We start from the raw sequence: 57,671 nt of genomic DNA, 5'->3' as shown, positions 1-57,671 counted from the left end.
TTAAAACTTTTCTTTATCCATATTGGATAGGATATTACCAAAAAGGGATTAATTATGATATAGAGATTATAGATGGATATACCGGACAGAAACAAGGTCCAAAAATGAAAAAAGTGTTTATTAATTATTTAATACATCAAACTTAATCGAAAAATTAAGGTAAAACGATGAATTCAAAATTTCGGAAAATACTTAATATTTTATCAATAATAATTTTATGCTCGGGAATAGTTTATGCTCAAACAACGGGTAAAATTGCAGGCAAAGTTATTGAAAAATCAACAGGTGAACCGTTGCTTGGCGCAAATGTTATTATTCCAAATACTAACTTCGGTGCAGCTACCAATATCGAAGGAGAATTTTATATTATAAATATTTCTCCAGGTAAATATAACCTTAAGGTTTCAATGGTTGGCTACGCTGATTTAATATTTAAAGACCTAGAAGTATCTGTAAACAGAACAACAAACTTAACCGCTGAATTATCCGCAAAGGACGTTGCACTTGATGAAATAGTTGTTTCGGTTGACGCAAGCTCAGAAAAAAAAGACCAAACAAGTTCCATAAAGAATATATCCGGGGAGAATATAAAAATGCTTCCCGTTGAAAATATAGGTGATGTTGTTAATCTTCAAGCAGGAGTTGTGCAAGGTCATTTTCGTGGTGGAAGAAATACCGAAGTTTCATATATGGTTGACGGTGTATCTATTTCAGATAGTTATACTAAGGACAATTATAAGATAGAAATTGAAACAGAAGCGGTTCAGGATATGGAAGTAATAACCGGAACTTTCAATGCTGAATACGGTAAAGCCATGAGCGGTATTGTTAACATTGTTACAAAAGAAGGAAGCAATAAATTTCATGGCAGTATTTCTTCAGCTCTATCAAATTATTATACCTCTAACACAGATATTTTTTACGGATTAAAAACCACTGATATAACAAGAAATCAAGATTATAAACTCCAATTGGAAGGTCCGATTTATGGAGATGCCGTAACTTTCTTTACAAATTTTAGATTTCAGGATAATGAAGGATATTTAAATGGTATCAATAGATTTCAAGTAGATAATTATACCGATTTTACTCACTCAAATATACTAAATGGAAAATCAACTCCATGGGACGCGGTTATAAACGGCGGAACATATTATTCCGAACACACCGGTGATAATTCTTATATTCCAACAAATTGGATGAATGAATATTCCGTAATGGGGAAAATTACAATTAAACCCTTTACAAGCATTAAATTCTCAACAATGTATTCAAAGAATTATAGTGAACACCAAAGATTTGGAGGAGGCGATTATGCTTACAAATATAAACCTACCGGAAGAAGAACTTATTATGAAGACAGTGATTTTTATTTATTCCAGCTAAATCATATTATTACAAATAGTATGTTCCATGATTTAAAGTTTTCTTATAGACATTCCTTAAGCGATAATTATCTTTACAAAGATCCATTTGATCCAAGATACATTGCTGATAATTACGGCACATCCGGCGGTGGATTTATTACAGGCGGACAGGATAAAGGTTATAATGGAGTTGAGCTTAATGATATAAATATTAAATACGACCTAACTTGGCAGGTCAATACAAATCATTCTATTAAAACAGGATTTGATTATTCGCGTCATGATTTGGCAAAATCTACTGTAATTGTGAGAGATATAAAATATGGATCGGCAGATCAAGATTATTACCATTACGATTCACTAACTAATAAAATAGTTTTTAATGAGTATGAACCTGAAATATTATCAACAGCTGTAACTTCAGATAATTATAATAAAAAACCATTTGAATATTCGGCTTATATTCAAGATAAAATGGAATATGAAGATTTGGTTATAAACTTTGGACTAAGATATGATTATTTTAATTCCAATACAATTTATCCAACACAATTAAGAAATCCGGCAAACCAATTAAGTTATCCTTCTAATCCCGAAAGAATGTCTGAGTATCCAATGGCTGAATCTAAGAAGCAGATCAGTCCGCGTTTCGGATTATCATATACGCTTGGCAGCGCTGCTGTATTGCACTTCAGCTATGGTCACTTTTTCCAAATGCCTCCGCTTTTCGCATTATATCAAAACAGCAGATTTTTAATTCCTACCGGAAACTTTGAAACTGTTTTGGGTAACCCAAATTTAAATCCAGAAAAAACTGTGCAGTACGAAATGGGACTTTGGTATGAATTACAAAAAAATTTGGGAATGGAAGTATCAGTATTCTATAGAGATATTTATGATTTGTTAACAGCTGTAGTTGTTACTACATATAACCAAGTTAAATATGGTTATTACAGCAATAAAGATTACGGCAATGTTAAAGGGATGGAATTAAAGTTTGATTATACGTTTGATGAGTTTACAGTTTTCTTAAATTATACTTTGCAATATACAAGAGGTATATCAGACAATCCGACTTCCACATTTACAAGAGCCGGGCAGAATATGGATGAAATATCAAAGCTTATTGCTTTGGAATGGGATCAAAGGCATACTTTAAATTTAAGTGTAAATTATGCTCATGATAATTTTGGAATGAATTTAACCGGAACTTATAATTCGGGAATTGCATATACTTATAAACCAATTTCAGAAAGTCCATTGTCCAAACAAACATTATTTCCAAATAACCAGCATCGACCTGCTACATTTGATCTGTCGTTAAAAGGTTATTATGATTTTACATTATCTGAACATTATAAACTAAGACTCTTCGCAAACATTTACAACGTGTTGGATAGATTAAATGAAGTTTTGGTAAATGAAATAACCGGAAGAGCGTATACTACTATTTTAACTGAAAGTGAAAAGGCAACTTTCAAAAGTAATTATAATGATTATTATGACACTGCACATGACCCATCTATGTTTTCGGCTCCGAGGGAAATAAAAATAGGAATTGGATTGTTTTTTTAAAAAGTTAATTTTCAAAGGGCAACTATGAACCGCAAAATATTTTTTATTTTATGTATGATCGGTTTAATATCTAATAATGTTTATCCGCAAAAACCTTTTAGAATTGGAACTACTTCTGCCAATTTTTTAGAAATTGGATTTGGGAACATAGCAAGCGGAATGGGCGATGCCCACGTTGCTGTAGTTGATGGCGATTTGACTTCAACTTATTGGAATCCGGCAAGTTTAGCCTACCGCACTAAGAATGAAGTTTTCGTAAACATTCAGCCATGGTTTTCCGATATAAATACAACTTCAGCAGGAATAGGTTATTCAGATCCATCAATGGGAAATTTTTCTTTCAATGTAATTACAATGGATTACGGAAGTGAAGAAGTTACAACAGTTTCAAATCCAGAAGGAACCGGCGAAATTTATGATGGAGCCGATTTTGCGTTTTGTTTTTCATACGGTAGAAAAATTGTTGATTGGTTTGCGTTTGGTTTTACCGGAAAATATATCACCAGTCAAATTTGGCATGAAACAGCTTCAGCATTAGCTTTTGATATTGGCGCTACAGTTAATACCAAATTTTTCAAATGGTCCGATATGCCTGGTGACGGATTAAATATTGGCGTATCAATTTCAAATTACGGAACTAGATTATTATTTGATGGATTAGACCTTAAACAATCAGTTGATATTAAACCCGACGAGAATGGGAATTATGCGAATGTTCCCGTAAAATATGAGTTGGATGAATGGGAGCTTCCGTTAATCTTCAGATTAGGAGTTTCATTTTTTGCGTACAAATCAGAATTCCATAATATCGAATTTGCCATTGATGCGCTTCATCCGAATAATAATAGTGAATCTTTAAATATTGGCTGTCAATATAATTTAAATATTCCTACTTACGGACAAATATTTCTGCGCGGCGGATATAAAGGACTATTTATGGATGAGTCTCAATACGGCTTATCATTTGGAGTTGGTGTTTTAATTAAATCATTCGGCAATCAAGCCGCCAAATTTGATTTTGCATATCGTTCTCATTCAAGCTTTGGAAATATAAATGCGTTTTCTATCGGTTACATATTTTAATTTGAAGTTTTGTTAGGGAGAAAAAATGAAATACTTTTTTAAAGTGATTTATATATTAGCTTTTTCTTTTTCCGCTGTTTTTGCTCAAGGAAGAATTTACGATGGACCTGATGATCCGGCGGGCGACAAAGCCGCTGAAAGAGTTGGTTATATGACCGGTAATAGAGTTTTAATACAATTTAGAAATACAAGTGAATTGAGCGATTGCTGCGGACTGGGTTATGAAGTTTCAAAATGGCCGAATAATTATGACGGTACTAAAATGACCGATGGAATCGCCACATTAGTCGGCGCAAGAGTTTTTTTGGAAAACGACTCAATTCCCGTTACCTCTGGATATCAAAATAGAACCGATATTGATACCTTATATTATATTCAGAGTAGTTACAGAGAACACATGGATAAAGACAAATCCCTGACTATTGAATATGGGTTATATCCGGTCTTTGGTTATTTTAATGAATTGAGTGAAACTCCTGCTATGAGTAACGATCCAAATTCATGGCCGCCAATTGGCTGGCCTACAAAAGACGGGCACAAATGGGCTGGCGAATGGAATGGAAGATTCGGAAGAGGAATTGTTAAATCGGATTTGGAATGTTTCTTTGTAACCAATGATGCGCAAGATCAGGAATATTTAGAAGAGGGAAATACTATTAAATATTTTCCGAGACAAGGGGTTAAGATTGGTGATAAAGACCCGAATGTTACAATTCAGAAAGGAAAACCTTGGGGAGGGATTGGAGTTAGAATTGAAACAAGAGGTTTTCAATGGAGCAACCCTTCTGCAAATGACGCTGTATTTTGGGAAGATAATATTTCAAATATTTCCGATTACGATTTACCGGAAATGGTTTTTGGATTTTGGATGGATAATGCGGTGGGAGGAGAAGAAGGTGTTGGTGATGATTTAGCGTTTTATTCCAAAAAATTAAATATGGCGTATTCTTGGGATGTAGATTTTGTTCCGGTTGGCGGTGGTAAAGCACCTGGTTTATTGGGCTTTGCTTTTCTGGAAAGTCCCGGTTTAGCTTATGATGAAAAAGACAACGATAATGACGGTTTATTGGATGAGAAACGAGATAATGTAGCCATTTCAAAAATTGGCGCAACTGATGGCATCAACGACTTAAATAAATTCCTTACTTATTATAAGATAACGGCTGAAGAATTAAAAGAACATTGGGACGCTGATGAGGATCAAGACTGGAGATCGGGCACGGATTTAAACGGAAATGGAAAGTATTCTTATTATGATGAAAAAACAAACACTTGGCAAATTGAACAAGGTGAAGATGCCGGTGATGATGTCGGTTTGGACGGCGTAGGTCCATTAGACATAAATTATAATGGTCCTGATCTTGACGGAACCGAAGGAAACAATAAACCCGACTATCTCGAGGGTATTGGAAGCGAACCAAATTTTTCTACTACCGATATTGATGAATCAGATATGCTTGGACTGACGTCATTCCATTATAATACCGATATTGCACATGACGCAATTATAAGGACTGATGAACTTCTCTTTAATTATATGGCAGATGGACTTTTCCATGAGTATCAATCGCAGCCCACAAATTTTATGGAATTTTTTGCATCCGGAATTTTTCCGCTTTACAGAGGAAGAACGGAACGTATTTCCTTTGCCGAATTACATTCGTATGATCCGCTTTCTGGTTTATCTAATGATCAGCATTCTGCGCCAGCTCTTTTCAGACTTAAAGAAGTAGTACAAGTTATATATGAAACAGATTACAGGTTTGCTCAAGCGCCGTTGATGCCGACACTTAAAGCTACACCTTCAAACGGTAAAATAATTCTAACTTGGGATGATGCTTCTGATAAACTGACAAGAGATGAATTTGTAAATAACAAAAATGATTTTGAAGGATATAAATTATATAGAGCTACAGATAAAAAAATGTCTGACGCAGAAGTAATCACCGACGGTTACGGAAACCCAACATTGAAGAAACCTATTTTTCAATGCGACTTAATAGATAATATTACAGGTTTCGCGAATTTCGGCGCGGTTAACGGAGTTCAATATTACTTGGGAGAAGATTCAGGCATTCAGCATTTTTATGTAGATGAAGATGTAGAAAACGGAAGAACATATTATTATGTGCTTGTTTCTTATGATTATGGTCTGCCTGATGTCGGCGATGGAATTTCTCCATCAGAAAACAGTTATGTAATTAGATTGGATGAAAGTGAGGATGTAATAGAAATAAGTAAAAATGTCGCGATTGTAAAACCGAATCAATTAGCCGCAGGTTACGAAGAAGCAAATATTGAACAAAATGCAAATGTCAACAGATTGGGCTTCGGAAATATTAATCCAAAAATAATAGTACCTGATGAAGTAAAACAAAACCATACATACAGAGTTTATTTCGATGTTGATACCGTAACATATTTAAGATTAACTCAGCAGCTAAGATCACAATATGACATGCTTTATGTTAATAACGGCTTTAGAGTTTATGATATTACCGAAGATACTACTTTGGTTTATTCTGAGTCACCTAAAAATTATTCGGGTGAAAACATTAAACTTGACAAATTTATCTCTAGCTCGGGAAGCGAATATGAATATTCTCGATTGGATACTAATTTTGTAATTACCGGAATGTTTGACGGCATTCAAATTGTAATGGAAAATCTTCTTAATACAGCAGTTCCAAATCAGCAGAAAATAGGGTGGATTGAAGGAACTTCTCCTGTTAGAATAAAAATGAGTAAAGAAGATGCCGCTTTTTTTCCTTGGGAATATAATATAGTTTTTACCGCCGATAGTAATTCATATATTGGACAAACAACAGAGTTTAGCAGAATTAAAGATGCCGATGGAAACTCACTAGGTCCATCGCAAATTCTTCTCAAAAGAAATTTTAGCTTTTATGCTTTAAATAAATCATTGGATAAAAATTTAACCGAACCTGAAAAGTTAGACATGATCGTGTACGATAAAAATCAGAATGGAAAATTTGATATGAGTGATGATGAAATATTATTCGGTTATTCGGTTTCGGTGGGATTAAAAAAATATTGGGCGGGCACAATTTTCAGCGTCGATCTTAGCATTGCCGCAAAAGATAATTCACTTCCAAAGTCTGGCGACTTATTTCAGATCGATTTTAAACGTCCATTTACCAATGAAGATTACTTTGAATTTAAAATCAATCCGCAAATTGATTTAAATACAGACAAAGTAAAAGAAGATATGAATAAAATTAAAGTTGTACCAAATCCATATGTGATGACAAATTCCTTGGAAGGCGCTGTTGCAAATTATCAGTTAAATCAAAAGCGACAAATAATGTTTACAAATATTCCCGCTCAAAGCACAATTAAAATTTTTACAACAAGCGGCGTGTTAGTTGAAGAAATTGACGTTAATAATTCAATATCATCAAGAATAAAATCGTGGGATACCAACTCAAGTTTAAATGGTACAGCATTCTGGGATCTAAAATCCAGAGAAGGTTTAGATATAGCACCTGGCTATTATATATATCAAGTAAAATCAAAATTAACCGGCGATGAAAAAGTCGGAAAGTTTGCGGTAATTAAATAATGAATTTTAAACGTATGAACAGATATAAATTCTTTATAGGCATTATTTGTTTTATATATGCAAATGCATATTCGTTTGGAACCAACGACAGTATTTTAGTTGCAATTGACGGAAAAAAAATCACTAAGAATGATTTTATAAGACGCGCAGAATTTACAATTCGTCCTCCATACTGCAAACAAGATACTTATTTAGATAAGAAAATTATTCTTAATTCTCTAATTGCTGAAAAACTTTTAGCAATCGAAGCAGAAAAAAGCGGAGTTCAACTAAATATTAATATTGAAAATTACTTAAAGTCCAGAAATGAACAATTAATGAGAATGATTCTCATCAACAATAAAGTTAAATCCAACGTCAGTATTGATTCGGCTAAAGTCAATAATATTTTTAAATACGCCGGAAGAGATTATTCAATTTCATACGTGTCAGTAAAAGATTCATTAATAGCAAATCAATTAAAAAATGAATTGATAGTTAATAAAAAACACTTTGACAGCACATTAATATATAATTATGGACTAAAAGAAATTCCTACAAGAAACGTGCAATGGAACAAAGTTGAAAATTATACTATACTCGATTCATTGTTTTGTATGGAAAGGTTTGTTGGAGAAGTTGTTGGACCAATCAAAGCGGCGAAAGATCAAATTATTTTTTTGAAAATTAATAGTTATTCTGATTCGCCTGCTATTACCGATTCGGAATATCAAAATAGATTAAACAGCATAAAGAATAGTTTAGAGGGAAGAGATCTTGATAAAAAGTTCAATGATTATGTTTTAAATATTATGGCAAATAAAAAAGTTGAATTCAATGAAAAAACATTTCTTGCTTTTACTGATTTTGTTGCGCCAATTTATTTAAATCAGAATAAAGAAAGGGAAAATTTGCTTAAGGAAGGGGTTTGGAATTATAAAAACGAAGAACTGAAATACTTAGAACTTCAGAAAAATTTAAGTGAAATAAATGATGAACTTATATTGAAATATAACAATGAAAATTGGGATGTAAATAAACTGATGAGTGAAATTAAAAATCATCCATTGGTATTTAGAGAAAAAAAATTTGCAAATATTGATTTTGGTTATCAGCTGCAAATTGCAATAATGGATCTTATACGCGATAAAGAACTTACCAAAATAGCTTACAATAATAATTATGATACATTAAATGAAGTAATTCATGAAAATGAAATATGGAAAGATAATTTTTTTGCGCTGAGTGTAAAATACAAAATACTAAAAATGAAAGGCATTGAATCCATTACAAATGAAAATTTTAGTAACATAATGAACGATTATTTAAATCCTGCGGTGAATGAACTGCAAAAAAAGTATTCAAATAATATTTTAATAAATTTTAAAATTTTTAATAATATAAATATCACGCGAACTGATATGGCGGTAAGTTATTCTAATTCAGCATTCCCGGCTGTTGTACCTGAATTTCCGATTCTTACAAATAAGCACAATATTGATTATGCAAAAAAAGTAGATTAATTAAAAAAATGAAAAGTAATTAAAAATATCATCAATAAGATACTAATTGTTAACTATACAATATGAATTCTTTAATTAATAACCTAAACAAAAAAAGGAGGACTTATGAAGTTACTTACAAAACAGTACTTCATTTTATCAATTCTATTTGCATCTTTACTCAGTGCACAAACCTATGTTGATCCTAATCTGAATATCGATGCCAAAGTGTTAGCTTTTGAGCTTACACAAACTCCAACTATTGACGGTATAGGCGATGAATGGAGCAATATACCTTGGACAGAATTATATTATTCAGATAGAGATTTTAATGAAGATGGTTTACCTGATCCAATTCCTAACAGAAACGATTATCAGGCAAAATTCAAAGCTGGATGGATTTCAGGTTCTAACGTATTTTATATGTTAATTGATATAAAAGACGATGATTTTTTAACTGCCGATAGTATAAATTGGTATAACGTTGACGGTATGGAAATCCGTATTGATCCTTTTGATACTGAGGCTGCGGGAGAACCATCTTCAGAAGGTTCAGCTTTTAATATTGCATTCAAGATTGGGGATAATACAGCTTCAGGTTTGGAAGGTCCCGGAGCAGAATATCAAGCTGTTTGGACGGTTGATGAAACAACATTCCCGAAACACGCATTGCTGGAAACTGCCATTATTCTTCCTTCCGCGGTTCAACTTCAAAGCAATTATGTTATGGGTTTTATGCTGTATTGCAATGACATCGATAAAAATCAAGATGATTCTCCAAAATCAAAAGATGCAGTTTTAAATCCATGGTCGCAAAGATTCTATAACGCGAATGAAAAAATTTCCGTTGACGGTACTTGGGAAAATATTTACTATTGGGGAAATATTGAATGTAATCCTTTAAATATTGTAACTTTTGAACAAGGCAGCGGCTCACTTCAAGACGTATTGGACAACGCAGCTCAAGGTACAATTATTAAATTAGGTCCCGGAGTTTACAGCGAGAATTTAACAGTTAGTAATCCTTATGTACAAATTATTGGAACTATGACTGATACAGATACAACAATGTTTGTTCCTGCCGACAAGAATTTGCCTGTAATGAAAATTATTGATAATGATTTGGCAAATGGAATTGTAATCAAAAATGTTGCTTTTAACGGCTGGAGTGATGCGGGAGATGGTACAATGGCTGCCGCAAGCACAGGTATTCAAGTCGGCTCGGCACAATCATTTATTTTGGGTAATTACTTTACCGGCTTTGAAAGCCCAATTTTGGAATCTGGATTAGATTCTACAATAGCTTATTCATGCGTTTATGAAGACAATCATCTTTACAAATGTAAAGGCGGAATAAAAGCGAATTCACCGAATTCTATTTTTAGATATAATTTAGTTGAAGAAGCTCAAAGCGGTTATGGTTTGGATATAAAAGGATTGATTTCAAATAACGCAATTGATATAGGATATAATACGGTATTTAATCATCATGGCGAATGCGGTATCGGAAACGGCGGCTCCGGTGTTTTTACAATTCATGATAATTATTTAGTTAGAAGTGAACAGCTTTACGGAGCAGGCGATACATCTGGCGACGATGGAATTGAGAACCAAGATGAAGGCGGCTCTACGGATTATATTTACAATAACACAATTGTTGGCTGGAAAAGCGACGGTATGCAGTTAGGCGGATCTTCAGCTGGAACAACCAATTTCCATATTTTGAATAATCTTATTTCTCACTGTGCCGGAAAAGATTATGACATCAGAAAAACCGGTTCGTACGATATAAATTACGGATTATCATATTTAAATGGCGGCGGCGATCTTATTGCAACTTTGGGCGCTAATTTTAGTACTGCAGATCCATTGTTTACAGCAGAATTTGAAGATGATTTTACAATTACATCAAATTCTCCGGCTGTAGATGCGGGTATGAACGATCCATTTGGATTTAAGCAAATGTATTTTGGAGAAGGCGTTGATATTGGTGCTTATGAAACCGGAAGTCCGCTTGTTGGAGTTAAAGAACAAAATACAAATGTCCCAAATGAAATTGCGCTTTATCAAAATTATCCTAATCCATTTAATCCAACAACAAAAATTAATTTTAGTTTGCCGAAATCAGGTAATGTAAAATTAAATGTATACAATGTTTTGGGTCAGCAAATAATGAATCTGATTGACGGTAACTATGCAAAAGGAATTTATGAAGTTAATTTCAATGCTTCAAATTTGTCTAGCGGAATGTATTTCTATACTCTAGAAGTTGGCAATACTAATATTACCAAAAAGATGATGTTGATAAAATAATTTATTTGTTATTTTACATTAATAGGAGGTTCGATATCGAACCTCCATGTTTAATATGAGTTTGAAATGAAGGGATTTATAAAATTTCTAATTGTAATTTTCTTTCTTAACCCTTTTATCAAAAATGCACAAGAGCAAAATTTTCTAAATATATTGACTTTCAACATTCAGCGCGGAAGTCATTATAACTCAAAAACCACCTTACCCGCTGTATCTGAAATAATAACTAAGCATAATATTGATCTGCTTGGAACACAAGAATTAGATGTATATAGTACAAAACAATTGTGTACTTATTTGCCCGATTACAATTGGTTCGGAGTTGGAAGAGACGACGGAAAAGAAAGCGGTGAATCTGTCTGCATAATTTATAACAAAAACAAATTTACACTTTTGGATCAGTCGACATTTTGGCTTTCTGAAACGCCGGAAATTGTTGGAAGCATGAGTTGGAATACGGATAATACACGAATTGTTACTTGGGGAAAGTTTCGTAGAAATTCTGATTCAAGCGTATTTTATTTATTTAATACGCATTTTGATCATATCAGCAGCTGGGCAAGGGAAGAAAGTTCCAAATTAATACTAAAAAAAATTTGGGAAATTGCGGGAAAACTACCAGTTATAATTACGGGAGATTTTAATTTTGAAATGTCAAGCAAAGCTTATAAAATATTAACCGATCATTATTATAACTATCTGCAATTTTTTGATTCAAAATATATTTCAAAAACACCCAACATCGGTCCGGGTGGAACATTCAATAATTTTACAAATAATAATCCTACCGAAAAAATAGACTTTATTTTTACAAATCCTTTTTGGGAAGTTTACACGCATGAAGTTATAACCGAAAAATATGATGACCAATTTATCTCAGATCATTTTCCCGTAAAAATTCAAGTTGGTGTTAAATTTCCTGATAGACCCAAAATTCCTTCATTAACTGCAGTTAGCGGAAATAACAAAGTTACACTTTACTGGGATTCCTCGGCTGAAAATGAAACCGTTGAAACATTTACAGATTCAACAAATGATTTTCAAGGTTACAAACTTTACAAATCAAAAAATCCCGATATGTCTGATGCAGTATTAATAAATGGCAATTTTAGTATCCCGTTGTTGCGGAAACCAATTTTTGAATGTGATTTGAATGACAGTATTTCAGGATACACAAATTACGGAATAGTTGATGGATTCGGATATTACTTGGGAAACAATTCGGGAATTAGAAATAACTTTGAAGATGAAGATGTAATTAATGGAGAGACTTATTATTATGTTTTAATTGCTTACGACAAAGGAATTCCCAATATGGCTGACGGTTTTCCTCCAATGGAATCACCATATTATTTAATTATGGATAAGAATAACGTAGCTGATAAATCATTAAATGTTGCATTGGGCAAACCCTCTGATAGCTTTCCAAATTCTTATAATTACGCAATCGGCAATTTGGAAACAAAACTTTTCGGCACAGGCAATATTTCAGTTAACATTGTTGATCCTGATAAATTGCAGAATAAAAGTTATAAGTTGAAATTTATAGTTGATACTATTAATATTAACTCGGTTATGAATAATGTTTACCGAAGCGAAAGAGATATTTACTTTGTAAATTCAGGATTACGGTTATTTAATGAGAATGATTCGATTATTTATTCAGAAGACAAATCAAAATATCCGTCGCAAAATATTGAGTTCAATCCATATTTGAATTATCATTATCTAAACAATATAAAGCCGTTCGTAACGGAACAAATAAACGGGTTTCAAATCGTTTTAAAAAATCTTATTGAATTTGCCAAATTTGATTCAGTTAAATCAGGTTGGAAGATTGGTAATGCAAACATAAATTTAACGCCATCGATTTCTGAATCACATTTTTTCCCTTGGAATTTTGAAATAAGATTCGGCGATAAATATACTGGAATTACTTCATCAAGTAAAGGTATACATGATATTGAAGGTAATAATATCGGAATTGCGCAGTTATTATTTAACAGGGAGTACGATTTTACTGTTTATTCAAAAGAATATCCGAATGAAAAATTAGATATAATTACTTACGATATAGATATGAATGGTTCTTTTGAAATTGAAAAAGACAAATTATTAATTGGTTATGCAAAAACAGTCGCAAATAAAACTTATTGGTCAGGCACTGTTTGTGATATTTCCTTTGAAAATAGCTTAGATAATTTGCCGAAATCAGGTGATATTTATGAAGTTTATTTTAATAGACCGTTCAGCGATTCGGATGAATTTCGATTTACGATTGACAAGTCAAATTTCAATTTGGATTCAGTTAATACGTTAAACAGCGATTTTACCATTGATCAAAATTTTCCAAATCCATTCAATAACACAACAAACATTAAATATTTTATTAAAGAAAACGGAAATTATAAACTTAGTATGTTTAATATAATTGGCGAGGAAGTCGCAGTTTTATTTGATACATATAAAAATACCGGAGGATATGAATTAAAATTCGACGCGGGAAAATTAGTTTCGGGAATTTATATATATGTTTTAAGAAATAAAAAAAACTCAGTATCTAAAAAAATGATTTTTATAAAATAAATCAAAATTACTCTAACTAAAAAACATTCAAACAAAAACCCACTTTTAATCTATTATATAAATATTTTTATCAATAGGTATTATGAACATTCAGTAATTCATAATATAAACGCAATTGTCACTAATTTATTCAAATAAAAAAATGACAATTGCTGTTGCAAATCAGTTTGGACATTCAGCCATTATCAATCCGGTCGGGAGCATGTTATCAGAAGGAGCAACTCCGTGTGTTGAGCGGAATTCTTTTCTCTTACACTGATTCATTAAATTTCCTTCACAATACTTATTGATGAATCCTTTGCATGCCATATTTCTGGTTGCCTGATATTTTTTAAAAAATCCACAGGTCGGCAGCATTGCACATTTTTGTTCCATATTTAACCCTCAAGATTTAATTCAAAAAAATCGATAGCAATTTCTTTTAATTTAACGGGGGATTGCTAACTTTAATTATCTAGGTTTTCTAAAAAAAAATTCTATTAACCAATATTAATATTCGCAAAATAATTAAAAGTGTTTATCAGCTTTATAACAATAATTTTATACGGTGATCAGATTCACAACTATATTTAAAATATGTTTTGAAAAATTAAAATCATATTATTTATATATAACAATCATCAACATACTATAGAGTTTGGCGAGTGAATTTCTATTTTTCTTTTTAAATCATTTATTTTTGAGTTCATTAGCTTAAGCATTTTAAAATATCTTGCATCTGATTTTAAATTATCAAAATATGGGAATTGAGTTATTCTTTTAATATCTAAATAATCATTAGTAATTCCTTTCTGCCACCATTCAAATGCTTTTTCTTTATCATTAAGAATTGCATAAATTTCTGCCAAAGAAATGTAATAAGTGTTATTAATTTGCTTTTCATTTTGAAAATATTCTAAGTAGGATTTCAGCTCTTTCTGAAGAATATTATTCGCAGTTTCGGTTTTTCCGTTTTTCAATAATACATAGGCATAGTAATATTCCGGATAATTTGTTGAATCTTTCAAATATTTATCAAGGTAAGTTTTCGCCTTATTAAAATTACCTGCAGATATTTCAATTTTTCCTCCAAGATACCAGTAAGCACTCCAACTAGTATCTAATTCCACAGTTTTTCTAAAATATTTTCGGGCTTTTGAAAATTCACCAGTGTTTAGATAAAGTTCTGCCAAATGCGAATTAAGAAAAGATACAAATGTTTTGTTAGGCTGTAAGTTTAGAGCTTTGGTTGCCCAATCTATTGCATTTGAATAACAATTTAAATTTTTGTAAATGATACTTAAGCTTATCAATCCGATTAAATTATCCGGTGCAAGTTTCTGCGCTTTGCTGATCCAATAAAATGCTTCGTCAAACTTATTTTTAGACAATAATATTTGACCATAGTTTAAAATTGCGTCCCAATAATTAGGATTTAATTCTATTGCTTTTCTATAATAAAGCAGTGATTGATCTTCCTTTCCCAAACCGTTAAAAGCAGTTGCTAAAGATTTATAAGCTTCAGGCAAATTCGGATTAATTTTCAATGCTTTTTTACTTAAGTTCATTGCGGAATCATACAATTCTACGTTGCCGTTGTACTTTAAAACTTTTTGCTCAATTGCTTCTGCTAAACCGGCAATTGCCAACGCGTAGTTTGAATCTATCTTAATTGCCTTATTAAAAAACTCTATCGCTTTTTCGTTTTCCTCCATCGAGTAATTGAAATATTCATGCCTGCCTTTTGAATAATAAAGATATGCGTCAAAATTTTCAGTGTATTGAGATTCGATAATTTCTTTTTCAAGCGGCAGAAGTTTGGAGTTTAGAGCTTCTGCAATTTTTTCAGAAATTTCAGACTGTATATTAAATATATCATTCAGTTCTCTATCATAAGTTTCAGACCATAAATGTGTATCATTCGATGCATCAATTAATTGACTCACAATTCTAATTTTATTTCCCGAAGTTCTTACACTTCCTTCAAGTATTGATCCTGCTCCCAATTCTCTTGCAATATCCTCTAAATTCATTTTTGAATTTTTATATTTCATAACCGAAGTTCTGGATATGACTTTCAATTCTGAAATTTTGGAAAGCTGGGTTAAAATGTCATCCGTTATTCCATCGGCAAAAAATTCGTTTTCTTTCGTTTCATTAAAATCAGAAAAGGGAAGTACGGCAATAGTTTTTTTATTTAAATTTCCCGCCTTCTTTGTGCCAAAATCAACACTAAAAAATATTGCGCTTAACAATCCGGCTATTATTATTGTATGAATAAAAATTTCAGAGAAATTAATTTTTTGATTCTTTGATTCACCATGGAACCAAATGATAATGAGAGTGCTAGCAAATCCAAACAAAAGTGCAATTACAAGAATATCAAAAATATATGTCGGCCAATTATATCTTCCGCTAAAAACATTTGCAACGCCAATTATTGTAATTGAAGTGCTTATATAGATAGTCGTCCATTTACGAAATTTGCGTTTATTTAACTCAATTAAAAGATTTTTCATTTTGTATTTATATCCAATTGAAATGCATTACAATTCTTATTAAGCGAATATCGAAATTAATTAAGGCTTTATTTCGGAAGCTGATAACGAACGCCATACTCCGGGTTCGGCTTCCATAATTTTATTAAGCTGCTCTGAAGTTACTTGCCGCCGTTCTTTTGTATTATTGTTCTCAATTACCCAATTTCCTTGAAGAGTCATTCCTGTTAATTTTTGATGCCATTCATTTGTTCTGCGACCTTCTGCTGTACTTTGCATAATTTCATTTGTCTCTTTCATGGTTTGAATTGCTTTTGCGGTCCTTCGGCTCATTTCACCTTGACTCATACTCCATGATTCCCAAATTTTAATCATTGTGGGGAATGCATCGGCAAAAACATTTGCGGGAGCAGTTAATAGAGTCATATAAAATTGCCAGTATCCGTTTCCTAAATCGGCGGTATTAACTAATACAAAAGATCTGTATTTCTGTCCTAAAGTTGTTTGATCCGCAAGTAAATAAGCAGCTCTGCCGTATTGCGTTAACGCTTGTGTATTGTTCAGTTCAATTATTCTTACGTTTGCAGATTGCCCGTTTTTATTTGCGGTAAATTCTGAAATATAAATGTATGCATCTGCCGGAAACATATATGGTGCGGCTAGAACGCCTGGCATTGCAAATTGCGGCGGGCCTATCGGCATAGTTATTCCGACTGCAACAGCTTCTCCTTTTGGGCCTTGTAATTCGGCAGAGGTGTTTTGGGCGCTGTTTATTCTCCAACCTTGTGGAATTGAAATACTTCCGCTTCCATCCTGAAACATTATTTTCTGCCAATTAGAATTATTATTCTTTTGATAATTATTTTTATTTTGTGCATTTAGTGTGTAAGCTGCTGTAATTACAAAAATTACATTGATTAAAAATATCTTTAAATTATTTATAGGCATATCAATTCTCCGCAGAATATTTTATTATGAATAAAATTTAAAACTTATAATACTACATGCGAAAAATTTTATGATATTGGCTCTTTAATTATTATTTGTAATAGATTTGTATTTTTTAAACAAATTAATCAGAATATTAAATTGTATAGAATTTATTGCGGATTATTTTCTTGAACTTTACAAATTACTTTTCAAAGTAAAAAATCATAGGTGTAAAAGTTAATATAGATAATTTGGTCAAAATTATTTTTCATATTTAATTAATTTTACTTTTCGCTTTAACTAAGTATAGTTTATTCTAAATGAATTCTAACCCATCGATTAATTACATATAAAAACATTCTAAGTGTAAGGCACTAATTCCCAAAAGTTTCATTCGAAAAGAAAATTATTTGGTTATTAATAATGTTAAAATTTAAACACTCCTAAAATAAAAGTGATGTATTTTTCAACAGTCGACTGATGAAAATTTCATCACTTTGCAACTGCTGAATAATTGAACAATTCAAAAGTATATTCATAACTATTTAAAAAATAACGAGATACAATGAACAAATAATTTGAAATTTCAGTGGCATGCAAGTTGTTCTAACAACTATACAATTTTAATATATAGGAGTTTGCCATGATAAAGTTTTTATTGATGTGCGTAATTGTTTTTATAGTAGTTGATTTATTTGTAAGGTTTGTCGTAGAGCCTTTAATAAGATCATCAAATAAAAAAGACAGACAGGTAAAATCAAGTGCTATAAAATTTGATCCCTCATTTAGGCTTGCTACAGAGACAATGTACGATGGCGGTAAACCATTTAAAAATGAGGAAATTCAATCGACTCAAAAAGAAGAAAATATTTCTAATAAGACTGCCGAATAAAGTTTTCGTTTCGGCTAATTGACAAAATTACAGGGAATTTACAAATGGTTGCAATTTTTGTTTTAGTATTATTTTTGTCTGCTCTAATAATTGATTTATTATTGCTGAATTTTCAAGGAAAATACCATCCGGCTTTCGAACAAGCATTCAGTCCACTTGATAAAATACTTTTCAATAAAAATAATTACTTATTTCCGTCAGATCTGCAGTTGTCTAAAGGACATACCTGGCTTAGGAAAAACAATGACGGGACAGTCGATTTGGGATTAGATTCTTTTGGTAAAATAATTTTAGGTACTGTGCCAATAATAAGTTATGCAGCTGAAGGCAGACAAATAAAACTTGGTGATATACTTTTTGAAGCAACGCGAGGTGATAATAAAATTAAATTTTTATCTCCAATCAGTGGAAATGTAAAAGCTATAAATAAAAATTTAGATGGAAATTTAATTTCAGATACTTATTCAACTTGGAATTTAAAACTAATACCTGAAAATTATTCTGAAAATGAAAAGATGCTTATTTCAGGGAAAAAAGCTAAGAACTGGATCAAAAACGAATTTAAAGAACTCAAAAAATTTATTGATCTTTATTCACCGGAAAATAGTTCTACAGGTGTTACAATGTATGATGGCGGATCTATTTCAGATGATGCAGTTTCATTCATTGTATTTAATAATTCCAATGATTTTGAAATGAAATTCCAATCTAATAAAAGCGAGAATTAAATGTTGAAAGAATACGGAATACTCTTTGATGTTAATTTATGTCTTGGATGCGGCTCTTGTTATGAAGCGTGCAAAGAAGCAAATAACCTTCCTGAAACAAATGATGATTTTTTGAAAGATCATCTTTCTGAAAGCACTTTTACTGTAGTTGAACAATACGGTGAACATTTTGCAAGAAAACTATGTATGCATTGTAATGAACCCGCATGCGAGTCGGTTTGTTTAGTTGGCGCGATTAAAAAATCTGAGACGGGTGCTGTTGTTTACGATGCAGATAAATGCATTGGATGCAGATACTGCATGCAGGCATGTCCGCAGAAAATACCCCGCTACGAATGGGGAAGCACGAATCCAAGAATTCGTAAATGCATTCTTTGCCATACAAGAGTTAAAGCTGGTAAATTACCAGCATGTTCTGAAATTTGTCCGACTGAAGCTACACTTTTCGGAAGTATGGAAAAAATAATAGAAGTTGCGCAAAACAGAATAAAAAATAATCCCGAAAATTATTACCCAAAAATATATGGATTAGAAGAAGCCGGAGGTGGTCATGTTCTTGTAATTTCTCCGGTGCCATTTGAAAAACTAGGTTATACATCCGACATTCCCAAAAAATCTATGCCCGAATTTACAATGCAGGCAATGGAAAAAATTCCCGGTGTTGTTATGGGAGGCGGAGTATTTTTAAGTGCGATGTATTGGCTGACAAAAAGAAAAAATCAGATTGCAAAAGAAAATAATCTTAATTCCCAGGGAAAAAATTGAAATGAAAATTGTAGATATATTGAAACCCACATTTTGGAAAGTAGTAGCAGTTCTTATAATTACTTCCGGATTAACTTCGGCTTATTTCAGGTTTTCACTTGGACTTGGCGCTACAACTAATTTAAGAGATGCAGTTCCTTGGGGTCTTTGGATTGGATTTGATTATTTATGCGTCGGTCTATCTGCCGCAGGATTTACAATTGCTGCAACTGTTCACATTTTCCACTTAAAAAAATATGAACCGTTGCTTAAACCGGCAATTTTAACTGCTTTTCTTGGTTACTCGGTTGTAGTTGGTCTGCTTGTAATTGACCTTGGAAGGCCATTAAATTTTTGGCATCCGCTGGTTATGTGGAATATTCATTCTGTAATGTTTGAAATCACATGGTGTTTGATCTGTTATACAACAGTGCTCCTGCTTGAATTTGCACCTGTAATTTTAAAAAAGTTAAATTTAACAGCCCCGATTAAACTTCTAAAATTTATTTCTACACCTGTTGTAATTGCAGGTATACTATTTTCAACGCTGCATCAGTCATCTTTCGGCTCATTATATTTAATTGTGCCTAAAAGACTTCATCCAATCTGGTATTCTTCGTTGCTTCCTGTTCATTTTTATATATCTTGCATTGCTGCGGGCTTATCGATGATAATTTTCGAGTCATACTATATTGCAAGATCGATGACAAAAGATGAAGGTTTTTCTAATACCGGCTTGAAGATGGAAGTTTTATCCGGAATATCAACTGCTATCCTAGCCGCTTTGGTTTTGGGATTTCTTTTGAAACTTAATGATCTTATGGAAAACGGAAAGCTTGTTTATCTAACAAAATTAACTCAAGAGTCAGTCTTATTTTATTTGGAAATTATAATCGGTACAATAATTCCAATATATTTGCTGGGTTTCGGAAATTATAGAAACGATAAGAAATGGCTTTTTATTACTTCAATTTTTGTACTATCAGGTTTCATATTAAATAGATTAAACGTTTGTGTAACAGGACTGATAAAATCTTCCGGATATAATTATTTTCCATCATTTGATGAGATTAGCATAACCTTAATGCTCGTTGTTATTGCGGTAATTGCTTTTAGAGCGGTGGCAAAATATTTCCCTGTTTTTGAAAGTGAACATGATACAGAAAAATTAGGAAACAGAGGAACAAATATAATTCAAAACAATTAGAATTGAGTAAAGCGTATGAACAATGTAAACGAATACAAATTAAACAATTATGAAAAAATGAAGTGTATTTGGATGTCTTCATTGGTTGTTGATTATAAATTATGCGACAAACAATTTAACTGTGAAAATTGTCAATTCGATAAAGCTATTCGCAATAAAATTGATAGAAGCGAGGTAAATACTGAGACTTTAAATCCCATAGATTTGATAGCGGAAAAATTAAATTGTTTGAAATATGACGATAAAATTTTGTATTTAAATAACAACTTTATCGCAAAATTGATTTGTAAAAACACTTATTATCTCGGATTAAACCCAATATTGATTTCGTTTCTTGATGCTGCTAGCACACTAATTATGCATGAGTGCGGAGAAAACGTATCATCAGGAAAACAATGGTTAAGTATTTACGGAGCATGGGGAAAATTGGATTTAAGTTCGCCGGGAAATATGTTGATTTATGACAAGATAAACGGACTCGATGACAATCCATGGAATTCAAAATGGTTTGCAATCATAGGCGGCGACCAAAATGAAATTACAAACTTGCTGATACCACAATCAAATTGGACAATTCTTCATAACCGTGCATTAGGTATAATAGACAATATAAAAAAACAGAACCAAAAAGAATACGAAACTATGTATGACGGTGGATCCCAGGTAACTTCTCTTTATCAGATTATTGGGGGTAATAAATATAATTCAATTTTAAAATTGATTGCTGAATAATTTGTAAAATATCAATTTTTCATAATTTATTTGAATATTTCGAATATCAAAATTGCTTTTCATAATCTGCCTTCAAGAATAAAAAGAGAAATAAATAGTTGGTCAAGTGAAAGTATCAAAAATTTTATCTAATTTTAAATCCGGAAATTAATGATATGAAAACCAAGGTCTTAAATAAACTCAGCGTCCGCCTAATGATTTCCATTTCATTTATCCTTATAAGCATACTTACCGTTTTTACATATTTTCTTATAAAAAATCTAGATAATTACTTAACTGAATCTCGTTTTCACAGTGCCTACAATATAAGTGATTTAATTAAAAAATCTACACGCTATAGTATGCTTCTAAACAGAAGAGAAGATGTGCATGAAATTATTAACACGTTGAGCACGGAGATAGGCGTAAACGAAATTCGAATTTATAATAAACAAGGAATTATAATATTTTCTACAAATGCCGAAGAAGTCCGCAAGCAAGTTGATATGAACGAACAAGTTTGCATCGCGTGTCATAATAGTTCCGTACCTTTACAGACTTTATCGATGCAGAATAAGATTAGAATTTATAGAAATTCGGAAAACAAACGAGTTCTTGCTTTAATAAATCCGATTCAAAACGAAAGAGATTGTTCAAATGCTGAATGCCACGCCCATTCGCCCAACGTAAATATTTTAGGAGTTCTTGACGTTGTTGTGTCACTAGACCAATTGGATGAAATTATTAATAAAAGTACAAAAGAAGTAATTCTTTCCTCCATTATTCTTGTCTTGGTCATTTCATTTTTTTCCGGTTTATTCATCTCTATTTTAGTGAACAGACCCTTGAAAATAATTAGAGACGGTATTGCTGAAGTCGGAAAAGGAAATTTGAATTTCAGAATATCAGTAAATTCCAAAAGTGAGTTTGGTCAAGTGGCAAGAAGGTTTAATGATATGTCGAATAAGTTAAATGAAGCTTACCACGAAATAAAAAATTGGTCTGAGACACTGAACGTCAAAGTAAATGAAAAAACAGAAGAATTAAAAAACATTTACAATCATGTTTCGCAAATTGAAAAATTAGCTTCATTGGGAAAACTTTCTGCAACTGTCGCGCATGAATTGAATAATCCGCTTGCAGGAATTTTGGTAATGAGCAAAGTGATTAAGAAAAAAATAATTTCCAGCGGTAAAGAAGATGAATATTCTGAAATAATCGAACAGTTGGATTTAATTTCAAACGAATCGGCTCGGTGCGGTAAAATTGTTAAAGATCTTTTGATATTCTCACATTCAGAACCGGATGAATTCGCTGATGAGGATCTTTCAAAGATAATTGATAAAGCTGTTACTGTAATTAGGCATCATTTGGAAATTCATGGTATTGTTTTAGTAAAAGATTATCCTGATTCGCCTGTAATAATAAACTGTAATGCCGGTAAAATTCAGCAGGCTTTAATGGCTCTGCTAATGAATTCTATTGAAGCTATGCCTAACGGAGGTAAAATTGTTGTTAAAATAAATCTAGACAAAGATGATATTATTTTAAGGATAATTGATCAAGGAATAGGTATTGCAGAAAAAGATTTGACGCATATATTTGAACCTTTTTATTCGACAAAAGAAGCTTCATTTGGAACCGGTGTGGGACTTTCTGTAGCTTATGGAATTATTACAAATCATAATGGAAATATAGAAGTGGAAAAAACTTCAGAACACGGCACCACTTTTAAAATAACTTTGTTTAGGAAAGAAAATCTTTCCAATTAGGAGAAATATGAACAGGAAAGAAAAAATATTAATAGTAGATGATGAAAAAATTGTACGTGAATCTCTATTTCACTGGTTTGATGATGATAACTATATTGTTGAAACGGCGGAAGATGGTGAAACCGCTTTGGGAAAATATCAAAAAGAAAAATTTGATCTTTTATTGGTTGATATGAAAATGCCAGGTATGAGCGGTTTAGATTTACTCGCAAAAATTAAATTAATTGATAATGATGCGGTGATTATATTGATAACAGCTTTTTCATCGGTTCCTACGGCAATTACGGCATTAAAAAACGGAGCATTTGATTATGTAACAAAACCTGTTGATCCCGATGAACTTTCACATCTTGTAAAAGTTGCTCTTGAACAGCGTGCACTTAAATTAGAAAATGTACAACTCAAAGAAAATATTGATGAAATAATTAAACCAGATAATCTAATTGGGGAAAGTTTTCAGATTAGAAAAATTTACGAATTAGTAAACTCCGTAGCTCGTACGGATACAACAGTAATGATACGAGGTGAAAGCGGAACTGGTAAAGAATTAGTCGCAAAAGCAATTCATATAAACAGCAGCAGAAAATATTCCCCAATAATTACAGTAAATTGCGGAGCATTAACAGAATCAATACTAGAAAGCGAATTGTTCGGCCATGAAAAAGGTGCTTTTACCGGAGCACAGTTCAAAAGAAAAGGCAAATTCGAAATGGCAAATGGGGGGACAATTTTTCTTGACGAAATCGGTTCAATTTCATTGAAAATGCAAGTCGAATTATTAAGGGTTATTGAAACAAAACAGTTTAATAGAGTCGGCGGAAATGAATTGATTAAAAGTGATTTTAGAGTAATTACCGCAACAAATGAACCTTTGGAGGAAATGGTAAAAGCCGGAAGATTTAGAGAAGATCTTTATTACAGACTTAATGTTTTCAATATAATGATACCTCCGCTGCGTGAAAGGAGAGACGATATTCCGCTTCTCGTTAAATTTTTTATTGATAAATTTTCTTCGGCGATGAATAAAAAAATAAAAGATATTTCAAAAGATGCGATGGAATTTTTAATGGGATATGATTGGCCGGGAAATGTCCGTGAACTTGAAAACGCTGTTGAACGCGCAATGGTTGTTGGCAAATCGGATTCAATAAATGTGGAAGATTTGCCGTTTCATCTTTCGACCAATAATTATGATTTAAATGGTAATGATAAAAGTCTTGCTGCTATGGAGAAAAAATACATCAGCAAAATATTATCGGAAAACGGTTGGAATGTTTCAAAAACCGCACAGTTGTTGGATATTGACCGTGTAACTCTTTACAATAAAATAAGTAAATACAGTCTTCGCAAAGATGAGTAATGATGGATATTTTTATCACTCCACTCAAATTTTTCAATAATCTTCTTTTGCAAAACCTTTTGGAAGAACTTTCAAAAAGATTTAACTGCTGTATTCGGATAGCAGATTTGAAAATAAATCTGGAAAATTTTTTTTCAGCGGATCGTAAGCAGTATTTCTCAACGGGCGTTCTTTCTGAGGCAATTAAACTTTCCGATGAATATAATGGTAAATTAGTTATCCTGACTGATGTCGATATTTTTGTACCTGCGTTAACATTTATTTTTGGTGAAGCACAACTTAATGGTAAACATTCAATTTTATCTGTCTGCAGGCTTCACGAAGAATTTTATTCCGGTATATCCAATCACGAAATTTTGCTGCAGAGAACAATCAAAGAATTTCTGCATGAACTTGGACACAATTTTGGTTTGCGTCATTGCATTGATTGGGATTGTGTTATGCATGTCTCAAATGGTATTGAAGAAGTAGATATAAAAGGTAACACATACTGCCGGAAATGCGTGACAAAAATTGATGGATATAAATATAAATAACATCAATAATTTAAGTTAATTGGTTTTGCAATAGAATTTTATTTAAATCCATAACTTTATAATTGTCCAAAATTTTAGCTTTCAAATGAATTAAAATTAGAAAACGATATTGCCTAATTTATGTTAGACAAAAAAAAATTAAGCATACTAACAATCAACAAAATCAGTTATGGATTATTTAGAATTGTTTTAAACAACTCAAAAATGATTTCACTTAGGCATTTGTCAAATTACTTCATTTGTAAATCGATAAACGATATTTTGTAATTATTAAATTAACCCAAAATTCAATTTAATTTATTCCTTAATTTCTAACTTAATATTTTTTCTTTTTACTAGTTGCTCATATAGTACAAGATAAACAGAAATTATTATTACAACAGCGGCTGCTAATAATTCAAAGGTAATTTGTTCATTTGCAAAAAGCCAGCCAAGTAAAACCGCAATTACTGGATTTACAAATGTGTGAGTAGAAATGCGCGTGGCTGATGTTTGTTTTAATAACCATACATATGAGCCGAAAGCAATAACCGATCCGAAAATGATTAAGTATAAAAGTCCAAGGAAAGATTTAAGCGTGACTTGATCAAAATGAAATTGTGAAGTTTCACCTGTAATAAAGCCGACCGCTAAAACAAGTAAACCGCCGAAAATCAATTCCATTCCTGATGAAAGCATTGGTGATTTTGGAATATTTGCAGTTCTAGAATAAACCGCGCCGCCGCCCCAAGAAATAGTACCTAAAATAATTAAAATAGAAGCGAGTAAATCATTATTTGAATCTGCAGCAGAGGAAGTTGAAACAATTAGAAAAACAACTCCTATTAACCCAAGTAATAGTCCCAAAATTCCTTTTAATTTTTTTCGCGTATCCTTTAAGAAAAACCACTCCAATCCAAAAATTAATAAGGGTTCCGGAGTTACAAGTAAAGCCGCAATGCCAGAAGGCACATATTGCTGAGCCCATGCTAACAAACCGTGACCAACTAAAAAAAACATTGCACCCAATAAAAAAAGCGGTAAAAGGTTTTCATATTTCAATTTTTCATTTGTCATTTTCCGGCTTAAGAAATAAAGAATTATTCCCGCAGTCAATGATCTTGTTCCAACCATCAATAGTGGAGGAATTGCCTCTATAGCAAAACGAGTCGCAAGATAAGTTGAACCCCAAATAATATAAATGGCTCCGAACGCCAAAATAATTTTAATATTTTTTTTATTCATAATTAGTCATTTTTAAAGTGTAAAAAAAACAAATGAAGGTTTTTAGAATTTTTGCATTTAAGTTATTTCAGATTTCTTTAAAAATATTATTAGAAATTTACATTTTACATTATTCCAATTAAATGGCCGATTATTAAATAAATAAGTATTTATAAAATTATTGATAGATGAATTTAAACTAAAAGAACAAAATAAAATATTTAATAAAAATATTTGAACGAAGTCATTTCTTTGTTATTAAAATTAACTAAATGAATTGTTATAGAGTGAATAATTTCATAAGCAAATTTGAGGTAAACATTTTACAAATCTTTGAAAATTTAACAATTGTTTTGAAAGTGTGTCCTCGTATCAATTTAATTATAAGTTTTGTGATTTCCATTGCTAAAGACCATTTTGTTTTTTATTTTTTTTACGAATAATAAAAAGTGGAATTTGTTTAATCAAAGATTAATATGCTTTTTTACATCAATTATACTTGAAAGCAAATCTAAATTAAGTTTATTTTCTGCTGAAGTCGCGAAAATAATATTAAAGTTAAACTCAATAGAAAAAGGAAAATATGAGAAAAATCATTTCATTTATGCATATATCGCTTGACGGTTTTGTTGCTGGTCCAAATGGAGAAATGGACTGGATAAAAATTAATGAAGAAATCTTTAGTCATGTTGGTAACCGAATAAATAAAGGAGATATGGCATTATACGGACGTGTAACATTTCAGATGATGGAAAATTATTGGCCCACAGCTGGAAATAAACCCTCTGCAACAAAACATGATATTGATCATTCTAAATGGTATGCGAAAATACAAAAAGTAGTTTTATCAAGATCTTTAAAAGAAAAGGATTTCACAAATACTAAAATTATAAGTGATAATCTTACGGAAAAATTAAGTCAAATTAAACAAGGCGAAGGCGAAGATATTTTACTATTTGGTAGTCCAAGTGCGACACATTCACTTATTAAACTTGATTTAATTGACGGCTACTGGCTTTTTGTGAATCCGGTTTTACTTGGAAAGGGCATTCCTCTGTTTGTAAATGTTAACAACAGAACGAAGTTAAAACTATTATCAGCTCAGCAGTTTAATTGCGGTGTTAATGAACTAAATTATATATTGGAAAAATAAATTTAATATACCGAATGAAACAAATTAGAATTATTCTTTTAAGATATTACGCTTAATGAATTTTGATTTATTTCTATTCAATAGAATTAAATAAATATAACCTGATTTGTTTTTATTCTTTTAAAAGAAAGTTATTGCAAATATCTTCATCCATAATCATTCCCAAAATATTAATAATGATAATTAGTTTTATGATATTATATAAATGTAGAAAATGAAGTAAAAACAATCACCTACTTTTATTTCATAAAGTTTTGAAAGAATTTAAAATAATATTAGGATTCAAATTACATTTGTAAAAAAATCATGACAAACTAAAAATTAAAATATAATATTTAAATAATTATAAAAATTATGTATTTTAGATTAAAATCAAATGAACTTAATTGAATAACTGAAAGGTAAGGAAATTATTGGATTTTAAATATGACCTTAATATTTGTAAATAATGGAAAATATAAATTTATTGAACAACGGCATCCCAATTGCCCCATCTTTAACTCCAACTTTATTAGCAGAAAATTATGAACCAAGGAACAATGATAATAAAAAACGGCTTCTAACAATTTCTTATATTGCTTTCTTAATCGCTATTATAATTTCTATAGTTGCAAAATTCCTAGTCTATTTAATAGATTATTTTACTAATATTTCATTCTATGGGAATTTCTCATTTTCTCATTCAAGTCCTGTTGGTAACTCACTTGGAATTTTTGTGATTTTTGTTCCAGCCATTGGAGGAATAATTGTCGGACTTATGGCTATATATGGATCAAAAGCAATAAGAGGACACGGTATTCCCGAAGCGATGGAGCAAATATTAACGAATAACAGTAAAATTAAACCCGCTATCACTTTTTTGAAACCGCTTTCTTCGGCTATATCAATTGGTACGGGCGGACCATTCGGAGCCGAAGGACCAATAATTGCCACAGGCGGAGCGTTTGGTTCAACAGTTGGCCAGCTTCTAAAAATTTCACACAATGAAAGAAAAATTTTACTTGCTGCAGGAGCGACATCAGGAATGGCAGCAATTTTTGGGACACCAATTGCCGCAATCTTTTTGGCAATTGAATTATTATTATTTGAATTTTCGCCTCGTTCACTTGTTCCGGTTGCAATCGCTTGTATGGTTGGTTCTGCCGGTCACCATTTATTATTCAGCTCAAAACCAGTATTTGAAATGGGAAGCATTTCATCTCCGGACATTTCAACACTTTTGGTCTGTATTTTAATTGGATTAATAATTGGATTACTTTCGGTATTTGTTAGCAAAACAGTTTACTTTATTGAAGAATGTTTTGAAAAACTGCCGATCCATTGGATGTGGTGGCCGGCAATCGGCGGATTGTTTGTAGGTATTATCGGTTATTTTGCTCCATCAACACTTGGAGTTGGTTACGATAATATTACATCGCTGCTTGCTGGAAATTTAACGATACAAATTGTTTTTTCGCTTTGTATCTTAAAATTCATTTCATGGGCAATTGCTTTAGGAAGCGGAACTTCAGGCGGTACATTAGCTCCGCTGCTTACAATCGGCGGCGCAATAGGTACACTTTTAGGAATGACAATAATACACTTTTTCCCTTCATCTGGTATCACTATTCCTTTAGCCGCATTGATTGGTATGGCTGCTATGTTTGCCGGTTCATCAAGAGCATTATTAACATCAATTGTTTTTGCTCTTGAAACAACATTCCAAATTAACGCTTTGCTTCCGGTTCTTATTACTTGTGTAGTTTCATATTTAGTTTCTTTATTTCTTATGGAACATACAATAATGACAGAAAAAATAGCGAGACGAGGAGTGAGAACTCCAAATTCATATGAACCGGATATATTAGAAAAAATATCAGTTGAACAAATAATTAAAAAAGATGGAGTTGTTCTGAGTGAAGAAAACAGCATTAAAGAAATATGCGATTGGCTAAATGAGGAAAGAAATAATAACGCAAATTATTTTATTGTAACAAATAATGATGGAGAGTATAAAGGAATACTAAGTTCGAATGATTTGCTGAAATATTATTTGAATCCAAATAGTAAAATAAAAACGCTTGTAAAAAGTAACAGAGTTTCAATAGGTTTAAATCAAACACTTAGATTCGCGGTTGAAGTAATGGCAAAATCAAACGTTGAGATATTACCGGTAGTATCTCAAGAAGGTAAAAATTTAGTGGGTCTTTTATCATATCATGATATTATTAATGTATATAAAGATGGAATTGACAAAGACGAAATTAAACAGCCACATATATCATTAAAAAGAAACGGATTAAAAATTTTATTGCATGGACAAAAGTTAATTGAATTAACAATGAGAAAAAATAAATAATAGAAAAATTAGTATTTTCGCAGAAAGAATACATGCTGTAATAAATTTCTAACCAAAACAATGTTATTGAATTTATATGCATTGAAGTTATGATTCAAACAAAAAATAATGCAATAAAATTATTTTGACCATTAATCAAAATCTAGTTTATTTTAAAGTCGTCTTAGAATTCCTAATCTTATTTACTTGATCAGGGGTTACAGTTGGTGCGTTATTAACCCAACTTGTTCTTTCATGATTTATTACTGCGGCTACCTCCTCATCTGAAAGCTGATTTTCCCAGGCTGGCATTTGACCCTCGTATTTTATACCATTAATTATCGCTCCATTTGCGCCAAATAAAACTATCTTTATATGTTCGGTTGGATCATTCGCTATAACAATCGGGTCTTTTGCTAATGGAGGGAATGCTCCCGGTATACCTTGTCCGTTTGACTGATGACAACTTGCACAACTAGTTCTGTATAGACTAGCACCCAAATTTGATGATTCTTCTATAATTTCAGGTACTTTTTCTATGCTTGACATTGGGGCAAAAGTTGGGGTGTTTGCGAATTCCGCACCAGGTTCCCATTCAATTGATGCATAATACAACCCCCATGCAACTATTAAAATAAAAATAATCCAAGCCCAAGTTGGAACAGGTGCGGGAGTTTCTGCTTTATGAGGATACCAAACATCTTCTTTGGATGCGCCATAAGCATTTACTAAAAGAGAAATATTGCCTTCTACAATGTCATTTGAATTTAATCCTTGCACAGCAATTCCTGGACCATTTCTTACTATAAATGGAATAATTCTAATACCTTTTCGTCCAGAAGAATCTAACGCTACAACTTTTAATAAATGCTCGCCGTCTTCAAGTTTTGAGGTATCCAAATCAAATTTTGCAGGCGGACTATAAGTTGCATATGGTTCTAAATTGTTGTCCAAATATATTTTTATCTTACTATTATCATTCTCAATCATTTGCTACCTTCAGAACCGGAATTAATATCATCGTCTAAAATTATTCTTTTAATATGGGTGATTTGTTTTTCACCTGGTTTTATGAAAAATTTTAAAGTAAAAAAAATTACTATTATCACAATCAGAATAGAAGCACCTAATACAATATGATCGAAAATTCCATTGGGACCTCCATTCATATGCATTGATTTATTTAGTGCTTGAATAAATAATAAACATGTTAAAACTAAATGCATAATTACTTACCTTCTTTCCTTATCTTAGCAATATCCTCAACAGTTACAGTTGGAGCATTGTTTCCCCAACTTTTTCTTTCATGGTTTATAATTGCAGCAGCTTCATCATTTGAAAGCTGATTTTCCCAAGCCGGCATTTCTGAAGAATAAGTTTTTCCATTTATAACTTTTCCTTTAGAACCAAATAAAACTATTTTTATATGTTCGGTTGGATCAGTAGCAGTTACAACCGGATCTCCTTTAAGCGGCGGAAAAGCTTGTTCTACTCCTTGTCCATTAGATTGATGACAACTTGCGCAAATAGAATTATAAAGCTGAGCACCATTGCTATTAACATTTTTTAATAAAGTTTTTCCCTCCATTATTTCATTTGCGTCTTCAATTGGAATTTGTTTTAATGAAAGTAAGTAAGCAACTAAATCATTTGCTTCTTGAGTTGCAACGACCTTTCCAGAATGAGGTGCAAATTCATTTGGTACCGGTACAACCAGATCATTAATGTCGGGATTTTCTTTTATCATAAAAAGCCAAGGGAACGACTGCATAATTGAAAATTTTTCAACGGATCTTGGATTATAAAGATGCATTAATTGCCAAACAGTACTTGGTTGTTTGTTTCCGATATTACTTAAATCGGGACCAGTTCTTTCAGAACCTAAAACGCCGGGTGTCATAGTCCAAATGTCAAGTGGCTTTAACTGGACAAAGTCTGAAGGAGAAGAAGGTCTCCCAAAAATTTTATCTTGAGGGATTGGTCTTACTTGTTGCGTATGGCAATATAAACATCCTTCAGAAATATATATTTTTAGTCCTCTTAGTTCCTGTTCTGTCATTGGTTTTGAATTTGGTAATGGTACAGTATTATTTTGAAGTGAAATAGCCGGACCAACAGCAATAATAAGTGTCATTAATACAAAACCAAAAAAAACACTATAAAAAAGTAATTGGTGATTTTTGTGAAAGTTTATAGTCATACTATCTCTTCTGCAGATTTTGTTATTATATATTTATCAGTAAAAGGTTTCATTTTATACACATTAAATGCAAAAACAATGTGAGAAAAAAACATAAAAGAGCCGCCTACAGCGCGCCATATCCAAAACGGAAACATAAGTTTTACAGATTCAATAAAAGCAGCGCCTGAAATCCAGCTTTCGCCTTGCATAGTTCCGCCAATCATTAATGCAACCCCGTAAATCAAAACACCGAGTAGAGCAAACCAAAAGTGAATACCAACCAAAATTTGAGGCGGTTCATTTCCGGTTAATCTTGGGATTAACGAATAAATTCCTCCCCATATTAAAAATGAAACAAATCCATACATAGTTAAGTGTGAATGCGCAATTGTAAAATTTGTAAAATGCCAAACTTTGTTTAATGATCTTAATGCTTCAAATGAACCTTGACCGGAAGCAAAGAAATAAAAAATTACGCCAACGAGAATAAAAGGCAGTGAGTAGCTCCTTGAAATTGTTCTAAAACTTCCTTTCATGGTTAATAAAAAATTACCTGTACCAGCAAATAGTGTTACAAACATACCGAAGCTGAAAACAATGGCAACTGTTTGCAGCCACCAGGGAATTGGGCTGAAAACAAAATGATGTGCGCCGATCATTGTATAAAAAACCATTTGAGTCCAAAATGCTAATACACCCAAGGAGTAGGAATAAATTGGTTTGTTTAATAATTTTGGTAAAAAGTAATAAGTTAGCCCAAGAACCATAGGGGTAAACCACATGCCAACACCCATATGCATATAATAACCTTGAATAATTGTTTCGCTTAATCCATTTTGATACCAAGGCAGATAAGCGGTTATAGCCACTACAATTGTCCAAATGAACGCCGCTAATATATACCAGTTAGAAATATAAATTTCAGTTGTACCTCTGTTTGCAATAGTTTTATAAAGATTGTGCGCCAGTAATATTAGGCCGGAAGCAAAAACAACCATAACAGGCCAAATAAATTCACGGTATTCCTGACCACCATTATTAATTCCAAAAAATAAACAAATAACCCCAGATAAGACTGAAGTGTTAATAAGAAAGAAACTTATCCATGCACTTTTAATACTAAACAACGTTCTTTGACTAGTGCGAGGTACAACATAAAGTGCAAGAGCAATCATTGATAAAGAACACCATCCCCAAAAAACAACATTTGTATGAATTGGTCTTAATCTTCCAAATGAAAGCCATGGCTCAACGCCAAAATCCGGAGCTGTAAATCTAATACCAAGATATAAACCGATTAGTGTTCCAAAAAAAAGCCAAAATGTTGCAGATGCTATATATGTAAAAACCAATTTTGTAAGTTTATGGTCTTCATTTATAATATCATCAATTTCAATTTTGCTTTTTGATACCGCAAAGGGTCGTGTAATGGACATTAAGTTCTCTCATTAATTTAATTAAAATCATTACCGTATATTAAATGTTAAAAATTATGATATAGTAAATTTTATAACAATGACTTAAGTCATTACTAAAGTTTATTAAATGGAAGTAGTATAAAAATAATTTGGAATACGTAATTATTAAATTAAAAGAGAAAGTAATATATAATAAAAATTTAGTTAAAATTTACATATTAAAATTATAATAAAGTAAGTTGATATAACACCAATTGATATAACCTGATCTAATTCAAATTAATTTCAATATAAATTCTTAATTTTATAAAATAATAATTTGGAAATATTTATGATTCTGCAAGACCTTCCATTATTTTCTGAGTTAACTATAGATGAACTAAGAAAATTAACGCAATTAAGTTATATCAAAAATTATAGTAAAGAAGAATATGTATTTCACGAAGGTGAGGAATTTAAAGGGATATTTATAATAGTAAAAGGCACAATAAAAATATTTAAAATGTCACCACAAGGGAAAGAATATATACTGCATTTATTAACTAAACCGCATTATTTTGGAGATGTTCCTTTATTTACAGGAGGGGATTGTCCTGCAAGCGTGCAGGCAATGGAAGATGCAGCTTTACTTTTTATTCCTAAAAATGAATTTATTATGCTTCTTGAAAATAATCCTAAATTAAGTATTAAGATAATGATTGGATTCGCAAAACGGCTGAAATCAATTTCAGTAAAAGCAGAAGACCTTTCATTAAAAGAAGTAATTAATCGTTTGGCGGATTATATTTTAAACGGAATAGCAAATAATGGAAGCTATAATCTTCCAGAACCTTATTTTAAGATCCCATTATCAAATCCTACATTAGCAGCTGTTCTCGGTACTATACCCGAAACAATATCAAGGGCAATTAAAAAACTGAAAGTCAATAAAGTAATCAGAATGCATAATAGAACAGTATTTGTCGAGGATTTTAAAAGATTGAAAATATTAGCCGGATAATGCCGAATAAATATTATCCGCTCTTTAAGAAAAATAACATACTGCATGATTAAGCCTTTGAACGATAGAATCTAAAAACGTTATTATTCCAAATCAACTATTTTAAATCGAATTATGGTAGTCATAAATTTATTTTAATAATTAAAAATTTAATAATAAAAACATATATGACTATTTTAAATAAAAATAAATAATTCGATTGACTTAAGTCATTTTAATTAATTATATAGGAAAATAATTTTGTATAATATGATTCGCCATTGTACATATCGTAAATAATGTATAAAATAAAACGTTCAAATTTATTAAAAATAAAAATCGATGAGTTATTTTGAATAAGATTTTAAAAATTAAAAGAATATATGATAATGTTAGTAAAGATGATGGAAGCAGAATATTGATCGATAGATTATGGCCAAGAGGAATAAAAAAAGAAGATGCTAAAATTGATAATTGGATTAAAGAAATAGCTCCTTCAAACGAATTAAGAAAGTGGTTTGCGCATGATCCCGCAAAATGGAAAACATTTAAAAGAAAATATTTAATAGAATTGAATGAAAAAGAATACTTATGCGCAGAGATACTTAATTATTGTGATGTAATAACTTTAATTTATTCTGCAAAAGATGAAAAATTTAATAATGCTGTCGTGCTGAAAGAATATTTGGAAAAAAATTATAATAAGTAAAAAATAAAGGATTAATATTTATGAGAATAGATTGGTATAAAACATTGCCGGAAGGTTACAGAGCAATGTTAGGCTTGCAAAAAGTTGTTGATAACAGTAATATCGATCATAAACTTTTTGAATTGGTAAAGATTAGAGCGTCGCAAATTAACGGATGTGCTCATTGCCTGGAAATGCATACAAAAGACGCAAAAGAACTTGGTGAAACTGAACTTAGACTAAACGTATTGGCGGCGTGGAAAGAAGCCCCTATTTATACTGAACGTGAAAAAGCAGCTCTTGCCTGGTGCGAAGAATTAACAAATATTTCCATTACGGGAGCATCCGATTCGGTTTACAAAGAAGTTGAAAAGAATTTTTCACCTACTGAATTGGTTGAGCTTACTTTGGCAATTACTGTAATAAATGCATGGAATAGACTTGCTGTTGGTTTTAGAGCGGATGTCGGGAACTATGTTTCAAAAATAAAAAAAAGTGAATAATTTATATTGTTTGAAAGGGAAAAAATGGAAAATGATTCAATGTATCCTAGAGCGACAATGGAATTAGCAGGTAAAAAAGCGGACTTAGCGCCGAAAAACATTGAAGCTTGGCGAAATTTCAGTAAAACTGTATTTGAAGAGGGTAATCTTTCAAGAAAAACAAAACAATTAATAGCAGTTGCAATTGCACATGCAACACAATGCCCATACTGTATACGATCGCACACAAAGCAGGCAATTATTGACGGCGCAAGCAATGAAGAAATAATGGAAGCAATTTGGATTGCCGCGGAAATGGCCGCCGGCGCAGCTTATGCGCACGCTAATATTGCAATGGATGAAATGGAGAAGTTTAATAATAAAAGAGCAGCTAAATAATTGCTGAATTCTACAATGTAGATTAAAACTCACTTTATTTTCCTATAATGATTTTGTGTAATGAATTTAATTTTATATTACACTAATTCATTTTATTTCTTTTGATAAAAGATTTACTCAATTGTATAAATACTTTTTTTCAATTCTAAATTCATTTATATACCTAATTATCACCTTGAAAAATATTGGTACCAAGAAAAGACTTTTAATCTTGTTTAAATTAATTTAAAGTTTGAACAAACATCACATAAGGTTTAATTTCTTCTAATAACGCCTGCTAAATCTATTAAAAAATATGAAATTTTGACATTTTTATGACAACTATCATAATTAAAAAAATCATTTTACACATGGTTTTTAAATATGAGGTTAAAATGAAAAAATCAGCTAAGTCGAAATTCCATCCAAAATTCTATAATAATTTCGAATTTTTGTTTATTTCAATTATTTCAAAATTCATGCAATTATTTAAGTTAGGTAAAAATAAGAATTCGGCTTCCAACATGGTAAAACTTAACAATATATTTGAGATCATTGAACTTAGAAAGAAATTATTGCTTTATAAGTTTATCAAATTTAATAATCAATTCTATTCCACTCCGACAATTCCGGCATTTCCATCTCATCCATATGATAAAATGGTTGAAAAAGGCGGACTAAATTTTTATCAAGCCGGAACTACTTCAAAATTGCAAATTGATTCAGTATTTCTTGCGGTAACCAATAAATGTAACCTTCATTGCAAATATTGTTACGAGAAATTTAATATTAACAAACAAAAATCAATCCCGGTTAGTAAGTGGACAGAAATAATTTCCAAACTCCAAAATAAAGGTGTTAATATATTTATATTAACGGGTGGGGAACCTTTACTGGAATTTGATAAATTAATTGAAATTTTAAATTTAAGCGACACTCATCAATCTGATTTCCATATTCATACTTCCGGAGCTTCAATTACTAAAGAGAAAGTAAAAGCATTGAAAAAAGCCGGATTAAAAGCTGCTGCAGTAGGATTAGATAATTATGATGCACAAAAACATGATAAGATGAGAGGTAAAGGTTCATTTGAAGAAGCGGTTAAAGCGCTAAAATTATTTAATAATGAAGGTATATTAACTTACATAAATTTTTGTGCTCATAAAGAAATTATAAATGATGGCGGGTTATTCAAATATCTTGATTTTGTGAAAAACTTAAATGTCTCTATGATACAATTGTTAGAACCGAGACCTTGCGGCGGTTATTTTAATAATGATTTTGAAAATTGGTTAAACATTGAAGATAAAATGCAATTAAAGCAATTTACGATCTTAGCGAATAAAAGTAGAAAATATAGAAATCATCCGTTGATTTATTATGTTGCACATGTTGAGTCAAAAACTCAGTTAGGCTGTCATATGGGTGGATTATCTCATTTTTATATTAACAGCGGCGGCGATGTTTGTCCATGCGTATTTTTCCCGGTTACATACGGCAATATATTATCTGAGGATATTTACACTATTTTTAAAAGAATGAGAGAAAACATTCCTTTCCCAATTTTATCCGATTGTCCCTCAATGATATTATCAAAAGAAATAGTACAAATTTATAAAAACGAGAATGAGATACCAATTAAGTATACAAGAATTCAAAATTCTTTAAATAAACTAATCAATAATGAATTATAAATAATTTTAAAAATTATTTTTAAGAGGGACAAAATGAAAAAGCAAATTATTCACAGTTTATTATTAGTAATATTTTTCAATTACATAATGGGATGTTCGCTTTCACAAGTTGATTTGAAGAAAGTAACAGAAATTTCTGGAGATGAATCCATTGATTCAGCGGTTCTTACAAATATGCAAGTGATTTCATTTAACTCAGACGGCGGAAGACTTCATCAAAAAACGTTTCTAGAAGCAGCTTTAGAAAATGATAAGCCATTCATAATTAAAAAAGAACAAATAAAATATTATCGAGTTAGTAAACCTGAAAGCTTTTCAATTTCTGAAATAGGTGATAAACCAATTAAGGAAGCTCAATTGACAAATAATATGTATGTAATTTTTGATAGAAACGGAGGTAGAATTGAAGAAGATAAGTTTCTTTCCGGCAGATCAAATGAAGGTATAGAATTTAAAATAAAACTTGAAAAAGTTTCAAGGGTTTATTCGGAATTCGGTGAATTTGCGACTGAAAACGAAATAATTAATAAGGAGAAAAAATTAACGCAAATTATTAGTCATGGAAATAATTATATTTATAATTTGAATAACGACAGTATTAAGTTTAATGAAAGAAACGTTATAAGTGGAATAACTTCAGACAAAAATTATTTTTTTGAAACTCCAGTTGATAGTGTTTTATATGTTAATATTAAAAAGTATAATACCGCACAAACTATTTTAGCTTTACTTGGAACTACTATTTTAATTGTGGCAGCAATTGCGATAATCGCAATTGCTGCTAAAGAATCATGCCCATTTATTTATTCATTTGACGGAAATAAGTATGTTTTAGACGCCGAACCATTAGGCGGAGCAACGTCATTTGGTCTAGCACGAACTGATTATTCAAGATTGGAATACTTAAAACAGCAGGATAATTTTGCAAAAATTTTAGTCAGAAATGAAGTTGAAGAAACGCAATACATCGACGAGTTGGGAATTATAGCTGTAAATCATGATGAGGATAAAAAAGTTTACCCTGACCTGAATGGTAATTTTTATCAAGTAAAAAATCTTCAAATGCCATCTAAAGCTGTAAATGAAAAAAATCAAGATCTTTTAAAATTAGTAAGTTATGAGGATAATTATCATTGGGAAACAAAACTTCCAATTGATAAAAATGAACTAAATGGAAACCTAAGGCATGAAATAAAAATTGTATTTCCTAAATTAAAAGATCAAAAATCAGTTAAGTTAGTCGCTAATATTGGTACATCACTTTGGGGATCAAGAATGATTAAGGAAATGCTGCAACTTTATGGAAATAATGTAGACTTATATTATAATAAAATTAATGAATTGGGAATTGAATATAAGCAGATGATGAATTTTATTGAAAATGAAGAATTATATAAATTGAAATATTATACTTTTAATGGCGAGACTTGGGATTATCAAGGATTTATAAACGGCGGTGGACCTTTTGTTGCCGAAACCAGAATTTATGATTTAGATATTTCGAATGTCAAAGGGGATTCCATACAAATTAAATTTAATCCGCCGTATGGATTTTGGACAATTGATTATCTCGCTTTAGATTATGAAGATAATTCCAAGCCACAAATACAGCCTTTAGAATTTGTTAATGCAATTAACGACGATGGTAAGAATGTTACTGTTAATTTGATTGCACAAGATAAAATATTTTATGTAATGCCAAAAGTCGGCGATTCATTTGAGGCTTATTATAAGTTAGATAAAGAGATGACTAATGAAGCAACTACTTATTATTTGAAATCACATGGTTATTATGAAATTCATCTTGATAAAACAATTGAGCCTCAATTTGCTATATTAATGAAAATGAACGCGGAAAAAGGTTATATTGTTAAACTATCAAATGAAAAATACAAAGAGTTCGTTTTACAAAATACTAACTGATAATTATATGTTTTGTACAAATTCTATTAAAATGATTTTAATAAAAAAATAAACTCAATTATTAAGCCCGCGAAATGCGGGCATTTTTTGTTAACATTACTACTTAAGTTTTTGACCTTTCTAATTGATTAGAATAATTTAATATTATACTGTAGATTAAGATAAATTATAATATAAAATGAAATCACTTTTATGAAAAAGATAGCCGGTTTAGTTGTCAGTTTTTTTATAGGTTCGATAGGTTTTCTTGTAATATTTAAATTATTTTTCCTGGATAAAATTCCCCGCGAAGATGAGATTGCACCCGGAGTAATTGTTTTTATTTCACTATTACTTGGAACTATTTTTGCGTTTCTTGGTAATGCTATTTCTAATTATTTTAGTAAAAAATAAATTCAACTAAAAGCATAAGAATTAGATATATTAAAAATCTATATTTAAGTTTGTAAATAAAGAAAATTATATATTTAATTAATAAATAACATATCTAATGACAGATACAAAATTATTTATATTGTTTTGCACATTAATCTTTTTGTGTAACAATTGTTCAAATGATGTTAACTCTCCTGAAACAATACAAATTGAAAAAGATTTTTATAAGATCGGAGATAAGTTAGAAAAAGCTTTTCAAAGTGATTCTCAAATTTTATTAGATACAGTGTTTATGGCGTGGGGACAAAATATTAAGCCGTTTTCTTCTAAAGAGATTTCCCAACAATCGGATACTATTCAACAAGCCTACAAAGTTTTTCGGGCATTTTATTCACCCTTGGATTTAGATAGAATTACAAATGGAATTCACGAAAACTATGAAACGGATATTCGATTTATTGTAATTCAGAATTTTATACAAATTGCAATTCTTGATTCAATTAGTAAGGATATTTACAGTATTGGAGAAACAATATGGGAAAAGGATATTGTAGATTTTAGACCAACTCCAAATGAATCTGAATTTCCATTTGTTTACTTAACACCTGAAGCTGATTCAATGATATACAGATTTTTATACAAAACCGATGGTAAACAAAATGATGATCATTCTAAAAGAGTTGACTTTTTAAGAAACGCAATGCAGCTTACTCATCATCATTGGATAAATGACTATCATAAGGAAACAATGCCTTATGCATTTACAATTTATTTTGATAAAATGTTAACAAAGTCATTAGTTTCATTTAGAGTTTTTTATCAATTTGGTAATGCATATTTTGAAAGAACTAAAAATGGCTGGGAATTAAAAAATTCACTTTTATTCGGTATTGAGTAAAAAATTTGTTTATGGTTTATTATGAATAGGATCATCAATAATTGCAATTTGGTCCGGATATTCCATATTTTCAGAAACCGAACTATTGATTACATATTTCGGAAATTTTATTCCAAAGTCCCATTCAATTATTACTGTGTTATTTTCAGAAAATATTTTTTTCTGAGTTTCTTGAGGTCCCGCAAAAATCTGAATTGTTTCTTCATTTTTTCTTTTATCTTTGGTATATATTCTGCATTTAATTGTATGAAACCCATTCTTCATTTTATCAGTATTTGATTGAACATTAAATGGAATTTTAGCACTATTTGAAATCAAAGAGTCATCTATAAAAACTTCAATGGATTTTAAATTGAATTGAGTGCTTGAATCTTTCGCTATAATAGTAATATCAAAAATTCCGTTAACTATTTCATTATTCTTTGGATTTTTTATTATAATCCCAAAATTAATACCTTGAGGATCATCAACATTATCTCGTTTAAACTCAGTTGGATGCTCACAATGTGATAAAATGAATAAAGTAATTAAAAACAATGACGGAGTTATAAAGTATTTTTTCATATAAATCAAAATTTAATTGAATAATTAATTCCTATTGCACTTTTCCCTAAATTCATTGAAAAACCTTGCATTAAGTTTTTCTCATTTGACTGGCGATAACCACCGGCTGGTTCAATAAAAAGCGCGTCCAAAATATTAATAAGATAAATACCAAGAGTTGAATAAATAAAAATATCTCTCATTTTAGCATCGTTCTTGGCGGAATCATAGTATTTCTGTGTTTCCATTGCATTTATTAAAACCGGATAATCTATTATTCCGTTAATTATTATAGGCTTACTATCACTCCCATTATAAAATTGTTTATATTCAATGTAATTATCATTATTATTAATAAAGGAATAATGATACTTGATAGCAAGAGCAATACACGTAACAGTTAAGCCTATATATGCGTAACCTCTAAAGTTTTGTCCTTTGTACATTTGACTTGCGCCGGGGAAAAAACCTAAAAGCTGTGCCCAAGTTTTTTCAGGCTTGTTATATATTAAAATTGTCTGAAACTGTTTTGAATTGATATTTATATTTCTAACTGAAGTTTCGGCAAAGGAGTTTTTAGCTTCTATAATATGCTTTCCCTCAGATAAATCGTTTAAAGTAGGACCTTTACTTAAAAATTTTCCGTCAATGAAAATTTCAGAATCATCATCAGTATAAATCTCAGAGTTAATTTTTGATTTAATCCATGGATAGCTGCTCCCATAATATATATTTTTATCTTTTAATTCAGTTATTATATTACAATCATGCGTTAGTGTTATTCCTTCAACAATATTTACTGTAAAATTATAATCTCTATACTTATTTGAAACAATTGTAAAATCATGAATCCCGACCGATAAAGTAAATATACTATCTTGATTAACGGTTATAAACTTGTCATAATCCTTGTCAATTATTAAATAATATGAATTTAGGTCAACATGAATAATTATTTTTAATTGACCGAGGCTTGAATTATTTGAATTATCTTGGGCATGAAAAATAGAAAATGTGAAAAACAGCAAGGGAAAAAATATTCTCATAGTATTACCTAATGTATTAAAATTAAGAATTCTAATAAATATTATTAAAAATTATAAATAATAATAAATATATTTTATTATTTAAACATAAACAAGATAAAATTATCGTAAATAATGTATCTATAGATTTTATCAGATTATGAATATTGATTTATTTGATTTAATAATTTTTAATAAGGTTTTACAAAAGTTTTAATGTAATTTAATTGAAGTAATTAGACAGTAATAATGAAAAAAGAAATTTGCATAAATTAAATAATATTTTATGATTTTAATGAAACTTAATATCTTGTCAGCATTTATTAACATTCTCTATTAATATGCGTAAAATACTAATAATATTATTTTTATTGAATATTAACACATTTGCTCAATGGAAAGAAATTAATTCTTCCAAAATAGAAATATTAACATCACTTGAAACTACGTTGTTGCTCGGCGATAAGCATTATGAAACTAACATAAAAAAAACGTATTCGGATATTTATCCGGTTAGCCTTTATTTAAATTTCTTGTTTTATACATCCGCAAATATTGCGTTAGAAATAAAACCGGGACTTGTATTCGGAGGCGATATTTATACCGGAGCTGACGCGGGCTTATTTGTAAGATATTATTTTGAAAGTCGAAAATATTTTGCGAGTTTAGGATTGAATTTACATCAAAACTTTAGCGGAGGACATGGTTTATCGCTTGCCGTTAGGTCTTCCGGCGAATCATTTTTATTTTATGGAATTAAATTCGGCTATAAACCGAAAGAGAATTTTGCTTTTACTTTGGGTTATTATTTTTTACCGGGTAATAATTGGTTGTTTTTAATTAGAGATTCTTATGATATTTCAAAATCGTACTCAGTGAATTTAAATCACGCGGTAAAATTAGGATTTGAATTAGCATTGTAATTCGACTTATAAAATTTATTTTTTGTGAAATATATTATATTTTATTTTTGCTAAAACAGAAACCACAGTTTTGCTAATCGAATGAAAAAAGTAAAATCAGTAAGCATTAACCCCAATCATACTTTTTCAAAAAATAGAGTAAATCAAATAAAATTGATAGAAGGTTTGGGTGTAGAAGGGGATTCGCATTTTGGTAAAAATGTTCAGCATCGGTTTTTAGCAAAAAAAAAATCCAAATCAAGACAATCTTCGCCAAGTTCACTTAATTCATTTTGAACTTTTGGAAGAACTTAATGGTAAAGGATTTAAAGTCCTTGAAGGAGATTTAGGTGAGAACATAACTACTTTTGGGATTGATTTACTAAGTCTTCCGACAAACACAATTCTTAAAATAGGTAACGCTGTTAAAATTAAAATAACCGGATTAAGAAATCCGTGTCTGCAACTGGATAATTTTCAAAAAGGATTATTAAAAGCCGTAGTTGAAAAAGATGAAAAAGGTAACGTAATTAGAAAATGCGGTGTTATGGGAATTGTAGAGAAAGGCGGACAAATAAAAGTCGATGATGAAATTGAATTAGTTTATCCAAATGAGCCTTATGAAAAATTAATTTGCGTTTAAATGCTATTGTAAGGCTTTTATTTATTTCAAAAATTTTGCGCAATTATTTAAATATATTATTTTATGATGATATAATATTTAGATTTATAATCCTTATCAAATAAAAATAATTTTGAGTTGAAGATATTCTTAAAAACTATCTTGAATTTTTTGAATATTAAAATAATTGTGTAACCAGAATGACTTTTATTCTCTAAATTATTAAGATTACAAGTCATATTTAATAAAGGTAAAAGTATATGGGAAAAGGAAGGCTAGAAGCTTTCAGCGATGGAGTAATCGCGATAATTATTACAATTATGGTACTTGAATTAAAAGTGCCTAAAGATTATGATTTTAATTCAATATTCTCCATAATACCGCATTTTTTAAGTTATGTTTTAAGTTTTATATATTTAGGAATTTATTGGAATAATCACCATCATTTGCTGCACGTTTGTAAAAAAGTAAATGGAAAAATTCTTTGGGCAAATCTGCATTTATTATTTTGGTTATCATTAGTGCCATTCGCAACCGCTTGGATGGGTGAAAATCATTTTGAAACAATACCAAGTATAACTTATGGAGTGATATTATTTTTTTCCGCTATAGCGTATTATATTTTACAAATTCAGATTATAAAAACGCATGGCGAAAATTCTGATTTAAAAGCAGTCATTGGTAATGATTTTAAGGGGAAAGTTTCAGTAGTTTTATATTTAACAGCTATACTTGCGGGATTTATTTTTAAGTGGATTTCTTTTGGTATTTATATTTTAGTAGCTTTAATTTGGCTGATTCCGGACAAACGAATTGAGAAGAAATTTTCTGATTTATAAACGGGAATGTATTACTCGAAATTTAGAACGTATTTCAAAATTTAAAAAGAATTTATTAAATTTAAGACCGTAATAATTCTTTTGTTAAAAGTAATAAAGAAATTATAATTTTGGGGCTATAGCTCAGCTGGGAGAGCGTTTGACTGGCAGTCAAAAGGTCTGGAGTTCGATCCTCCATAGCTCCACAGACCGTAAGTTATTTATTTGAAATGTTTTACAGCCCTCGCCAAGAGAGTTTTTTAATGCCTACCATTAGAATTTTCAATAGTTTTTTCAATAGTTTTAACATTATTCGAATTTAATTTTTTTGTTAATTTCTTCTTTCAACTGGTCTCATCATTGAATATAAAAATTTTTAGGTGGTTTATTTTTTTGGTGATCTAATAATACTTGAGGCTGCATAAACACAATATTATTTGCCGCTAAAGATCCAAGTGTTTTACGAATCTTTAAGATTGTAATTCATTCCCTAATTTCTTCTTGCTCCTGTAAAAAAGGTAAGGCCGCTTTTGTATGGAAAAATTTTTTCCCCGGAAAAATAAAGGTTTTTTTTCTCAATTAGATTGATTTGAGATTGTTATGGATAGGAAAAAGCGATGTACGTTTTCCCTTAACATTCCTATAATGAATAAAACCCTCATTAAAGTCAAAATCTTCCGGAGTGAGCGTCAATGTAGTTGAGGGACGGAATCCGGTCAAGAAGGTAAATTTCACAAAAAAATAATGGTTTGTTTTATATAAGTTATCATTATCCTTAAAGTAATCAAAAATTATCTTTCTATCAGATTCCGGAATTATTTTAACCGGCATTCGTTCAATAGGCACAGTTTTAATGATGTTGGTTTTACAATAATTATTGTCAACAAACCATTTCCAAATTATGCTAAGATGTTTTGTGTACGTTGCGATTGTATTTCCGCTTAATTCCTGTTCTTTGAGTGCTTTAATAAATTTTATTCCATGCGACGGATCATATTTCTTTACTGATAAATCTCCAACGATTCCTATAAATCTAATTGCGGCTTGGTTGTAAGATTGATATCCGCTTTTTGTTAATACTCGTGATTCTAAGAATTTTAACAATGCTGCGGATAATTTAATATCTGAAATTCTTATTCCAGTAGCAGCTGTAAAGTTATCATTTGCAATATCCGACTGCATCATTAGCAAGAGCTTTTTCGCTTCTTTACGGCCCTCTCTGGTGTTAAAAAACGGAGTCACTCTCATCTTTGTATTTCTGGAATTTTTATCATACCAGAAAAGATAAAGTTTCTTTTTGGTGTCAGTCGAATTGTTCGGTACTGTGTTTATCCAAGGCATTTAAATTATATTTTATTAAATTCTAAGATACCAGAGTTAATTTTCTTGTTTGTAACTGATTGGCTTTGCAATTGAGTTTGAAGCATCCTTTTAACCATTTGATCTAATACTCCAATTGATCTTTTTGATTTTTCGTAATTACATATTACCAAATTCATGTTAATCCTCTTGCATTTAATAGTTAATAATTCTAAAAATATAATTATAAAAGTAACCAAACTAAACCTTGTCCAATCATTTATTTTAAACCTCATAATCCCATTTATGGTATAATAAAGGATAGTCATAAAAGAGTATAAAATCAATATTTGTAATTTCGGTTTCTTGTAACAAAAGCAAAACTTTATTATACTTATTGAGTACACAATTTCTTGTAAAATCACAATTAAGTAGATATTGCTTAATCAATTTGTTATTCCGACTTACGCAATGTCAAACTATTTGCCGTCGATTTTTTTAATGGGTTGCAAATTAATTTTTCCTTCAAATTACAATGAGACATTTGCTAGGGTAATCTCGCACTAAGCGGTTCATATTTTTGTAACTTTTGCTTGCATAGAAATTGTTAAAGAAGTCAATAGGATTAAAGAAGTAATGAAACATATAAATTCTCCTCAAAGAATTTTCATATTATTTTCAATTACCCCTCACGTAAGAAACTTTATGATACTTTTCGTTTTGGAATATAATTTGAATATAACGAGTTTAATAGCTATAATTATCACTATAACCCAGTTATAATCTTAGTCAAGAACATAAATTTAAAACAAAAAATATTAAAATAAGGGTTGTTTATTATTATCTACCAAATTTTATTACATATCTTTTACTAAATCATTAGGTGTTTTTTTAACTTTAGAGGATGACCAATCTACCACTTCAGTGACAATTAAACCATCATCCGCATCAAGGCAATTGTTAAAAAATCTCTTAGTTTGTTTGGTTTTAACTTTTTAATACCTGTAGATTCTACTATTGGTACTGAATTCAAGAAGCTATCATTCAATAGGTTGAATAATTTTGATAATCCGTCCTTCTTCAAATCGTAAGTTAGAAAATAAAGTGCAATTTTGCGTCTCATTCATTAATTATGAAAAAATAATATACTTCATCAAAAAAAAATCAATTGATCAATTTATTTGGTGAATGTTCAGAAGCTAAAAAGAGAAATTTATCAATTGCTGAGGATAAATTACTAAAATTATCACCATTTTCGCCAAAATTCGAAAAAATTCTCTAATATGGTTTAATATACTTGGGAATTTGAGTCAAGATTTTTATGAGTTTCAATATCAGAATTAGTATAAAATAAGTATTCGTCATAATAAAACGCTAAACTGGAGATTTTTAAGATTGCCGCTTTATTAAACTAAAAGTTTGATTGACAATGGAAATCATATAAAAGTGAAAGCCAACCTTGGATCAATAAAAGAGGTAATCTGTCAATAGCTGCTGATTTTTAAAATTTAGTGTTAGGAAATCAAACGCGGATTGAGTTCTTGATCAATTGGTTTGGTAAAAGAAATTTTATAAACTCTCCAAATTTTACCATTTTTAAAAACAACGAGGAATCAATGCCTTGGTTAGCCGCATAGTCAATTTTCTACAAACGTATCTTTAATTTGTTATCAGTAACATTTACTGCTGAAAAGAAAATCATTTTCAACAAATTATTGCAATTATTATAATTTTGATCGAACCATAAACTCAAAGTTATTTCAGAATATTTGTCATATCAAAACTACGAAAGTAAATCTGTTATAATTATAACAGTATCAGATTCATTTACATCGCGTGATTTTGCATTATTGTAAAATTGGTTGAAATTTTTTAATACCCGTGCTTAACCGGTCATACACTTTTGATGGTATGTTTGCCATTTCTAATCTCAAATAATTAAATTTATATTGTTAAGTCATCCAGTAATTAGTGCCGAACCAACTTTAGTTTAATATTTTCTATAATCGACACAATCTTGCTTTAATTAACCTTCCAGAAGTCCCAATAATTCTTCCATTGATGCAATTAATCTCCATCTCCATTGCCGGGATTGTCTTTATAAACTTCAAATTTCTTAACAACTCGATATAATTATTGGATTATTGAATATTGTCTCTATTAAAATAGAATTGATTAACTTTATGTAAAATTTAGGATACCGCAATAACTTGTAATTTGTTTCAGAAATTTCAAAAGGTAAAAAAAGGAATGTTTTTCTTAAAACACATCAGTTTATAAACTTATAAATGTAGGTTTCTAGAAATATGTCTGATGGATGTACAACATTGCTGGTATAAAAGTTATACTTATCATGTATTAATTTGTCAAAAACTTTTCAAGGTAAATCCTTTTAATTCTTGGATCACACCCTCGAAGAAATTTTTTTCTAAATCATTTAAAAATACTTAAGGTATTTTGATTAATGCAATCCAATAAAAAGTGTAAATTGCCGTGCTAAGTCCCTTCTTTTTTCCTTAACTTTTGTACCACACCCAAAACAGCAATTTCAACACGTAATTTGTTATTCTCATTATTAATTCGGAAATTTTATTCTCTTTTCCTCAATCATTTTTATATATCGATAATTTTCAGCTTCAAGATTTGTTATTCTCTCTTCAAATTTTTCTTCAATATTATTCAGCCTTTCCAAAATAGTCTCATCATTATAACTTTTTCCGGTAAGCAGTTTATTTATATCAATATTTTGTTCAGCAAGTTTGTAAAGGAATTTATTTAGGTCTCTTGGTGTTTTTGACTAGTATAAACAGAAAGATTATGATATTAAGTTTTTTAGCTAGTTCATCCAATACCGCCAAAATCATTTTGTGCAACATTTTTTAATCTTTCCGCAAAAATTTTAATGTCAAATTCTTTCATTTCTCACTATTTTATAAAAATCTTACTTGCACGTTAGAAATGACTTGCAAAAATATATCTTGCACGTTATATTTACTCTCAACAATTATAATGTTTAGAGAATTAAGTGCTATGTATAAAAAACATTATTAAAAGCCTTAGAAAAAACAATTACAACTGGAGTTGAAATTGCTAAAACTGAAGGCTAATACAACTACCGGTTTTGAAAAATCGCATCTTCTGGAAATCCAAGCATTCTTTTCTTCGCTCAACCTTATTTAAGTATTCAATAAATAAACATTTAAAATAATTAAGAGTATTAACAAATGCAATCAGTAAAAGAAACCACACTCATCGAAAAAAGAAAATTTGTTGAACAAGGAAAAGCTCTGGATGCCTTTGAAGTTGAACTTTTGGCAATGAAAAATACGGCAGAAAATTCAGAAGGGAAATTGCCAAGGTTTTTGAGATCAGTGAAGTACAGATATCAAACGCGTTCAACGGAAAAGCTCCATTCATATTGTTCAAAATAAACGAATTGCTTAACCCTAAAATAGATGCTGTTGATAAGGAAGTAAATAGCAATTAGTGCACAATTATCAATAAACCAATTACACAAAGGAGGAAATAATGCTGCCGGAAAGAGATCACACAATTGCAACACGCACTATGAATCAGCTGATTCAGAATTACAAGGATAGTCATGAAGCTACAGTTGAAAATCCGATGCTTCATAAGTTCCATGCCGACCAGGTTAAAAAATTAGTAAGTACACCGGATTGTTCTCAGTTAGTAGTTGCCAAAGGATTGACTACTGAAGGAGTTGAGGTTGTAATACTTCAAGGTTTGGATTCGAAAGGAACCTTACTCGGAGCTCTTGAATATGCTTTCCCATGTCCGCCAAACTGCGGTTAATATGGAAAATTTAATGTTCGCTGTGGATGATTATATGATACTCGGATTGAACGCTATCATAGCTTCATTGGCAATTATTGAAATAAAGAAAGATGGCAAACTTAAAGGTTTTTCAATAAGGATGCTGTTTATGGTAGCGGTTCAAATATTCCAGTACGCGCTAGCAAAGTTATCAGTCAACAATATTTTCATATTTCATTTTTGTATCCCGATTGATTTTGCGTTGTTGGCCATGGTATTTCATGAATGGGAGCAAGAGTACAAAGAACTCTACAAATATTCATCAATAATACTTTGGCTGGTAATCGTTTTAGACTGCGGCATGAGTTCATTCAGAGCTATTCCGATAAATTCATTGGTTCTAAGCAGTCTCACATTTACGGTTTTTTCTACAAGAGCATTATATGTATCAGAGACCAAGCGGATCGGAACAATAGCTTTCGGGCTGGTCATTTATTACAGTCACAGTTCAGCAATATTTTATCTGTACAAACTTACTGACTTAATGATGCCAATGGTCTATCATGACTTTGTGATCATGGCATCATTGGGAATATTCATTTACGGGTATATGAATGGACGCGAATAGTTTATACATAATAATTGCAAGCGTGTTTACCGTTATGGCGATAACAATAAAGCTTCAGCGGGATGAGATAACAAGGAAGCGGGAAAAATCGGTTGATAATCAGTTCAAGATATTGAATGAAAAAATTGACATGATGGCAAAAGAAAAAGGTTTGACAAAAAGAGAGATTGAAATACTAAGTGAAGTAATGGAAGGAAAAACGAGCAGAGAAATCGGGGAAGAGTTGTTTATAGCTGAAGGAACAGTAAAAAGGCACCGTGATAACTTGATGAAGAAAATCGGCGCAAAAAATTTAATGGAAGTAATAAAAATTTTGGTGAAATAAAATGGGTTTTTGGGATGACGTATCGCCGGAGCAGAGAGCTCTGATAAAGGGAAGAGAAAAAGTACCAAAGTGCGTTGCCGCAAAGATAATTGGAATTAAGAGGGAATATTTCGACCGGGCTTATGTTAACACCGGATTGATAACTGGTTTTATACCGGCCGGATATAAAACACCGCTTTTTATGTTAGGGATATTTTTGCCATTCGGGAAAAGAACACGAGATAGCAAAAGAAAAGGAAGAGGAAAAAGAGCGGCTAAGGACCGAGAACAAATTTACGGATGATTACTTTGAAAATTTATTTAAGCGCGCAAGAATGATGACAAGTGCAGAGTTGAGAAGTAAGAAAAATTTCACAAGGAAGAAAAAGGAAAAAATTAGGAGCTGAATATGGAACAGATTATTTACATCGCTGCAATCGCTGTTTTAATGTTGATTATTGGTTATTTCATAGGTCAATCGGAAGTAAGAAAGCTGAAGAAAGAAAATCAGAACATTAACAAACTTTACCGCAAAACAGCGCTCGAAATGCATAATTCGGAAGGAAGAAATAGAAGATTAAGGAACTGCATTGCCAATTATCTTCCGGAAAAAGAAAGCCGAACAATTGAAAAAAATCCAAAGCCGGTAAAATGGAATTTAGGCAAACTAATGACAAAAATCATAATTAAAAACGGTTCGGTAGAATCATGCCTATATAACGATTACAAAAGTATTGCTGTAACTGCGGGAAATATGATATCTGCGATCTGAAAAATGATAAAGGAAATCGAATACCGCTATTTACAGCGGGAAATATGTTCTTTCTTTCGGTTACGGTGATACTGTTTGTTCTGGTTTTAATCTTAAGAATGGTGTTCGGATGGAAATAAGGTACAGGACCGAAATTATAAGAAATGAGCGGCAAATTACCGCTGTTTTGGGTGAAGATAGATGTGAGTTAGTAAAAGGCTTAACTCAGCCGGATATTAAGCTTCCATTTGTAAATAATGACAAACTAATAGATATAAAATTTACTTATTCCTTCAGCGAAGAAACACGCAAAACATACGTGAATTTTACACTGCACAGATTTGTAAAGAATATCAGTACTGTAGAGAAACTGATTGAGGCGGCGGATAAACTTTTGGAGAGTTATGCCAAATGAGTATATGAGAGTGGTTTACTTTAGTTATGTAACTAAAATGAAGTTTGATGAAATAAAGAAGCTGGAAAGTGAACGAATTTTTAAGACAAAGATTGATTTGGGAGTTGAGTACATTAAACTAAACAAAGCGGCCAAGGAGAAGATTTTAGAAAAGCGGCCGAATTACTTCGACAAAATATTTGAGCAAGAAATGCCGAACGGAGTTACATATTACGGATTTATGGGAAAGTGCTGCTTGAACTACAAGGTTAAAGGAAATGAAGACTAAATACTATAAAAATCCAATAATTAAGCAACGAAATAATACCGGAATAAAAGTGAAAGAAAAATCGCTTATCCGAATTAGATGCAAAGCAGATAATTGCGTGTTAAAATAATTTGGTTCTGCCGACAAAATTGGGAAAATGGATGCCGGTTGAGCTTGGATCAATTCCTCCGGAAGATCTTCATGAAATTAATTTAGGAGGAGTTGTTTTCTATAACAAAGATCGCCATCAAACACATTTTGGAAGATGCACGCAAACAGAAAAATTCAGTAAAAAAAATAAATAGGAGCAGTAATGACTGAGAAAAAATTTAAAGAGAGTTTTAAAATATTGCCGGTTGAGGATATTATCCCTAGCAGAACCAATCCGAGAAAAGAATTTAACCAGCTGAAGCTAAACGAACTTGCTGAATCAATAAAAAGCAACGGCGTAATTCAGCCGGTTATTGTAAGAAAGAACGGAGAGCCAAAAAATAAATATGAATTGGTTTCCGGAGAAAGAAGATTGAAAGCCAGCCGGCTTGCGGGCTTGGAAGAGATTCCCGCAATAATTAAAGACCTAACAGATGAGCAAGTTTGGGAGATCCAAATCATTGAAAATCTTCAGAGAGTAGATATTCATCCTCTTCATGAAGCAGAAGGGTTTAAACGTGTAATTGATTCCGGGAAGTACACAAAGGAATTACTTGCGGCCAAGGTAGGGAAAAGCAGAAGCTATATTTCCCAGAGAATAAAGTTGAACGATCTCACGGTTGAAGCGAAGAATAAATTTTATGAAGGAAAAATACTGTTAGGTCATGCTCTAATAATCGCAAAGCTTCAAGAGAAAGATCAGAAAGAAGTTTTGAGCTGGAGGATAACAAACACTTCGGTTGAGGAGCTTGAAAATACAGTAAAGCAAAGATTTTTATCACGTATTGCGGACGCGCCGTTTAATCCGGAGGATCAAGGATTGGCGCCGGAGATGGGAAAGTGCTCCGCATGCTACATGAGAAGCGGATTTGATCCAAGCTTATTTCCGGAGTTGAAGGAAGATGATTACTGCACGTTCAGAAAATGTTATGATGAAAAAATTATCGGCTCATATTGAAGAATCGATTAACAAATCGAACGGACAGCTGGTAAAAAATCGCTCACTTTTGGAATAGTGCTTATGATAAAGTAGAAGGCGAAATATTAAATAGATACCATTACAAACTTGCAAATGAGTGTGGTGAAGATGATGAAGATTTAAAAAATTATGAAGAAAAGACCGGTATTTGGATTGACGGGCCGAACAAAGGTTTTACTGCGGCAATACTGGTTGAAAATAAAGAAGAATCGGAAGCTGTGGATGATAATGAAGATGAAAAGAGCGTGAAAGTGACGCTCAAAATCAACTTTCTAAGGCAAATAGAGAGATCCAAGATAAAAGGTTGAAGAAGTTGGCTGATCATTTGGTAATCGGCGTACTTAAGAAATTCGATGAAGTCCGGGAGTTTACACTTGAAGTAATGAAAGAAATTGCAAAATCGATTTACTGGAACCTTGATTCTGATATTGAATCTACGGTCGCACTTGCATTGAAGCTGGTTAATGACGAAGAGGAATATGGAAATTTCAGTTTTGATGATTTCATTGATGAGTGTGATGATCCGAAATTGCTTAAGGATATTATCATGCAATTTGTCATCCACAATTTAGCGACAAATACATATCACAAAGATTTTGAAACACTTAAGAAAATTGCTGTTAATGAGTATGATATTGATTTGGATGCAATAGAAAAACAAATCACAGAAGAAATGCCGTTTGAAGAAAATTAAAATTAAGGACCAGTAATAATGATTTTTTCATTCGATACGGAAATTGCGCAGAAGTACGGAGACAGAGCCGCGTATTTTCTTGGTTATTTGCAGAATATCATTACAATGAATAAAGCGAATAACAGAAATTGTTTTGAAGGAAGAACATGGAGCTACAACTCTATGGAAGCTTTCGGGGAAAATATATCCATGGTTAACTAGGCGACAAATCCGGGTGATGATTGACAATCTGGTTGATCAAGGAATAATTAAAAAATGTAACGCGCAAAATGATTTGGGAGTTAAAGGTATAAACAATCAGACCAACGCATATGCTTTTGTGAATGAAAAAGATTGGATTAAGATTGCGGAGAGCGAAGAAAAACCGTTGGACGAAAAAGTCCAACGCAAATCAGATTCGTTGGACGGAAATGTCCAGCCGTTGGACGAAAAAGTCCAACTGTTGGACGGAAAAGTCCAACCTAATAACAATTCTTTACCATTAATAACCATTGAGAGAGAAAACACTCTCGATGAAGTTTGTACTATTTTGTGGAGAAGTATTTATCTGAACACTCAGGAATTGTAGAAATTGATTTTGTTTCTTTTTTGATCAACAATTATGGTGAAGAGAAAACCAAAAAGATTTTATATGATTTTAAGTTTAACAACTTCCATTCAGTTAAAACTATGAAAGAATCATTAAATGATGATGGAACAATTAAACCTAAGAATGATGGTAAATCAGAATCAAAACTGCTTACATACAGCGAGATGCTGGAGATTCAAAACAAAAAGGACAGAGAGATTTTCAAAAAAGCCGAGACGATAAAACGAGGTGATAAAACTTACTGGAAGTTAAAGGAGGCTGTGTGAAAATTCTAAGTATAAAACAGCCGTGGGCATGGCTGATTGTTGAAGGGTTAAAAGATGTTGAGAATAGAACTTGGTACACGAATTTCAGAGGTAAGTTTTTAGTTCATGCAGGAAAGAGCTTTGATGATTTGGGATATTATTACTTGCTTCATTGGGGTAATACGAAAGAGAAAAAGGCTATTTCAGAGATGCTCCCATCAAAATCGGATTTTTATAAAGGCGGGATAGTTGGGATAAGTGAAGTAGTTAATTGTGTTACAAAAAGTGAAAGTATTTGGTTTGAAGGTCCGTTTGGTTTTATGTTGGGAGAAAGCCGACCTTTAGATTTTATTCCTCTTAAAGGCAAATTAGGATTTTTTGAATCAGAGGAGTTAAAAATATTTACAGCAAAGAGTTGCAAAATATTAAAAGATAACAGCGTAAAAATTGCTGAAGATGAAATGATGGAAGGCGGCACCGGAGGAAGCAGAGAATGAAATTAAAAATTTTGGATGCTGTTGATAATAGATTGGATGAACGAAGAGAGAAAAGAAAAACTGCAGAAGATCTTTTCAGTTCGGCTATAAAAATCCGCGATAATTTTACATGCAGAAAATGCGGCACATCCGGTGTAGTAATGGAAACAGCACATTTCATCACCAGAGGTAATAAGAAAGTACAATTCGAATTTAATAATGGATTTACTCTATGTAAGTATAATTGTCATATTTGGGCTCACAAGAAACGTATAGAATTTGAAGAATGGGTTAAGCTTCAACTCGGAGATAAAAAATTTTATTCATTGGTCCAATTGGCAAATTCCATTTGGAAAGAAACGGCTGAATTCTATGATGAAAAAATTATTGAACTGAGAGCTTATATTAAAAAAAATAAGAGGTGAATATGAGTATCAGATATTTCTTATACATGAAGGGATCGAAACGAATAGTAAGTAAACCTATGATTCACAAAGAAAAGGCAAACGAGATTAGGGATTATTTTAATAAAGGGAATTCAACAATAGAAGTTGGATATGGAGATTATAACCTTAAAACCGGAGAGTACTCCAACATACATTATGCAAAAGAGGATTAGGTGTAATTGCGGCGGCAGTTTATTTCGGGAAGGCAGACTTATACGTTGTGAAAAGTGCAGGCAATATATATCCTCAAATAAGCAGACGCAAATACTCAAAACAATGTGTATGCACGGCAGGGAGCGTTATAGGATTAATTATCTGAAGAAAAAGGGGGCGCAAAGGCTGGTTAAAATTAAGTGAAGCGGGCGAACTAAAAGGTAAAAATCTATTATGGATGTGGAATCATGTTTATTTATTTAATACACTCAATAAGCCATTAAGAGTTGTTTATGACAAGGTTTTCATCAATTACAAGCCAAGATATGGAGCGAAGAGAATATGATTGTTGTTAAAGCAGAGATGAATAATAAAAATGTATATAAACATATACTGCAGTTAAAAGGGGCAAACAAAAAAGCTGTAGTCAGATCCTTGAACAGAATAACAACCGGAGCAAAAAACAGCTGCTTCTAATGATATTCGCAGAAGAATCAATATCAAGAAAAAAGATCTTGAAAAAGATATGAGCATTAAGAAAGCAAATTATACAAAACCTATCACAACAATTCTAACAGTCTCAAAGAAAAAAGGAATTGGGCTTGTTAAATTTGGCGGAATGTGGACTCGTAAAAATAAAAAAGGCGCGTCATTCATGATGAAGAAAGGTTCAAGAAAATATATGCTAGATAGTTTTATTTCTACAATGCCAAATAAACACAAAGGAATTTATATAAGATTTGGCGAAAAGAAAGAAGTATTGTCAGGTAAATATGCAAGGACAAATGAGGCAAAGAATAAAAGAAAAGTTCGGCCCGAGTTCGGCAAAATTAATGCGATCGAGACGAGTTAAGAATGTTATTGATAATCATATATCTATGAATTGGAATAAACAATATGAAAGTGATCTCAAATACTATCAAAATAAATAAGAGTTTTTGCGGGTCCTTTCCTGATATTTCGAACTTGGGTGCGGAACGAGCGCGTGGTTTCATTTCCAGCCAGGATTTAAAAAGTGAGTTCGGTTCGTTTTAAAATTAATAGAGGAATAAATGATAACAATAGAAAATAAAATAATTGGGATGGAACTGATTGATTGGAGAAATTGTGAATGGCTTCAAGACAGTTCTCTGAAGGATGATGATCCCAAATCATTTGAGAAATTAAAAAATTCATTGGTCCGGCATCATTTTATTGATGCTTTCAAAGTGTGGAAAGATGGAACCGGTAAGGTTTGGATACTCGATGGCCGCACGCGTAAACTTGGAATGATGCAGTTGGAAAATATTGGTTATACAATTCCGGACCAACTTCCTGCACAAATAATTAATTGCAGCAATAAAAGAAGCCGCAGAGCTGGTTCTTGTCTTCAATAGTATTTACAATAAAATTACTATGGAAGGATTAAAAGCTCACATTGATTTAAATGAATTACTTCTTGATGATATTAAAGATACCATTAACATTTTTGGAATTGATCTTAATAAAATATTTCTCGGAGATCACAAATCTTCAGAGGAGTTAAACAAAATTCGGATCTTCCTCAAACTGCAATTTCTCAGCGCGGAGATATTTT

Annotated in this window: 58 protein-coding genes, 1 tRNA gene and 1 pseudogene (1 of these 60 running past the window's edge); 48 read left to right on the top strand and 12 right to left on the bottom strand. The window is 31.3% G+C overall.

Annotated elements, in window-relative coordinates:
• The 7 genes from IPK06_05045 to IPK06_05015 all read left to right on the top strand — a co-directional run.
• Window positions 1–146, top strand: the end of a protein-coding gene (locus IPK06_05045) for a hypothetical protein (protein MBK7979365.1). 364 nt of this gene lie to the left of the window's left edge; the window shows 146 of its 510 coding nt (coding positions 365–510); the start codon falls outside the window, past its left edge; its stop codon occupies window positions 144–146.
• A gap of 21 nt (window positions 147–167) precedes the next feature.
• Window positions 168–2,942 (top strand): TonB-dependent receptor, encoded by a 2,775-nt coding sequence (locus tag IPK06_05040; protein MBK7979364.1) that lies wholly within the window; start codon window positions 168–170, stop codon window positions 2,940–2,942.
• 24 nt (window positions 2,943–2,966) lie between these two features.
• Entirely contained in the window at window positions 2,967–4,025 is a 1,059-nt protein-coding gene (locus IPK06_05035) for a PorV/PorQ family protein (protein MBK7979363.1), read from the top strand.
• Between the two features lie 25 nt (window positions 4,026–4,050).
• Entirely contained in the window at window positions 4,051–7,608 is a 3,558-nt protein-coding gene (locus IPK06_05030; GenBank protein ID MBK7979362.1) for a hypothetical protein, read from the top strand.
• On the top strand, window positions 7,608–9,110 hold the full coding sequence (locus tag IPK06_05025) for a hypothetical protein (protein ID MBK7979361.1): 1,503 nt from the start codon (window positions 7,608–7,610) through the stop codon (window positions 9,108–9,110). Before IPK06_05030 ends, IPK06_05025 begins: the two co-directional genes overlap by 1 nt.
• A gap of 105 nt (window positions 9,111–9,215) precedes the next feature.
• Window positions 9,216–11,402, top strand: a complete 2,187-nt coding sequence (locus tag IPK06_05020) for a T9SS type A sorting domain-containing protein (protein ID MBK7979360.1) — start codon at window positions 9,216–9,218, stop codon at window positions 11,400–11,402.
• Between the two features lie 66 nt (window positions 11,403–11,468).
• Window positions 11,469–13,988 carry an endonuclease/exonuclease/phosphatase family protein gene (locus tag IPK06_05015; protein ID MBK7979359.1) on the top strand — a complete coding sequence of 840 codons (2,520 nt, stop codon included), beginning with the start codon at window positions 11,469–11,471 and terminating at the stop codon, window positions 13,986–13,988.
• 162 nt (window positions 13,989–14,150) lie between these two features.
• Here IPK06_05015 and IPK06_05010 read toward each other — a convergent pair whose 3' ends face one another.
• The 3 genes from IPK06_05010 to IPK06_05000 form a co-directional block, all read right to left on the bottom strand.
• Window positions 14,151–14,363 (bottom strand): hypothetical protein, encoded by a 213-nt coding sequence (locus IPK06_05010; protein MBK7979358.1) that lies wholly within the window; start codon window positions 14,361–14,363, stop codon window positions 14,151–14,153.
• A 245-nt stretch (window positions 14,364–14,608) separates the two neighbouring features.
• On the bottom strand, window positions 14,609–16,486 hold the full coding sequence (locus IPK06_05005; GenBank protein MBK7979357.1) for a tetratricopeptide repeat protein: 1,878 nt from the start codon (window positions 16,484–16,486) through the stop codon (window positions 14,609–14,611).
• A 60-nt stretch (window positions 16,487–16,546) separates the two neighbouring features.
• The gene (locus IPK06_05000; protein ID MBK7979356.1) at window positions 16,547–17,413 is read right to left on the bottom strand and encodes a hypothetical protein; all 867 of its coding nucleotides are present in this window, start codon (window positions 17,411–17,413) and stop codon (window positions 16,547–16,549) included.
• A 625-nt stretch (window positions 17,414–18,038) separates the two neighbouring features.
• On the opposite strand from IPK06_05000, the gene IPK06_04995 reads away from it, so the two are divergent.
• The 8 genes from IPK06_04995 to IPK06_04960 all read left to right on the top strand — a co-directional run bounded on the left by IPK06_04995 (window position 18,039) and on the right by IPK06_04960 (window position 25,345).
• Window positions 18,039–18,287, top strand: coding sequence for a hypothetical protein (locus IPK06_04995; GenBank protein ID MBK7979355.1), 249 nt, complete (start codon window positions 18,039–18,041; stop codon window positions 18,285–18,287).
• Window positions 18,288–18,331: 44 nt separating this feature from the next.
• Window positions 18,332–19,015: a hypothetical protein gene (locus IPK06_04990; protein ID MBK7979354.1), complete on the top strand. Its 684-nt coding sequence runs from the start codon at window positions 18,332–18,334 to the stop codon at window positions 19,013–19,015.
• Complete coding sequence (locus IPK06_04985) at window positions 19,016–19,780, top strand: 4Fe-4S dicluster domain-containing protein (GenBank protein ID MBK7979353.1); 765 nt, start codon at window positions 19,016–19,018, stop codon at window positions 19,778–19,780.
• 1 nt (window position 19,781) lies between these two features.
• On the top strand, window positions 19,782–20,966 hold the full coding sequence (nrfD, locus tag IPK06_04980; protein MBK7979352.1) for a polysulfide reductase NrfD: 1,185 nt from the start codon (window positions 19,782–19,784) through the stop codon (window positions 20,964–20,966).
• 15 nt (window positions 20,967–20,981) lie between these two features.
• Window positions 20,982–21,698 carry a hypothetical protein gene (locus tag IPK06_04975; protein ID MBK7979351.1) on the top strand — a complete coding sequence of 239 codons (717 nt, stop codon included), beginning with the start codon at window positions 20,982–20,984 and terminating at the stop codon, window positions 21,696–21,698.
• Between the two features lie 341 nt (window positions 21,699–22,039).
• Window positions 22,040–23,449 carry a HAMP domain-containing histidine kinase gene (locus IPK06_04970; GenBank protein ID MBK7979350.1) on the top strand — a complete coding sequence of 470 codons (1,410 nt, stop codon included), beginning with the start codon at window positions 22,040–22,042 and terminating at the stop codon, window positions 23,447–23,449.
• A gap of 7 nt (window positions 23,450–23,456) precedes the next feature.
• Entirely contained in the window at window positions 23,457–24,809 is a 1,353-nt protein-coding gene (locus tag IPK06_04965) for a sigma-54-dependent Fis family transcriptional regulator (GenBank protein ID MBK7979349.1), read from the top strand.
• 2 nt (window positions 24,810–24,811) lie between these two features.
• The gene (locus tag IPK06_04960) at window positions 24,812–25,345 is read left to right on the top strand and encodes an archaemetzincin family Zn-dependent metalloprotease (protein MBK7979348.1); all 534 of its coding nucleotides are present in this window, start codon (window positions 24,812–24,814) and stop codon (window positions 25,343–25,345) included.
• Between the two features lie 297 nt (window positions 25,346–25,642).
• Here the strand turns inward: IPK06_04960 and IPK06_04955 are convergent, their stop codons facing one another.
• Window positions 25,643–26,569 (bottom strand): EamA family transporter, encoded by a 927-nt coding sequence (locus tag IPK06_04955; GenBank protein MBK7979347.1) that lies wholly within the window; start codon window positions 26,567–26,569, stop codon window positions 25,643–25,645.
• Between the two features lie 562 nt (window positions 26,570–27,131).
• Between IPK06_04955 and IPK06_04950 the strand changes: the two genes are divergently transcribed.
• Together IPK06_04950 and IPK06_04945 are read left to right on the top strand one after the other, a co-directional pair.
• Window positions 27,132–27,701, top strand: a complete 570-nt coding sequence (locus tag IPK06_04950) for a dihydrofolate reductase family protein (GenBank protein ID MBK7979346.1) — start codon at window positions 27,132–27,134, stop codon at window positions 27,699–27,701.
• Window positions 27,702–28,149: 448 nt separating this feature from the next.
• Entirely contained in the window at window positions 28,150–30,039 is a 1,890-nt protein-coding gene (locus tag IPK06_04945) for a chloride channel protein (protein MBK7979345.1), read from the top strand.
• Window positions 30,040–30,186: 147 nt separating this feature from the next.
• On the opposite strand, the gene IPK06_04940 is transcribed toward IPK06_04945, so the two are convergent.
• The 4 genes from IPK06_04940 to IPK06_04925 are packed head-to-tail and all read right to left on the bottom strand — an operon-like array spanning window position 30,187 to window position 33,636.
• Window positions 30,187–31,008, bottom strand: coding sequence for a cytochrome c (locus tag IPK06_04940; protein MBK7979344.1), 822 nt, complete (start codon window positions 31,006–31,008; stop codon window positions 30,187–30,189).
• Window positions 31,005–31,187 carry a hypothetical protein gene (locus IPK06_04935; GenBank protein ID MBK7979343.1) on the bottom strand — a complete coding sequence of 61 codons (183 nt, stop codon included), beginning with the start codon at window positions 31,185–31,187 and terminating at the stop codon, window positions 31,005–31,007. The genes IPK06_04940 and IPK06_04935 overlap by 4 nt, the downstream gene beginning before the upstream one ends.
• Window positions 31,188–31,246: 59 nt before the next feature.
• Window positions 31,247–32,218, bottom strand: a complete 972-nt coding sequence (locus tag IPK06_04930) for a cytochrome c (protein ID MBK7979342.1) — start codon at window positions 32,216–32,218, stop codon at window positions 31,247–31,249.
• The gene (locus IPK06_04925; protein ID MBK7979341.1) at window positions 32,215–33,636 is read right to left on the bottom strand and encodes a cbb3-type cytochrome c oxidase subunit I; all 1,422 of its coding nucleotides are present in this window, start codon (window positions 33,634–33,636) and stop codon (window positions 32,215–32,217) included. Before IPK06_04925 ends, IPK06_04930 begins: the two co-directional genes overlap by 4 nt.
• Before the next feature lie 313 nt (window positions 33,637–33,949).
• On the opposite strand from IPK06_04925, the gene IPK06_04920 reads away from it, so the two are divergent.
• The 8 genes from IPK06_04920 (at window position 33,950) to IPK06_04885 (ending at window position 41,035) form a co-directional block, all read left to right on the top strand.
• Window positions 33,950–34,618: a Crp/Fnr family transcriptional regulator gene (locus tag IPK06_04920; GenBank protein MBK7979340.1), complete on the top strand. Its 669-nt coding sequence runs from the start codon at window positions 33,950–33,952 to the stop codon at window positions 34,616–34,618.
• Between the two features lie 331 nt (window positions 34,619–34,949).
• Window positions 34,950–35,306, top strand: coding sequence for a DUF488 domain-containing protein (locus tag IPK06_04915; protein MBK7979339.1), 357 nt, complete (start codon window positions 34,950–34,952; stop codon window positions 35,304–35,306).
• Between the two features lie 14 nt (window positions 35,307–35,320).
• Window positions 35,321–35,788, top strand: a complete 468-nt coding sequence (locus tag IPK06_04910; protein MBK7979338.1) for a carboxymuconolactone decarboxylase family protein — start codon at window positions 35,321–35,323, stop codon at window positions 35,786–35,788.
• A gap of 24 nt (window positions 35,789–35,812) precedes the next feature.
• Window positions 35,813–36,166 carry a carboxymuconolactone decarboxylase family protein gene (locus IPK06_04905; GenBank protein MBK7979337.1) on the top strand — a complete coding sequence of 118 codons (354 nt, stop codon included), beginning with the start codon at window positions 35,813–35,815 and terminating at the stop codon, window positions 36,164–36,166.
• Between the two features lie 374 nt (window positions 36,167–36,540).
• Window positions 36,541–37,839, top strand: coding sequence for a radical SAM protein (locus IPK06_04900; GenBank protein ID MBK7979336.1), 1,299 nt, complete (start codon window positions 36,541–36,543; stop codon window positions 37,837–37,839).
• Between the two features lie 33 nt (window positions 37,840–37,872).
• Complete coding sequence (locus tag IPK06_04895; protein MBK7979335.1) at window positions 37,873–39,762, top strand: hypothetical protein; 1,890 nt, start codon at window positions 37,873–37,875, stop codon at window positions 39,760–39,762.
• Window positions 39,763–39,954: 192 nt separating this feature from the next.
• The gene (locus tag IPK06_04890) at window positions 39,955–40,155 is read left to right on the top strand and encodes a hypothetical protein (protein MBK7979334.1); all 201 of its coding nucleotides are present in this window, start codon (window positions 39,955–39,957) and stop codon (window positions 40,153–40,155) included.
• Window positions 40,156–40,252: 97 nt separating this feature from the next.
• Window positions 40,253–41,035: a hypothetical protein gene (locus IPK06_04885; protein ID MBK7979333.1), complete on the top strand. Its 783-nt coding sequence runs from the start codon at window positions 40,253–40,255 to the stop codon at window positions 41,033–41,035.
• A gap of 9 nt (window positions 41,036–41,044) precedes the next feature.
• Here IPK06_04885 and IPK06_04880 read toward each other — a convergent pair whose 3' ends face one another.
• Both IPK06_04880 and IPK06_04875 read right to left on the bottom strand, forming a co-directional pair.
• Window positions 41,045–41,599, bottom strand: a complete 555-nt coding sequence (locus IPK06_04880) for a hypothetical protein (protein ID MBK7979332.1) — start codon at window positions 41,597–41,599, stop codon at window positions 41,045–41,047.
• Window positions 41,600–41,604: 5 nt separating this feature from the next.
• Entirely contained in the window at window positions 41,605–42,624 is a 1,020-nt protein-coding gene (locus IPK06_04875) for a hypothetical protein (GenBank protein ID MBK7979331.1), read from the bottom strand.
• Window positions 42,625–42,944: 320 nt separating this feature from the next.
• Here IPK06_04875 and IPK06_04870 point away from each other — a divergent pair, with 320 nt between their 5' ends.
• The 4 genes and pseudogenes from IPK06_04870 (at window position 42,945) to IPK06_04855 (ending at window position 45,151) form a co-directional block, all read left to right on the top strand.
• Window positions 42,945–43,526, top strand: coding sequence for a hypothetical protein (locus IPK06_04870; protein MBK7979330.1), 582 nt, complete (start codon window positions 42,945–42,947; stop codon window positions 43,524–43,526).
• An 81-nt stretch (window positions 43,527–43,607) separates the two neighbouring features.
• Window positions 43,608–44,148 (top strand): annotated as a pseudogene (locus IPK06_04865) (MOSC domain-containing protein).
• 239 nt (window positions 44,149–44,387) lie between these two features.
• On the top strand, window positions 44,388–44,966 hold the full coding sequence (locus IPK06_04860) for a DUF1211 domain-containing protein (protein ID MBK7979329.1): 579 nt from the start codon (window positions 44,388–44,390) through the stop codon (window positions 44,964–44,966).
• 112 nt (window positions 44,967–45,078) lie between these two features.
• A tRNA-Ala gene (locus IPK06_04855) sits at window positions 45,079–45,151 on the top strand.
• 373 nt (window positions 45,152–45,524) lie between these two features.
• On the opposite strand, the gene IPK06_04850 is transcribed toward IPK06_04855, so the two are convergent.
• Both IPK06_04850 and IPK06_04845 read right to left on the bottom strand, forming a co-directional pair.
• Window positions 45,525–46,286 (bottom strand): hypothetical protein, encoded by a 762-nt coding sequence (locus IPK06_04850; protein MBK7979328.1) that lies wholly within the window; start codon window positions 46,284–46,286, stop codon window positions 45,525–45,527.
• Between the two features lie 5 nt (window positions 46,287–46,291).
• Complete coding sequence (locus IPK06_04845; protein MBK7979327.1) at window positions 46,292–46,444, bottom strand: hypothetical protein; 153 nt, start codon at window positions 46,442–46,444, stop codon at window positions 46,292–46,294.
• A gap of 3,024 nt (window positions 46,445–49,468) precedes the next feature.
• Between IPK06_04845 and IPK06_04840 the strand changes: the two genes are divergently transcribed.
• The 19 genes from IPK06_04840 to IPK06_04750 all read left to right on the top strand — a co-directional run bounded on the left by IPK06_04840 (window position 49,469) and on the right by IPK06_04750 (window position 57,471).
• A complete protein-coding gene (locus IPK06_04840; GenBank protein MBK7979326.1) occupies window positions 49,469–49,675 on the top strand; it encodes a hypothetical protein in 207 nt (68 codons plus the stop codon).
• 97 nt (window positions 49,676–49,772) lie between these two features.
• Window positions 49,773–50,057, top strand: a complete 285-nt coding sequence (locus IPK06_04835; protein MBK7979325.1) for a hypothetical protein — start codon at window positions 49,773–49,775, stop codon at window positions 50,055–50,057.
• A 1-nt stretch (window position 50,058) separates the two neighbouring features.
• Entirely contained in the window at window positions 50,059–50,646 is a 588-nt protein-coding gene (locus IPK06_04830) for a hypothetical protein (GenBank protein ID MBK7979324.1), read from the top strand.
• 130 nt (window positions 50,647–50,776) lie between these two features.
• Window positions 50,777–50,971: a helix-turn-helix transcriptional regulator gene (locus tag IPK06_04825; protein ID MBK7979323.1), complete on the top strand. Its 195-nt coding sequence runs from the start codon at window positions 50,777–50,779 to the stop codon at window positions 50,969–50,971.
• A gap of 1 nt (window position 50,972) precedes the next feature.
• Window positions 50,973–51,254, top strand: coding sequence for a hypothetical protein (locus IPK06_04820; protein ID MBK7979322.1), 282 nt, complete (start codon window positions 50,973–50,975; stop codon window positions 51,252–51,254).
• Between the two features lie 105 nt (window positions 51,255–51,359).
• Window positions 51,360–51,722 (top strand): hypothetical protein, encoded by a 363-nt coding sequence (locus IPK06_04815; GenBank protein MBK7979321.1) that lies wholly within the window; start codon window positions 51,360–51,362, stop codon window positions 51,720–51,722.
• Between the two features lie 109 nt (window positions 51,723–51,831).
• A complete protein-coding gene (locus IPK06_04810; GenBank protein ID MBK7979320.1) occupies window positions 51,832–52,116 on the top strand; it encodes a hypothetical protein in 285 nt (94 codons plus the stop codon).
• Window positions 52,106–52,384 (top strand): hypothetical protein, encoded by a 279-nt coding sequence (locus IPK06_04805; GenBank protein ID MBK7979319.1) that lies wholly within the window; start codon window positions 52,106–52,108, stop codon window positions 52,382–52,384. The genes IPK06_04810 and IPK06_04805 overlap by 11 nt, the downstream gene beginning before the upstream one ends.
• A 140-nt stretch (window positions 52,385–52,524) precedes the next feature.
• Window positions 52,525–52,668, top strand: a complete 144-nt coding sequence (locus IPK06_04800) for a hypothetical protein (GenBank protein ID MBK7979318.1) — start codon at window positions 52,525–52,527, stop codon at window positions 52,666–52,668.
• 8 nt (window positions 52,669–52,676) lie between these two features.
• Window positions 52,677–53,471 carry a ParB/RepB/Spo0J family partition protein gene (locus IPK06_04795; protein ID MBK7979317.1) on the top strand — a complete coding sequence of 265 codons (795 nt, stop codon included), beginning with the start codon at window positions 52,677–52,679 and terminating at the stop codon, window positions 53,469–53,471.
• A 325-nt stretch (window positions 53,472–53,796) separates the two neighbouring features.
• Entirely contained in the window at window positions 53,797–54,186 is a 390-nt protein-coding gene (locus IPK06_04790; protein MBK7979316.1) for a hypothetical protein, read from the top strand.
• Between the two features lie 18 nt (window positions 54,187–54,204).
• Window positions 54,205–54,387 carry a hypothetical protein gene (locus IPK06_04785; GenBank protein MBK7979315.1) on the top strand — a complete coding sequence of 61 codons (183 nt, stop codon included), beginning with the start codon at window positions 54,205–54,207 and terminating at the stop codon, window positions 54,385–54,387.
• Between the two features lie 16 nt (window positions 54,388–54,403).
• Window positions 54,404–54,754, top strand: coding sequence for a hypothetical protein (locus tag IPK06_04780; protein ID MBK7979314.1), 351 nt, complete (start codon window positions 54,404–54,406; stop codon window positions 54,752–54,754).
• Window positions 54,718–55,041 carry a hypothetical protein gene (locus tag IPK06_04775; protein ID MBK7979313.1) on the top strand — a complete coding sequence of 108 codons (324 nt, stop codon included), beginning with the start codon at window positions 54,718–54,720 and terminating at the stop codon, window positions 55,039–55,041. The genes IPK06_04780 and IPK06_04775 overlap by 37 nt, the downstream gene beginning before the upstream one ends.
• Window positions 55,038–55,517 (top strand): ASCH domain-containing protein, encoded by a 480-nt coding sequence (locus IPK06_04770; GenBank protein ID MBK7979312.1) that lies wholly within the window; start codon window positions 55,038–55,040, stop codon window positions 55,515–55,517. Before IPK06_04775 ends, IPK06_04770 begins: the two co-directional genes overlap by 4 nt.
• On the top strand, window positions 55,514–55,921 hold the full coding sequence (locus IPK06_04765; protein MBK7979311.1) for a hypothetical protein: 408 nt from the start codon (window positions 55,514–55,516) through the stop codon (window positions 55,919–55,921). Before IPK06_04770 ends, IPK06_04765 begins: the two co-directional genes overlap by 4 nt.
• 26 nt (window positions 55,922–55,947) lie before the next feature.
• Window positions 55,948–56,115, top strand: coding sequence for a hypothetical protein (locus tag IPK06_04760; protein MBK7979310.1), 168 nt, complete (start codon window positions 55,948–55,950; stop codon window positions 56,113–56,115).
• Between the two features lie 506 nt (window positions 56,116–56,621).
• Complete coding sequence (locus IPK06_04755; GenBank protein ID MBK7979309.1) at window positions 56,622–56,948, top strand: hypothetical protein; 327 nt, start codon at window positions 56,622–56,624, stop codon at window positions 56,946–56,948.
• Window positions 56,949–57,147: 199 nt separating this feature from the next.
• On the top strand, window positions 57,148–57,471 hold the full coding sequence (locus tag IPK06_04750) for a hypothetical protein (protein ID MBK7979308.1): 324 nt from the start codon (window positions 57,148–57,150) through the stop codon (window positions 57,469–57,471).
• Window positions 57,472–57,671 lie beyond the last annotated feature (200 nt).

The organism is Ignavibacteriota bacterium (assembly GCA_016713565.1).
In the GTDB taxonomy this organism is placed as follows: domain Bacteria; phylum Bacteroidota; class Ignavibacteria; order Ignavibacteriales; family Melioribacteraceae.
Note: the sequence above shows the minus strand (reverse complement) of the source record. Positions and strands in the feature narration are given on the sequence as shown.

Coding starts and splice junctions, on each gene's coding strand:
- IPK06_05035 (MBK7979363.1), top strand. CDS start 2,967: ATGAACCGCAAAATATTTTTTATTTTATGTATGATCGGTTTAATATCT.
- IPK06_04890 (MBK7979334.1), top strand. CDS start 39,955: ATGAAAAAGATAGCCGGTTTAGTTGTCAGTTTTTTTATAGGTTCGATA.
- IPK06_04900 (MBK7979336.1), top strand. CDS start 36,541: ATGAAAAAATCAGCTAAGTCGAAATTCCATCCAAAATTCTATAATAAT.
- IPK06_04990 (MBK7979354.1), top strand. CDS start 18,332: ATGGTTGCAATTTTTGTTTTAGTATTATTTTTGTCTGCTCTAATAATT.
- IPK06_04850 (MBK7979328.1), bottom strand. CDS start 46,286: ATGCCTTGGATAAACACAGTACCGAACAATTCGACTGACACCAAAAAG.
- IPK06_04875 (MBK7979331.1), bottom strand. CDS start 42,624: ATGAGAATATTTTTTCCCTTGCTGTTTTTCACATTTTCTATTTTTCAT.
- IPK06_04820 (MBK7979322.1), top strand. CDS start 50,973: ATGGGTTTTTGGGATGACGTATCGCCGGAGCAGAGAGCTCTGATAAAG.
- IPK06_05015 (MBK7979359.1), top strand. CDS start 11,469: ATGAAGGGATTTATAAAATTTCTAATTGTAATTTTCTTTCTTAACCCT.
- IPK06_04840 (MBK7979326.1), top strand. CDS start 49,469: ATGCAATCAGTAAAAGAAACCACACTCATCGAAAAAAGAAAATTTGTT.
- IPK06_04895 (MBK7979335.1), top strand. CDS start 37,873: ATGAAAAAGCAAATTATTCACAGTTTATTATTAGTAATATTTTTCAAT.
- IPK06_04950 (MBK7979346.1), top strand. CDS start 27,132: ATGAGAAAAATCATTTCATTTATGCATATATCGCTTGACGGTTTTGTT.
- IPK06_04995 (MBK7979355.1), top strand. CDS start 18,039: ATGATAAAGTTTTTATTGATGTGCGTAATTGTTTTTATAGTAGTTGAT.
- IPK06_04860 (MBK7979329.1), top strand. CDS start 44,388: ATGGGAAAAGGAAGGCTAGAAGCTTTCAGCGATGGAGTAATCGCGATA.
- IPK06_04845 (MBK7979327.1), bottom strand. CDS start 46,444: ATGAATTTGGTAATATGTAATTACGAAAAATCAAAAAGATCAATTGGA.
- IPK06_04930 (MBK7979342.1), bottom strand. CDS start 32,218: ATGACTATAAACTTTCACAAAAATCACCAATTACTTTTTTATAGTGTT.
- IPK06_05025 (MBK7979361.1), top strand. CDS start 7,608: ATGAATTTTAAACGTATGAACAGATATAAATTCTTTATAGGCATTATT.
- IPK06_04795 (MBK7979317.1), top strand. CDS start 52,677: ATGACTGAGAAAAAATTTAAAGAGAGTTTTAAAATATTGCCGGTTGAG.
- IPK06_04965 (MBK7979349.1), top strand. CDS start 23,457: ATGAACAGGAAAGAAAAAATATTAATAGTAGATGATGAAAAAATTGTA.
- IPK06_04985 (MBK7979353.1), top strand. CDS start 19,016: ATGTTGAAAGAATACGGAATACTCTTTGATGTTAATTTATGTCTTGGA.
- IPK06_04960 (MBK7979348.1), top strand. CDS start 24,812: ATGGATATTTTTATCACTCCACTCAAATTTTTCAATAATCTTCTTTTG.
- IPK06_04825 (MBK7979323.1), top strand. CDS start 50,777: ATGATGGCAAAAGAAAAAGGTTTGACAAAAAGAGAGATTGAAATACTA.
- IPK06_04765 (MBK7979311.1), top strand. CDS start 55,514: ATGAAATTAAAAATTTTGGATGCTGTTGATAATAGATTGGATGAACGA.
- IPK06_04780 (MBK7979314.1), top strand. CDS start 54,404: ATGATTGACAATCTGGTTGATCAAGGAATAATTAAAAAATGTAACGCG.
- IPK06_04940 (MBK7979344.1), bottom strand. CDS start 31,008: ATGATTGAGAATGATAATAGTAAGATAAAAATATATTTGGACAACAAT.
- IPK06_04830 (MBK7979324.1), top strand. CDS start 50,059: ATGGAAAATTTAATGTTCGCTGTGGATGATTATATGATACTCGGATTG.
- IPK06_04870 (MBK7979330.1), top strand. CDS start 42,945: ATGCGTAAAATACTAATAATATTATTTTTATTGAATATTAACACATTT.
- IPK06_04835 (MBK7979325.1), top strand. CDS start 49,773: ATGCTGCCGGAAAGAGATCACACAATTGCAACACGCACTATGAATCAG.
- IPK06_04760 (MBK7979310.1), top strand. CDS start 55,948: ATGAAGGGATCGAAACGAATAGTAAGTAAACCTATGATTCACAAAGAA.
- IPK06_04975 (MBK7979351.1), top strand. CDS start 20,982: ATGAACAATGTAAACGAATACAAATTAAACAATTATGAAAAAATGAAG.
- IPK06_04810 (MBK7979320.1), top strand. CDS start 51,832: ATGGAAATAAGGTACAGGACCGAAATTATAAGAAATGAGCGGCAAATT.
- IPK06_04805 (MBK7979319.1), top strand. CDS start 52,106: ATGCCAAATGAGTATATGAGAGTGGTTTACTTTAGTTATGTAACTAAA.
- IPK06_04970 (MBK7979350.1), top strand. CDS start 22,040: ATGCTTCTAAACAGAAGAGAAGATGTGCATGAAATTATTAACACGTTG.
- IPK06_04925 (MBK7979341.1), bottom strand. CDS start 33,636: ATGTCCATTACACGACCCTTTGCGGTATCAAAAAGCAAAATTGAAATT.
- IPK06_04785 (MBK7979315.1), top strand. CDS start 54,205: ATGATTTTTTCATTCGATACGGAAATTGCGCAGAAGTACGGAGACAGA.
- IPK06_05005 (MBK7979357.1), bottom strand. CDS start 16,486: ATGAAAAATCTTTTAATTGAGTTAAATAAACGCAAATTTCGTAAATGG.
- IPK06_04815 (MBK7979321.1), top strand. CDS start 51,360: ATGGAACAGATTATTTACATCGCTGCAATCGCTGTTTTAATGTTGATT.
- IPK06_04935 (MBK7979343.1), bottom strand. CDS start 31,187: ATGAATGGAGGTCCCAATGGAATTTTCGATCATATTGTATTAGGTGCT.
- nrfD (MBK7979352.1), top strand. CDS start 19,782: ATGAAAATTGTAGATATATTGAAACCCACATTTTGGAAAGTAGTAGCA.
- IPK06_04800 (MBK7979318.1), top strand. CDS start 52,525: ATGCCGGTTGAGCTTGGATCAATTCCTCCGGAAGATCTTCATGAAATT.
- IPK06_04905 (MBK7979337.1), top strand. CDS start 35,813: ATGGAAAATGATTCAATGTATCCTAGAGCGACAATGGAATTAGCAGGT.
- IPK06_05040 (MBK7979364.1), top strand. CDS start 168: ATGAATTCAAAATTTCGGAAAATACTTAATATTTTATCAATAATAATT.
- IPK06_05020 (MBK7979360.1), top strand. CDS start 9,216: ATGAAGTTACTTACAAAACAGTACTTCATTTTATCAATTCTATTTGCA.
- IPK06_04880 (MBK7979332.1), bottom strand. CDS start 41,599: ATGAAAAAATACTTTATAACTCCGTCATTGTTTTTAATTACTTTATTC.
- IPK06_04750 (MBK7979308.1), top strand. CDS start 57,148: ATGATAACAATAGAAAATAAAATAATTGGGATGGAACTGATTGATTGG.
- IPK06_04885 (MBK7979333.1), top strand. CDS start 40,253: ATGACAGATACAAAATTATTTATATTGTTTTGCACATTAATCTTTTTG.
- IPK06_04945 (MBK7979345.1), top strand. CDS start 28,150: ATGGAAAATATAAATTTATTGAACAACGGCATCCCAATTGCCCCATCT.
- IPK06_04955 (MBK7979347.1), bottom strand. CDS start 26,569: ATGAATAAAAAAAATATTAAAATTATTTTGGCGTTCGGAGCCATTTAT.
- IPK06_05030 (MBK7979362.1), top strand. CDS start 4,051: ATGAAATACTTTTTTAAAGTGATTTATATATTAGCTTTTTCTTTTTCC.
- IPK06_05010 (MBK7979358.1), bottom strand. CDS start 14,363: ATGGAACAAAAATGTGCAATGCTGCCGACCTGTGGATTTTTTAAAAAA.
- IPK06_04920 (MBK7979340.1), top strand. CDS start 33,950: ATGATTCTGCAAGACCTTCCATTATTTTCTGAGTTAACTATAGATGAA.
- IPK06_05000 (MBK7979356.1), bottom strand. CDS start 17,413: ATGCCTATAAATAATTTAAAGATATTTTTAATCAATGTAATTTTTGTA.
- IPK06_04755 (MBK7979309.1), top strand. CDS start 56,622: ATGAGCATTAAGAAAGCAAATTATACAAAACCTATCACAACAATTCTA.